At 50.3% G+C, this 57671-nt stretch carries 52 protein-coding genes and 4 pseudogenes (2 of these 56 cut by a window edge); 17 read left to right on the top strand and 39 right to left on the bottom strand.

Features of this window, described 5'->3' with window-relative positions; translation table 11 throughout:
• The 8 genes from gltA to Q0P86_RS01570 form a co-directional block, all read right to left on the bottom strand.
• Positions 1-765: the 5' portion of an NADPH-dependent glutamate synthase gene (gene gltA / locus Q0P86_RS01605; protein ID WP_290992786.1), read on the bottom strand. It extends 735 nt beyond the left edge of the window; only the first 765 of its 1500 coding nucleotides appear in the window; the start codon lies at positions 763-765; the stop codon falls past the left edge of the window.
• Positions 765-1652, bottom strand: a complete 888-nt coding sequence (locus Q0P86_RS01600) for a sulfide/dihydroorotate dehydrogenase-like FAD/NAD-binding protein (protein ID WP_290992782.1) — start codon at positions 1650-1652, stop codon at positions 765-767. Before Q0P86_RS01600 ends, gltA begins: the two co-directional genes overlap by 1 nt.
• Positions 1653-1755: 103 nt before the next feature.
• Positions 1756-3129, bottom strand: a complete 1374-nt coding sequence (locus Q0P86_RS01595; protein WP_295036936.1) for a hypothetical protein — start codon at positions 3127-3129, stop codon at positions 1756-1758.
• A gap of 104 nt (positions 3130-3233) precedes the next feature.
• Complete coding sequence (locus Q0P86_RS01590; RefSeq protein ID WP_295036934.1) at positions 3234-4355, bottom strand: adenosylhomocysteinase; 1122 nt, start codon at positions 4353-4355, stop codon at positions 3234-3236.
• Positions 4356-4453: 98 nt separating this feature from the next.
• Positions 4454-5380, bottom strand: a complete 927-nt coding sequence (gene cysK, locus Q0P86_RS01585) for a cysteine synthase A (RefSeq protein ID WP_295036933.1) — start codon at positions 5378-5380, stop codon at positions 4454-4456.
• A 494-nt stretch (positions 5381-5874) separates the two neighbouring features.
• Positions 5875-6033: a hypothetical protein gene (locus Q0P86_RS01580; RefSeq protein ID WP_295036931.1), complete on the bottom strand. Its 159-nt coding sequence runs from the start codon at positions 6031-6033 to the stop codon at positions 5875-5877.
• A 275-nt stretch (positions 6034-6308) separates the two neighbouring features.
• Complete coding sequence (locus Q0P86_RS01575; protein ID WP_173355215.1) at positions 6309-6530, bottom strand: DUF167 domain-containing protein; 222 nt, start codon at positions 6528-6530, stop codon at positions 6309-6311.
• Positions 6531-6549: 19 nt separating this feature from the next.
• The gene (locus Q0P86_RS01570) at positions 6550-7062 is read right to left on the bottom strand and encodes a DivIVA domain-containing protein (RefSeq protein WP_072979509.1); all 513 of its coding nucleotides are present in this window, start codon (positions 7060-7062) and stop codon (positions 6550-6552) included.
• Between the two features lie 155 nt (positions 7063-7217).
• Between Q0P86_RS01570 and Q0P86_RS01565 the strand changes: the two genes are divergently transcribed.
• The 6 genes from Q0P86_RS01565 (at position 7218) to Q0P86_RS01540 (ending at position 13951) form a co-directional block, all read left to right on the top strand.
• Positions 7218-8300, top strand: a complete 1083-nt coding sequence (locus Q0P86_RS01565) for a GGDEF domain-containing protein (protein WP_295036928.1) — start codon at positions 7218-7220, stop codon at positions 8298-8300.
• Positions 8301-8304: 4 nt separating this feature from the next.
• Positions 8305-9306, top strand: coding sequence for a dihydroorotase (pyrC, locus tag Q0P86_RS01560; protein WP_295036926.1), 1002 nt, complete (start codon positions 8305-8307; stop codon positions 9304-9306).
• Between the two features lie 84 nt (positions 9307-9390).
• Positions 9391-10134, top strand: coding sequence for a 1-acyl-sn-glycerol-3-phosphate acyltransferase (locus tag Q0P86_RS01555; protein ID WP_295036924.1), 744 nt, complete (start codon positions 9391-9393; stop codon positions 10132-10134).
• Position 10135: 1 nt separating this feature from the next.
• Complete coding sequence (locus tag Q0P86_RS01550; RefSeq protein ID WP_295036922.1) at positions 10136-12550, top strand: RNB domain-containing ribonuclease; 2415 nt, start codon at positions 10136-10138, stop codon at positions 12548-12550.
• 109 nt (positions 12551-12659) lie between these two features.
• Positions 12660-12944, top strand: coding sequence for a GIY-YIG nuclease family protein (locus Q0P86_RS01545; RefSeq protein WP_072979499.1), 285 nt, complete (start codon positions 12660-12662; stop codon positions 12942-12944).
• Positions 12945-13018: 74 nt separating this feature from the next.
• A complete protein-coding gene (locus tag Q0P86_RS01540; RefSeq protein ID WP_294112522.1) occupies positions 13019-13951 on the top strand; it encodes a hypothetical protein in 933 nt (310 codons plus the stop codon).
• 22 nt (positions 13952-13973) lie between these two features.
• Here Q0P86_RS01540 and Q0P86_RS01535 read toward each other — a convergent pair whose 3' ends face one another.
• From Q0P86_RS01535 to hisE, 12 genes are all read right to left on the bottom strand, one after another.
• Complete coding sequence (locus Q0P86_RS01535; RefSeq protein WP_295036920.1) at positions 13974-14111, bottom strand: hypothetical protein; 138 nt, start codon at positions 14109-14111, stop codon at positions 13974-13976.
• 121 nt (positions 14112-14232) lie between these two features.
• Positions 14233-16101 (bottom strand): YidC/Oxa1 family insertase periplasmic-domain containing protein, encoded by a 1869-nt coding sequence (locus Q0P86_RS01530; protein WP_295036919.1) that lies wholly within the window; start codon positions 16099-16101, stop codon positions 14233-14235.
• A complete protein-coding gene (gene yidD / locus Q0P86_RS01525; RefSeq protein WP_139258020.1) occupies positions 16098-16319 on the bottom strand; it encodes a membrane protein insertion efficiency factor YidD in 222 nt (73 codons plus the stop codon). The genes Q0P86_RS01530 and yidD overlap by 4 nt, the downstream gene beginning before the upstream one ends.
• 46 nt (positions 16320-16365) lie before the next feature.
• Positions 16366-16728 (bottom strand): ribonuclease P protein component, encoded by a 363-nt coding sequence (locus tag Q0P86_RS01520; protein ID WP_254793959.1) that lies wholly within the window; start codon positions 16726-16728, stop codon positions 16366-16368.
• 18 nt (positions 16729-16746) lie between these two features.
• The gene (rpmH, locus tag Q0P86_RS01515) at positions 16747-16902 is read right to left on the bottom strand and encodes a 50S ribosomal protein L34 (RefSeq protein ID WP_072979488.1); all 156 of its coding nucleotides are present in this window, start codon (positions 16900-16902) and stop codon (positions 16747-16749) included.
• 158 nt (positions 16903-17060) lie between these two features.
• Positions 17061-17861, bottom strand: a complete 801-nt coding sequence (locus tag Q0P86_RS01510) for an ABC transporter ATP-binding protein (protein ID WP_290992747.1) — start codon at positions 17859-17861, stop codon at positions 17061-17063.
• Positions 17862-17881: 20 nt separating this feature from the next.
• On the bottom strand, positions 17882-18709 hold the full coding sequence (locus Q0P86_RS01505) for an ABC transporter permease (protein WP_290992744.1): 828 nt from the start codon (positions 18707-18709) through the stop codon (positions 17882-17884).
• Between the two features lie 43 nt (positions 18710-18752).
• Positions 18753-19457 carry a ribosome biogenesis GTP-binding protein YihA/YsxC gene (gene yihA, locus Q0P86_RS01500; RefSeq protein ID WP_295036916.1) on the bottom strand — a complete coding sequence of 235 codons (705 nt, stop codon included), beginning with the start codon at positions 19455-19457 and terminating at the stop codon, positions 18753-18755.
• Entirely contained in the window at positions 19454-20050 is a 597-nt protein-coding gene (gene recR, locus Q0P86_RS01495; RefSeq protein WP_290992739.1) for a recombination mediator RecR, read from the bottom strand. The genes yihA and recR overlap by 4 nt, the downstream gene beginning before the upstream one ends.
• Positions 20040-21275, bottom strand: coding sequence for an EAL domain-containing protein (locus Q0P86_RS01490; protein ID WP_290992735.1), 1236 nt, complete (start codon positions 21273-21275; stop codon positions 20040-20042). The genes recR and Q0P86_RS01490 overlap by 11 nt, the downstream gene beginning before the upstream one ends.
• Positions 21276-21380: 105 nt before the next feature.
• On the bottom strand, positions 21381-22220 hold the full coding sequence (hisG, locus tag Q0P86_RS01485; protein ID WP_290992732.1) for an ATP phosphoribosyltransferase: 840 nt from the start codon (positions 22218-22220) through the stop codon (positions 21381-21383).
• The gene (hisE, locus tag Q0P86_RS01480; protein ID WP_072979481.1) at positions 22217-22477 is read right to left on the bottom strand and encodes a phosphoribosyl-ATP diphosphatase; all 261 of its coding nucleotides are present in this window, start codon (positions 22475-22477) and stop codon (positions 22217-22219) included. The genes hisG and hisE overlap by 4 nt, the downstream gene beginning before the upstream one ends.
• 94 nt (positions 22478-22571) lie before the next feature.
• Between hisE and Q0P86_RS01475 the strand changes: the two genes are divergently transcribed.
• Complete coding sequence (locus Q0P86_RS01475) at positions 22572-23792, top strand: hypothetical protein (protein WP_295036914.1); 1221 nt, start codon at positions 22572-22574, stop codon at positions 23790-23792.
• 14 nt (positions 23793-23806) lie between these two features.
• Here Q0P86_RS01475 and Q0P86_RS01470 read toward each other — a convergent pair whose 3' ends face one another.
• The 8 genes and pseudogenes from Q0P86_RS01470 to Q0P86_RS01435 all read right to left on the bottom strand — a co-directional run.
• Positions 23807-24607: a methyltransferase domain-containing protein gene (locus Q0P86_RS01470; RefSeq protein ID WP_295036913.1), complete on the bottom strand. Its 801-nt coding sequence runs from the start codon at positions 24605-24607 to the stop codon at positions 23807-23809.
• Positions 24607-25845 carry a carboxypeptidase-like regulatory domain-containing protein gene (locus Q0P86_RS01465; protein WP_295036911.1) on the bottom strand — a complete coding sequence of 413 codons (1239 nt, stop codon included), beginning with the start codon at positions 25843-25845 and terminating at the stop codon, positions 24607-24609. The genes Q0P86_RS01470 and Q0P86_RS01465 overlap by 1 nt, the downstream gene beginning before the upstream one ends.
• A gap of 35 nt (positions 25846-25880) precedes the next feature.
• Positions 25881-26738: a TIGR02147 family protein gene (locus tag Q0P86_RS01460; RefSeq protein ID WP_295036910.1), complete on the bottom strand. Its 858-nt coding sequence runs from the start codon at positions 26736-26738 to the stop codon at positions 25881-25883.
• Between the two features lie 215 nt (positions 26739-26953).
• Entirely contained in the window at positions 26954-29065 is a 2112-nt protein-coding gene (locus tag Q0P86_RS01455) for an AAA family ATPase (RefSeq protein WP_295036909.1), read from the bottom strand.
• A 1-nt stretch (position 29066) separates the two neighbouring features.
• Entirely contained in the window at positions 29067-32855 is a 3789-nt protein-coding gene (locus tag Q0P86_RS01450; RefSeq protein ID WP_295036908.1) for a UvrD-helicase domain-containing protein, read from the bottom strand.
• An 8-nt stretch (positions 32856-32863) separates the two neighbouring features.
• Positions 32864-36619, bottom strand: a complete 3756-nt coding sequence (locus Q0P86_RS01445; RefSeq protein ID WP_295036907.1) for an exodeoxyribonuclease V subunit gamma — start codon at positions 36617-36619, stop codon at positions 32864-32866.
• A 63-nt stretch (positions 36620-36682) separates the two neighbouring features.
• A complete protein-coding gene (locus Q0P86_RS01440; RefSeq protein WP_295036906.1) occupies positions 36683-37390 on the bottom strand; it encodes a hypothetical protein in 708 nt (235 codons plus the stop codon).
• A 193-nt stretch (positions 37391-37583) separates the two neighbouring features.
• Positions 37584-38129 (bottom strand): annotated as a pseudogene (locus tag Q0P86_RS01435) (type II toxin-antitoxin system death-on-curing family toxin); the annotation flags it as partial.
• A gap of 147 nt (positions 38130-38276) precedes the next feature.
• Between Q0P86_RS01435 and Q0P86_RS01430 the strand changes: the two are divergent.
• Positions 38277-38879 carry a hypothetical protein gene (locus Q0P86_RS01430; protein WP_295036903.1) on the top strand — a complete coding sequence of 201 codons (603 nt, stop codon included), beginning with the start codon at positions 38277-38279 and terminating at the stop codon, positions 38877-38879.
• A gap of 183 nt (positions 38880-39062) precedes the next feature.
• Here the strand turns inward: Q0P86_RS01430 and Q0P86_RS01425 are convergent.
• The 4 genes and pseudogenes from Q0P86_RS01425 to Q0P86_RS01410 all read right to left on the bottom strand — a co-directional run.
• A pseudogene (locus Q0P86_RS01425) lies at positions 39063-39164 on the bottom strand (ORF6N domain-containing protein); the annotation flags it as partial.
• Between the two features lie 48 nt (positions 39165-39212).
• Complete coding sequence (locus tag Q0P86_RS01420) at positions 39213-39593, bottom strand: helix-turn-helix transcriptional regulator (RefSeq protein ID WP_072811669.1); 381 nt, start codon at positions 39591-39593, stop codon at positions 39213-39215.
• A gap of 335 nt (positions 39594-39928) precedes the next feature.
• Positions 39929-40210 (bottom strand): annotated as a pseudogene (locus Q0P86_RS01415) (ORF6N domain-containing protein); the annotation flags it as partial.
• 46 nt (positions 40211-40256) lie between these two features.
• The gene (locus Q0P86_RS01410) at positions 40257-40994 is read right to left on the bottom strand and encodes an Rpn family recombination-promoting nuclease/putative transposase (RefSeq protein ID WP_294115948.1); all 738 of its coding nucleotides are present in this window, start codon (positions 40992-40994) and stop codon (positions 40257-40259) included.
• Positions 40995-41466: 472 nt separating this feature from the next.
• On the opposite strand from Q0P86_RS01410, the gene Q0P86_RS01405 reads away from it, so the two are divergent.
• From Q0P86_RS01405 to Q0P86_RS16850, 6 genes are all read left to right on the top strand, one after another.
• The gene (locus Q0P86_RS01405; RefSeq protein WP_295036899.1) at positions 41467-43491 is read left to right on the top strand and encodes a DNA methyltransferase; all 2025 of its coding nucleotides are present in this window, start codon (positions 41467-41469) and stop codon (positions 43489-43491) included.
• Between the two features lie 7 nt (positions 43492-43498).
• Entirely contained in the window at positions 43499-46453 is a 2955-nt protein-coding gene (locus Q0P86_RS01400; RefSeq protein WP_295036898.1) for a type III restriction-modification system endonuclease, read from the top strand.
• 435 nt (positions 46454-46888) lie between these two features.
• A complete protein-coding gene (locus Q0P86_RS01395) occupies positions 46889-47539 on the top strand; it encodes an EndoU domain-containing protein (protein WP_295036897.1) in 651 nt (216 codons plus the stop codon).
• Positions 47539-47904 (top strand): hypothetical protein, encoded by a 366-nt coding sequence (locus Q0P86_RS01390; protein WP_295036895.1) that lies wholly within the window; start codon positions 47539-47541, stop codon positions 47902-47904. The genes Q0P86_RS01395 and Q0P86_RS01390 overlap by 1 nt, the downstream gene beginning before the upstream one ends.
• A gap of 42 nt (positions 47905-47946) precedes the next feature.
• Positions 47947-48189 (top strand): hypothetical protein, encoded by a 243-nt coding sequence (locus tag Q0P86_RS01385; protein ID WP_295036893.1) that lies wholly within the window; start codon positions 47947-47949, stop codon positions 48187-48189.
• Between the two features lie 36 nt (positions 48190-48225).
• Positions 48226-48546 (top strand): DUF4417 domain-containing protein, encoded by a 321-nt coding sequence (locus Q0P86_RS16850; RefSeq protein ID WP_366941288.1) that lies wholly within the window; start codon positions 48226-48228, stop codon positions 48544-48546.
• Positions 48547-48872: 326 nt separating this feature from the next.
• On the opposite strand, the gene Q0P86_RS01380 is transcribed toward Q0P86_RS16850, so the two are convergent.
• Positions 48873-50177, bottom strand: a complete 1305-nt coding sequence (locus Q0P86_RS01380) for an AAA family ATPase (RefSeq protein ID WP_100425942.1) — start codon at positions 50175-50177, stop codon at positions 48873-48875.
• Positions 50178-50374: 197 nt separating this feature from the next.
• A complete protein-coding gene (locus Q0P86_RS01375; protein ID WP_295036892.1) occupies positions 50375-50584 on the bottom strand; it encodes a hypothetical protein in 210 nt (69 codons plus the stop codon).
• Positions 50585-50743: 159 nt separating this feature from the next.
• Here Q0P86_RS01375 and Q0P86_RS16845 point away from each other — a divergent pair.
• A pseudogene (locus Q0P86_RS16845) lies at positions 50744-50896 on the top strand (transposase); the annotation flags it as partial.
• Between the two features lie 314 nt (positions 50897-51210).
• The gene (locus tag Q0P86_RS01365) at positions 51211-52158 is read left to right on the top strand and encodes a putative sulfate exporter family transporter (RefSeq protein ID WP_295036889.1); all 948 of its coding nucleotides are present in this window, start codon (positions 51211-51213) and stop codon (positions 52156-52158) included.
• Positions 52159-52280: 122 nt separating this feature from the next.
• Here the strand turns inward: Q0P86_RS01365 and Q0P86_RS01360 are convergent, their stop codons facing one another.
• The 3 genes from Q0P86_RS01360 to Q0P86_RS01350 all read right to left on the bottom strand — a co-directional run bounded on the left by Q0P86_RS01360 (position 52281) and on the right by Q0P86_RS01350 (position 54695).
• Positions 52281-53390, bottom strand: a complete 1110-nt coding sequence (locus Q0P86_RS01360) for a hypothetical protein (protein ID WP_295036887.1) — start codon at positions 53388-53390, stop codon at positions 52281-52283.
• A 20-nt stretch (positions 53391-53410) separates the two neighbouring features.
• On the bottom strand, positions 53411-54196 hold the full coding sequence (locus tag Q0P86_RS01355) for a hypothetical protein (protein WP_295036884.1): 786 nt from the start codon (positions 54194-54196) through the stop codon (positions 53411-53413).
• A 307-nt stretch (positions 54197-54503) separates the two neighbouring features.
• The gene (locus Q0P86_RS01350; RefSeq protein ID WP_295036882.1) at positions 54504-54695 is read right to left on the bottom strand and encodes a hypothetical protein; all 192 of its coding nucleotides are present in this window, start codon (positions 54693-54695) and stop codon (positions 54504-54506) included.
• Positions 54696-54816: 121 nt separating this feature from the next.
• Between Q0P86_RS01350 and Q0P86_RS01345 the strand changes: the two genes are divergently transcribed.
• A complete protein-coding gene (locus tag Q0P86_RS01345) occupies positions 54817-55167 on the top strand; it encodes a hypothetical protein (protein ID WP_295036880.1) in 351 nt (116 codons plus the stop codon).
• A 301-nt stretch (positions 55168-55468) separates the two neighbouring features.
• On the opposite strand, the gene Q0P86_RS01340 is transcribed toward Q0P86_RS01345, so the two are convergent.
• Together Q0P86_RS01340 and Q0P86_RS01335 are read right to left on the bottom strand one after the other, a co-directional pair.
• The gene (locus Q0P86_RS01340) at positions 55469-56416 is read right to left on the bottom strand and encodes a hypothetical protein (protein ID WP_295036878.1); all 948 of its coding nucleotides are present in this window, start codon (positions 56414-56416) and stop codon (positions 55469-55471) included.
• 199 nt (positions 56417-56615) lie between these two features.
• Positions 56616-57671: the 3' portion of a hypothetical protein gene (locus Q0P86_RS01335; protein ID WP_295036876.1), read on the bottom strand. Its footprint extends 462 nt past the window's final position; 1056 of the gene's 1518 nt are visible here — the last part of the coding sequence; its start codon lies beyond the right edge, outside the window; the stop codon is at positions 56616-56618.

Below are 57671 nucleotides of genomic sequence, written 5' to 3'. Positions count from 1 at the left end.
CTTGAGCTTGCGGGTACGACCGATGACAAAATTTGTCTCAAACTTCACGCCCATGGCCGCAAGGGATTCAATTTCGTTGTCCACGATCTTCTTCGGGAGACGGAATTCAGGAATACCATAGCGGACCACGCCACCGAGCTTGTGGAAAGCTTCGAAGATGGTCACGTCGTGGCCTTCGCGGCGCACGTCGGCAGCGACAACCAGGCCGGCAGGACCGGAACCGATCACAGCCACCTTCTTGCCGGTAGCAGGCTTCACGGCCGGCACAGAGGCACCACCGTTGTTGCGTTCATAGTCGGCAGCAAAGCGTTCCAGGCGGCCGATAGCCACAGCCTGGTTCACGTCCTTGTGCATCTTGCCCATGGTGCAGTTCATCTGGCACTGGCGTTCCTGCGGGCAAACGCGGCCGCAGATTGCCGGGAGCAAGCTGGTTTCCTTAATCTTCGCGATAGCGGCCTTGAAGTCACCTTCGGCGATCTTCGCGATGAAGGCCGGAATGTCGATGTGCACCGGGCAGCTTTCGACGCAGAACGGCTTCTTACAGGCGAGGCAGCGGTTGGCTTCCACGATAGCCTGAGCTTCGGTGTAGCCCTGGGCCACTTCTTCCATCACGCGGGCACGGTAGCTGGGTTCGAGCTGCGGCATCGGCTGAGCCGGAATGGCAGTCTTGTCCTTGGGCTTGAGCGGCTGCGGAAGAGCCTTAATCTTTTCAAGTTCCACCTTGGCGGCGGCGTCCAACTGTTCACGAGTCAAATGTTCAGACATTACTTGCTCTCCTTGGCCTTTGCGTCAGCCATCTTATCAATGTTGCACTTGTGGCCGTCGTTGGCACCGAATCGGTGCAAGGCATCCTGTTCCTGGGGCTTGAAGGCGCCCATGCGCTGGAGCATGTTGTTCCAATCGACTTCGTGGCCGTCGAATTCCGGGCCATCGACGCAGACGAACTTCGTCTTGCCGCCGATAGTCACGCGGCAGCCACCGCACATGCCGGTTCCGTCCACCATGATGCTGTTGAGGCTCACGACAGTCTTCACACCATAGGGCTTGGTGGTGAGGGCGCAGAACTTCATCATGACCGGAGGACCGATAGCGATGACCATGTCCGGCTTGCCCTTGGTGTCTTCGCAGAGTTCCTTAAGAGGTTCGGTCACGAGACCCTTGCGGCCATAAGAACCGTCGTCGGTCATAAAGATGATGTTGTCGGCGAGAGCGGTCATTTCGTCCTTCATGAGGAACAGGCTTTCGTTACGGGCTCCCATGATGATGGTGACCTTGTTGCCTGCAGCCTTGAGGGCCTGAACAATCGGGTGCATCGGGGCGATACCCACGCCACCGCAAACGCAGACTACGTGACCAAAGTTTTCGATATGGGTCGGGGAACCGAGTGGACCCACGAGCACCGGAATATCGTCACCGACTTCGAACTTGGAGAGTTCGGTGGTGGTCTTACCGACGGTCTGGAAAATCAAAGTGATAGAGCCTTCAGTCGTGTCGGCATCGGCGATGGTGAGAGGCACGCGTTCGCCGTTGTCCTTGTTCGTCTGGAGGATGATAAACTGGCCGGCCTTACGCTCTTGGGCGATCAGCGGGGCCTCGACGCGGAACATATAGACCGCGGAAGACATTTGTTTTTTAAAGAGAATTTTTGCCATAGTGGGGAGGAATTTAGAAAAAAGGCTCCCCGAACGAGGTTACCTTTTTCATAAAAACATACTCCATTTGGACCGGTTAGGCCCGAAAAAGGACTGTTTGTCACTAGAAGTAGATGAATCCGCCGAAGCTCACGAACACGCCTTCGCCATTGAAGATGGACTTGGTGTCGGTGAAGAAGGAATCGCCAAAGGCAAATTCGCAAGCGGCCCAATCCTTGTACTGGTAGCGGAGCCCCATCGTAGCCTCCACCTTGTCCGCTACACTCCGCTTAACCTTCACATCGGCGTAAGGGGTCTGGTTATCGACATAGCGGAACGCCTCCCACGTATAGCTAGCCTCACCAAAGAGCATCAGCGACTCCGTCAAGATGACCTCGCCCAAGATATTCGGAGCCAGGTTCACGCCCACGGTCCAGAGAGATGCTTCCTTGTACTTGCCAGACGTAGAATCGCGCATATCAGCCTTGTCGTAAACAGTCACAGGAACAGCCGCGTTCAAGCCCATATAGACATTAGCGTAGTTTGCACGGAGCACCGGAGTGCCGTAATTGAACAAGGGAACAACCGTGAAGTTCGACGTCAGAGAATCGCCAATCAGGGTTCCGCCAGATTCAAATTCATCTTCGTGACGATTAAACGCGACTCCCGCCGACCAGAAATGCTTGCGGGCCGAAGGACCGTCCGTCACAATCAAGGATGCGTCCAAATCCCGGTAGCGCTGCTCCGTCTTAGGTCCCCTGGCAGGCTCCACATTCGTTTCCTTGGCAAAGGTTATCCAATCACCAGACAAAGTCACGACATAACCACCCAAGGTCTTAGACAAGGTAAGACCCCAGTCATCGCCTTCCACCGTTTCCTTGATGTCGGCACCCTTGATTTCAGTTTTAATTTGTCCTAAACCAAGGCGAGCTTCGATTGCAAAGCCGGGCGTTGCGTAACCGGCCGTGGCACGGCCCAATTCACCCGAAATATCCATGGCGCCAAAGAAGCCGCCCAACGAGACAACTCCCTTTTCACCTGTAGGTTCAATATAGAAGAACTTCTGATCGGCAAGCTTGGTCAAGCGCTTGTTGAGCAAGGCATCCACATTGTCGCCAGCGGCTTCGTTCTGGACGCGGTTATAGGCATTGCCATGAAGGACGGTAAACGGAGTCTTGGGCGGGCCCATACGGACAGGAAATTCACCAGGAGCGGTCTCGGGAGCGGCAACAGGCCCCTGGGAAGGAACCGTTTCGGCAACCTTCGCTTCCGGAGCGGGTTGGGCTGGTTCAGCACTCTTCTTCGCCGGTTCAGCTACGGGAGAAGGTTCTGAAGCAGCGGGAGCGGCAGGTGCAGTAGCAGCAGGCGCGGCGGCCGGCTGTTCCGCCACGGCGGGAGCAGGGGCTTCAGCAGCCGAGGTTGCAGGTTGGGTAGCATCTTGCGCCATCGCAAAAGCAACGGAAGCAAGAGTCAATGCAAGAGACGTCTTAAGATGCATATCATCCTTCTTTGTTTACATTCTTTTTCAATTATAATCTAAAAAAAGAAGGACAAGCAAGCTTTTATTTACAATCTTTGCGTTTTTTACATACAGACAATCTGCTAGCGCATCATATCGCAGATTTCAGCACCGATTGCCCCATTCTGGATGGTCGTCATCAGAAGTTTCTGCTCAATTTCTTCGGGAGGTGCCTGCGGCCCCTTAAAGGGAGCATTTCCATTCGATTCCATAACGTCATTCAAAAGGCGTTCGCCCAACGCCGCATGCAGCGCAAGGCTCGCATCGATATACTTAAGATGCGTCGGTTCGTCGAGCGTGAAGTTCAAGGGAGCCTTCGCATTAAGCACACGTCCCTTGGCAACCATCTCGCCGAACTCATCTTCGACGCCCATATTCGCCGCAACAACTTTCGCATTCGCCATCAAGGCCGAAGCGGCTGCAATGGTCAAGGCGTTCTTCACACCCGTCGCCGTTACCAGGAAATCCGCATTGGCAATAGCAGCAGCAACCGCAGCATCGTCCAGATAGCTTTCTATGCGCACGTCATTGTTCGTCAGGACATGGCTAAAGTCAGTCGAGGGAATCACGTTGGCCGTATCCGTCACAGTGCAGACTTTCATGCCACGGCGCACCCCTTGCAGAGCAATTCCGCAGCCAACCTTTCCGCTTCCGAACACAACCAGATTCTTTCCTTCGAAACCGGAATACCCCATTTTTTCAAGAGCGCGGAAATATCCGTCGCCCGTTCCAAGAACTGTCTCGATGCGCTTGACAATCCCGCTGTCGGCCACATACACCGGATGTTCAGAATTTTCAAAGAACTGCACACCACTGCGTGTCAGTTCCACAAAACCTTTTTTCGGATGACAGAAGGAAAACTGCCCCGCGCAGTCCAAAATCAAGTCAAAATCGTCCGCAACACTACCATTGCGCACATTTTCATCCGTCACTACCGAAATGCCGTTTTCCTGAATCAAGCGAACAATTTTCCTGTCGCACGGCACCGAGGTTCCACCCGATCCATTCGAATAACCTACACTCAGATCGGCCCCACCTGCCAATAGGGCCTGATACTGTACCAAGGTGTTTCTAAAAATCGGAGTCGCCACCAGGATTTTCAGTCCGTCAAAAGGACGACGAGAAATCCAACAATCTGCCAACAGAGACAAAGCGGGATATTCCCTGGGATCGTAGACATCGTTAATGACTTCAGAAAAAAACATGACGAAAATCTAGAAAAATTAATTTGCAAATAAAGGAAAGGCTTCCGGATTCCGGAAGCCTGTACCTATGAACAAATACGGGAGTTCCCCCGTAACACTTATTCCGCGAAGAGGGCCGTAGAAAGATAGCGGTCGCCGGTATCCGGAAGGAGCGCGACAATCGTCTTGCCCTTGTTTTCGGGGCGCTTCGCGAGTTCCTTCGCGGCCCAAATAGCCGCACCAGAAGAAATGCCCACGAGCACGCCTTCCTTCTTGCCGATCTCGCGGCCGGCTTCGAACGCGGCTTCGTTTTCGACAGCGATCACTTCGTCGTAAACCTTGGTGTTCAAAGTTTCAGGAATAAAGCCTGCGCCAATACCCTGGATCTTATGGGCGCCTGCAGTACCCTTGGACAGCACCGGAGAACTAGCCGGTTCAACGGCGACAATCTTCACATTCGGGTTCTTTGTCTTGAGGTATTCGCCAACACCTGTCACCGTTCCACCAGTGCCTACGCCAGCAACAAAAATATCGACCTTTCCATCGGTATCTTCCCAGATTTCGGGACCGGTGGTGGCCTTGTGGGCGGCCGGGTTGGCCGGGTTCACGAACTGGCCCGGAATAAAGCTGTTCGGAATTTCCTTGGCAAGTTCTTCGGCCTTTTCGATAGCGCCCTTCATACCCTTGGCGCCTTCGGTGAGCACCAGTTCTGCACCATAAGCCTTCATGATCTGGCGGCGTTCCACGCTCATGGTTTCGGGCATCACGATGATGATGCGGTATCCGCGGGCAGCGGCGACAGATGCAAGACCGATACCGGTGTTACCCGAAGTCGGCTCGATAATCACGGAGCCCTTCTTGAGCTTGCCACTCTGTTCGGCATCGTCGAGCATAGCCTTCGCCACGCGATCCTTCACGGAACCGGCGGGGTTGAAGTATTCAAGCTTGGCAAGGATCCTGGCGCCGAGGCCTTCTTCAATGTGGGTGAGTTCAAGAAGCGGGGTGTGACCGATCAGTTGGTCTGCAGAGGAATAAATCTTTGACATGTTGAAGTCCTTTTTGTTTTATGGAAAATTAGCTAAATCAACCGACAAGCAACTTTACTGTTTTCGTTTGACTTCAAATTAGAATTTTATTCATACAAAAACAATAGGAAATGAAGGAAACCACCCTAGTTTTGCTTACATTTTACTTACTAATAATTTTAAACTATAACTAGATGACGCAGAAAAGCTATAGAAAAGAAAGAAGGCCCTTCGACAAGCTCAGGGACCTTGGTGAACTCCGCTCTGGATCCCGTCTCCCCTCCGCCTTGCTCCGAGGATGACACGCTCCAGGATGACTTTAGTAGTTGCGTCATCCTCGACCGAAGGGAGGTCGGACAGCACTTGGCAAGTGGACGCCTTTGGCGTCCGCAATTTCGGCTCAACCATGCCAGAATGTAAACATTCTGTCGCGGCGTTCGCCTTATATGCTTTTGTTGCCTTAGTGCGCATGATCCCCGAATGGGGAGGATCCAAGATGACTTTCTTAATCCACATCACGACTTCGGGGCATTTGAGTCGAGATCGATGCTTGCCTCGGAGCCAGACTGGTCGAGCCCGGTCCTTTCACTGAAGAGTTTTTCGGAAATATGCGTGAATGTTTCGACGATTGTCGGGTCGAAATGTTTGCCAACCCCTTCGGTGTTAATCGCCATCGCCTTTTCGTAGGTGAAGGGTTTCTTGTACTCACATTCAGCAACCAGCCAAACTTGTCATCCGAGATAATCGGTTCAATTTCGCCACCGGCAAGCCATGTCGGAAGGTAAGGAACAAATGACGGATAGAACTCAACCACGCTTCCCGGTTCGCCCGCCGGCTCGCCATCGGTATCCAGGACAAACACCACATAGCAAGAATCAGGAGTATGGCCGACACGATGGTCTGATGATTTTAAAATCAATCATCTTCATAACACGCCCACTTCTCAAACCTATTTGATAACCTCTACGACTTTTTTATTGTTCGTCGCACCAGTCACAACCGACACGTCCCTCTTGTGGACACCAAAATGTTCTGCCAGAAGCGCACAGATAGCCTCGTTCGCAGCCCCGTCCACAGGGGGAGCCTTGACTTCCACCTTGTAACTACCGTCCGGCAGTTCCACGACGCTTTCGCGCTTGCTTCTCGCATGGACTTTTATATTAATTTTCATGGGACATTCCCAAGCTTAACTAGGCAAGGACATTCCCTGCGACCGGTGCGGCAGGACGCCTAAGCTCCTCTTGCATACGCTGGTCGTTTTCCATGGCCGAAAGAAGTTCCTCTTGCCCCTTGATGAGCGCACGGCAACGGATGAAGTAATTGGTTCGCAGCTGTTTGAGCTGCTCGATTTCCATACGGAGTTCTTCGGCTTCTTTCTTGGTGGACTCCACCTCGCGCACAGCGCGCGCCTTGGCTTCGGCCACGATGATTTCCGCTTCTTTTTCGGCGGTCGCCTTGACCTCGTCTACCGTCCGCTGCATAGTCACCACGGCATCTTGGATAGTCTTTTCAATCTGTCGGTAATAATTGACTCGTTCTTCGGCAACCTTAAGCCTCTCGGTCAGGTCGGTCTTGTCCCTGGACATTTGCTCGAAGGCTCCTGCGGCCGTTTCCAAAAAAGCCTTGACCTCTTCGGGATCGATACCACCGAAATTTTTCTTGTGGAAGGTCTGATTACGGATATCCAAAGGTGTAAGTTCCATTCTAAACCTGCAATAAAAAAAATTTTCCGGCCCATGCCGCTCTCTGAAATATAACAACTTCAAATTGGCCTGTTCCATATCACAAAAAAATATGAATTAAAATATGCAAATCGTTCTTTACAATTTTTTTCTACTATATTTGAAATTAAGTGCCTATGTTAAAAAACATCAAGAAATTTTGGGCAAAACAGGATTCGCTAGAACGCAAGCTGTTCTGGTCCATCTTGATCGTTGTGACGGGCGTAGCAAGTTTTTCCGCCATTTTCACGATTATCGAAGGTATAAACTCCGCCGCCTCCCTCTGTAGCGTCGGTTGCTCCGTCGTCTGCATCATAATCGCATTCATTGCAGTCCAGACAGGCCTTTATAATCAGTGCTACCTGGTCATGTGCTGCATACTCAGTTGTTTTATGATGCCTCTCCTGTTCCTGTTCTGCGGAGGAATTACGAGCGGCATGCCCCTCTACTGCATCACGTCACTTTCCTTGATTGCCTTCGCCCAAGGTCGCTTTAAGGTACCAGCGTTCATCTTCTCCCTGGGCATCCAGTCTGCGACCTTCGCTGCAACCTGGGCATACCCCGACCTGCTTGTCGCCCAACTCGACCACGACGCAGCCTATCTAGACATCTTGGTGACCCACCTTCTGACCGGTTTCACCTTGTTCTCCATCGGAACCTTTTCACTCAGGGCCTATTCGCATGAACGTGAAAATACGACTAAGCTGCAGAACCAGCTGGACTATCTTTCGATGCGTGACCCCCTGACCAAGCTCTATAACAGACGCCACCTGCTAAATTATCTCGAAAACGCCATCTGGAACCGTCGCCAAGACTTCTACCTGGCAATGTTGGACATTGACGACTTCAAGAGAATCAACTATACGTACGGACAGGATTTCGGAGACGAAGTCATTCGCGCTGTCGGGCACCTGTTGCAAAAGAACGAAGACGAAATGAGCGGCGAATGCGTTGCCCGTTACGGCTGCGAAAAATACATGTACGTCATTAACGCGGGCTCGGAAGTCGAAGCCTTCGCCAAGGTGGAAGCCTTCCGCAAGGCAATCCGCAACCTGACATTCGAGAACTACCCCCAGGTATCGCTCACGGTGAGCGGAGGCTTTGTTCCCTGCTTCAGCCGTGGATTTGCCGATGTCAAGCAGATGCTAATCAAGGTTGACTCACTCCGTATTGAAGCCAAGCAGCAAGGCAAGAACCAAATTAGAAATATGGTGGAATAGGAAAATGCAACTTCCTTTACCAGACGACTTTCATGCGCACCTGCGCCAGGGCGACCTGATGCCCGGCTACGTGCGCGACCTCGTTTCTCAATTCGGGCGTGCAATCATCATGCCCAATACGATTCCCGCCATGGCGAGCGCCAAAGCGATTGCCAAGTACAAGGCCCAGATTCTGGATGCTGCCAAGAGCGTGCGCGCCGATTTTCAGCCGCTGATGACCTTCAAGCTGAATCCGAACTACACGGAACAGGACCTCAAGGACATGATGGCGGTGGGCGTGGTCGCGGGCAAGTACTACCCCGCCGGCGTCACCACCAACAGCGCCGACGGCATCAGTGATTTCGAAGCGGTATTTCCCGTGGTCGCGATGATGGAAAAGTTAGGACTTGTTCTTTGCGTACACGGCGAAGAACCGGGTGAATTCTGTCTGGACCGCGAACCCGCCTTTATCAAGCGAGTCGAAACGCTCGTCGAAAAATTTCCGAAACTGAAAATCGTGTTCGAGCACCTAAGCTCCGCCAAGTCGGTCGAAGCGGTCAAGAGGCTCCCGGCGAACGTGGCCGCAACCATCACGGTGCACCACCTGATGATGACCCTCGACGATATCATCGGGGACGCCCTCAGGCCGCACCATTTCTGCAAGCCGCTGCCGAAGCGGCCTGAAGACCGTGCCGCCATTCGCGAAGCCGCCTTCAGCGGCAATCCCAAGTTCTTTCTCGGCACGGACTCCGCTCCGCACCAGCTGAGTAAAAAGGAATGTCCGTGCGGAGCGGCGGGCGTCTACAGCGCCCCGGTGGCAATCCCGCTGCTGCTCCAGGAATTCGAACGTGCAGGCCACCTCGACAAGCTCGGCGACTTCACCGCAGGATTCGGCGCCGACTTCTACGGTCTTCCGCGCACGACGCAGCAAATCGAAGTCGTCAGGGAATCGTGGACAGTCCCCACCATCGTCAACGGAGTCGTTCCGCTCGCCGCGGGTCAGACCCTTGATTGGAAAATAAAGTAAGCCACCATCTTTTTACATTTTTTCTGTTCCACAGCCCATAAAAAATATACATTATGGGTGTAAACATCTATTATATGGATTATTATGGCTTTTATCCGGGCAATCCTCTACTACTTGAATATCGCAATCTGTCTGTTCGTTATCGGTCTCCCGTATATGTTCTACAGGGGCGTTCTGTGCCGCCGTTGGTCCGACAGCACCCGCGTGTGCATCCCCTTCTTCAGCACCACTTTTAAACTGTTCGGCATCAAGGTCGAAATCGAAGGCAAGGAAAACATTCCTGACCACAAGCAATTTGTCATTGTCGCAAACCACCAGAGCTTTTTGGACATCAACGTTATTTGGCCCACCATCACGATTACCTCGTTCATCGCGAAAGCCGAACTTTGGAAGATTCCCGTATTCGGCTGGGTGCTGAACAAGATCGGCTGCATACCCGTAAACAAGAACCCGCGCAAGAACCTCGGCATGGGAGCCATCGTGAAAAAAAGGCTCGAAGACAATGTGACCATTTCCGTATTCCCCGAAGGGCATCGCAGCAACGACGGGCACATGCTCCCGTTCCAGAACGGAATTTTCCGCATGGCCAAGGAAAACAAGTTTCCGCTCCTGCCGGTGACGCTTGTGGATACGGGCAAGCGCCTTTCCAAGACCAAGTGGGCGCAGACCCCGGGTATCGTGAAGATTGTGGTGCACCCGCTCCAGACACCCGAAAGCTTTGAGAACAAATCCGCCACGCAGCTGCGCGACGAGATTCACAACATGATTTCATCGGCACTGCCTTACAAACAGGCCGACGCCGCAACCGCGGCAAACAAGGAGGCCTAGCATGGCACAGCATTTACCTAGCGAAGAACAGATTATTGCAATTCTGCGCGACGAACCGATGGTCGGTAGCCGCCTGCGCAGCGCACTCGGTCTTCCCAAAAAGCAGAAGATGGCCTTTAAGCAGATGCTCGCCGACATGGTGGACCGCGGACTTTTGAAGCGTACCAGCCACAAGGAATACCAGCTGGGCGATGGCGAAACTGTCGAAGAAAAGCGCGAAAAACGCGTGAAGAAGATTGCGGAACAGTACCCCGAAGACAACCGCCGCCTGGGTGCCCGCAGCCGCCGCCAGACGGGAAAGGAAAACGAAACCCGCGTGAAACGCGGCATTCTGCACCAGACGGGCGAAGAAGACTGGGAAGTGCACGAACTCGAAACCGGAAAGGTGTACGAGATGTGCCACCGCAGGCAGGCCCCGGGCAAGGAAGGCGAAACCATCAGCTTTACGCTGTACCCGCACCCGAAACTCAAGCACAGCTACTTGGCAAAGGTCGACCGCACTGCCGAAGCGATGAATATCAGCTGGGACGAAGTCAAGACAAAGTTCATGGAAGACGCGAACTTGCCGAAGGACTTCAGCCCGGCCATCAAGAAGTATGTAGACAGCGTCAAGGAGCCGTGCGGCAAGGACTTCAAGGGCCGCGTGGATTACAGGCAGCTCACGATTCTCTGTATCGACCCCGATGGCGCCATGGACCATGACGACGCCATTAGCGTGGAACGCACCCCCAAGGGCGGCTACAGGCTGGGCGTGCACATTGCCGACGTGAGCTACTACGTACCCGAAGGGAGCGAACTCGACGAAGAGGCTCTGGAAAGGAGCTACACGCAGTACCTGCCGTGGACCGCTGTGCCGATGCTTCCGGAAAAGCTTTCGAGCAACGTGTGCAGTCTGCACCAGGGCGTGGACCGCTGCGCATTCACCTGCATGATGGAACTCGACAAGCACGCGAACGTGCTCAGTTGGGATTTCCACCGCAGCATCGTGAAGATTACCAAGTCCATCACCTACGAGCAGGCGATGGAAATGATGAAGAACGGCGACGACGACATCAAGGCGCTCGCCGAGGTGACGGCGCTTTTGAAGCAGAACCGCACCAAGGACGGCCTGCTGGAATTCCAGAGCACCGAATTCGGCTGCAAGTTCAACGAGAAAGGCGAACCGGAAAAGATTTACCCGCGTACGACCGACGAATCGAATTCGTGGGTGGAAGAATGCATGCTCATCGCGAACAACTGCTGCGCGAAGGAGCTCAAGAAGCGTAAGCTCCAGGGCATTTACCGCATCCATGAAGCACCGGATACCAAGGACATCATGGAATTGTACTACATGTACCCGGACCTGTTCAAGGATTCTCCGGTGATGTTGCGCGACCTGGGCAAGCCCCGCAGCGGCGACACGAACCTGAACCCGACGGCATTCAAGCTGTACGAACATTTGGTGAAGCGCGCCCAGGGCGACGAGACTTTGACCAACCGCATTCTGCGCAGCATGCAGAAGGCGCATTACGACAGCAACAGCTTCGGCCACTTTGCGCTGAACTGGCAGGATTATGCGCACTTTACGAGCCCGATTCGTCGTTACGCCGACTTGTGGTGTCACCGTGAACTCGCGCGCAAGGGCGCCGAGATTACCGCCGAACGCAAAAACAGCGTGATTGAAGTCTGCGACTTGATTTCGGCAAACGAAGTCAAGAACCAGAAAACCGAACGCATCGCCATCAAGGTGTGCAGCTGCTGGATTTTGAAGAGCCACATCGGCGATGACTTCGAGGCGACCGTCTCGGGCATCGAGGAATGGGGTATCTACGTTTCTATCGCAGACCCGATTGCCGAAGGCCTGGTGCGTTTCCGCGATATCGCAGGTGATGACTTCTACGTATTCAACCCGGACCAGGGACTTGCCTTCGGCAAGAAGAGCGGGCGTACGTTCCGGCGCGGCGACAAGGTGCTGGTGCGCCTTTTGCGGGTAGACCCGCTGCGCGGTCAGGCGGACTTCAGCATTATCGAAAAACTCTCTAGCGAACCGAAGAAGCGCCGCCGTCAAGGTGAATCGCGCGACGACTACGGCAACGGCGGCGACTACCGCAGCCGCGACGTACATGAACGCGCTGACCGCGCCGCCGCGGCGGAAGCCCTCGGTTACGTGAGCCAGCCCGACGAAGACTTAGACAACGATGTTCCTGAATTCGTTTCGGCACACAGCCACATGAACCGTGGCGGTCGCGGAAAATCTCGCGCCGGCAGGTTCGATTCCGACGCCCCGAACTTCGAACGCTCCGGCCGCAGTTCCCGCGGCAAGGGCGGAAATTCCCGTAGGGCATCCCGCGATGACCGCGAAGGATTCCACGTAGCAAGCAAGCCGCGTAAGGGCAGTTCTCGCAAGGGTGCCGGCCGAAGCCAAAGGCGAAGGTAAACTCTATTTCAATAATGCCTAAGTGCCATCCGCATAATTCGTTCTGAAGGCTTCCCTAACGTGTCATCCTGAGCGGAGCCCATAGGGCGTAGTCGAAGGATCTAAAAACATGCCAAGCGATTACTACACATACATAATGTCGAATCAAAATAACACCACTATTTATGTCGGTGTTACTAACAGCATAGAACGTCGCACGTTGGAACATATTGAAGGCGTTGGAGCCATTTTCACATCTAAATACAAGATTAACAAACTCGTTTACTTCGAGCGTTACACAGAAATAAAAGATGCTATTCAAAGAGAAAAGCAACTTAAAGGATGGAGAAGGGACAAGAAAAATAGTCTTGTAAATTCAATGAACCCCGAGTGGAATGACTTGATGCGTGGTTGAGATCCTTCGACTCCATCACTTCGTGATTCCGCTCAGGATGACACACTCATATAACTTTCTATTATTTACTAAATATGTCTAGCAACGGTAAAATCATTCTCTACGCCAGCTACCAAACCGGGGAAACTCTCCCCGGGTATGTACGGTTTGCGCTAAAGCATCTCGCCGAGACAGACTTTACCGTCGTACTGCTCACGAACAATCGTCCGCTTTCAGCCGAGACAATGTCGTTCCTGGAAGACTACGGAATCAAGCTTTACCTGACCGAAAATCACGGATTCGATTTCGGCATGTGGCGCCGGTTCCTCAAAGACGTCGCCAACGGTCACAACAATTTCGTTGAATTCAACAGCATTACGCGACTGCTGCTCGTCAACGATTCCATCGTATACTTCCAGAACAATTTTGCCGACTTTATCCGCCGTGCCGAGGCAAGTACCGCCGATGCGGTTTCACTGACGGAAAACGACGAAGTACGTCCGCACCTGCAATCATTCTTCTTGTACCTGAAACAGGAAGCTCTTGGTGCATTCTACCTACACCTGCTCGAAACGCCGGAACAGGAAACCTTTTACGAAGTGGTGCATCGCCTAGAGATAGGCTTGTCGAGCGCCTTCGAAGAAGCCGAGGTGCAGACCGCATCGCTTTACCGCACCCACTTGCGAGCCCTGTTCGCCTATCCCGAACTGATTGCGCAGGGTGGAGGCTTTATCAAGCGCAAGCTTTTACAGCGCCGTTTCGATTTTATGGAAAAGGTGCACTTTATTCGCCACGGCGCCTACGACGCCTTGAATGCGGACTACCACAAGATGGTCTGCGACGCGGGCCTCGCTCCTGATTTCAAGGAGGAGTGGCTCCCGAAAGCAGTCGGAAGCACCGCCTTCCATGTGGCCGACAAGCTTTGGCAAAAGACATTCGACAAGGTGGGCTGGCCGCTACTCCGCACCGCCATCAAGACGAAGTACAAGCTTCTCAAAAAAGAACTTGTCGGCGACGAGTACAAGTAAACGCATCATCTAAATCCACCGGTTATTCCGCAGTAAAGTTATCGTCTTCATCAACTTCCTTGAAGCAGAAATACTTCGTCCCCTCGGCAGCAAAAGAGGCCGCAGACGAGTCCAGCTGTCCAGCAATGAATAACGCATGAAAAAACGGAATCTTTTTCATAAGGAATCCTCTGTTTGTATCCGTAAACAAATATGGTTTTCTTACAAGAATACAACCTTCAATCTAACGAACAAAAATCCCCGGGCCATACGGACCGGGGACTTTCTCCGTTAAATATCTACTACTTCACGATTTCGGCGTCGACGACCTTCTTGCCGTTCACGGTTTTCGGTCCATTGTTGCCGTTGTCGCGGCGCATGACCTTGTACTGGATAATGCTCCAGAAGTTGGACACAATCCAGTAGAGCACGAGGCCGGAGGGCATCACCGCGCTGAAGAGGAACATCATAGCGGGCATCATCCAAGTCATCATCTTAGCCTGGGCGGGGTCCATGGCGCCGTTGCCGCTCATGGTCACCTTGGTCTGGAAGTAGGTAGTCACCACCATAATCCACGGGAGGAGAGCGAGGCCATCGGGCATGAGGAACGGAATGCTGAAGCCGTGGAAAATCACATCGCTACGGCTGAGGTCGGTAATCCAGAGGAAGGCCGGCATGCCGCGGAGTTCGACGGCGCGACCGAGCACGAAGAAGAGGCCCATGAAGATCGGCATCTGGATAATCATCGGGAGGCAGCCGCCGGTGCAGCTCGCAAGCGGGTTCACGCCATTCTTGGCGTAAAGCTCCATGATAGCGGCCTGCTTCTTTTGCGGATCGCTACGGTACTTCACGTTGATTTCGTCGAGCTGCGGCTTGAGCTTGCTCATGGCAGAAGTCGACTTGAGCTGCTTGATGGTGAACGGGGTCGTAATGCCGCGAACAATGAAAGTCACGAGGATAATGGCTACGCCGTAGTTCGGAATGATGGAGTAGAAGAACTTGAGCAGCTTGAGAAGCATGGCGCAAATCCACACGAACCAAACGCTGGAACCGGGGAACCACTTGGAACCGGTCACGATAATCTTTTCGTAGCCCTGGCCGAGCGATTCGACTTCGGACCATTCCAGCGGGAGCACCATGAAGTTGTAAGCGATAGAGTCGCCGCGCACGGCATCTGCGATGGAGAGACTGTAGGTACCCGGATCCGGGTTGCCTTCGGTCGCCAAATTGATGTGCTTGGCCTTGACCTGGGCGGGCACCGGAGAATCGAACTGCACCGACATCGCTACGTACTTGCGGCGCATGCCGACCCAGTAGTAGTTGGCGTTGTCAAACGTCATGGCGTCATTGAACATTTCGCGTTCGGTGATTTCGCTATTCTTGAAAATCACTTCGCTAAAGAAGTAGCTAGTACCGCCGAAGCTCTTGCCCTTCGGGAATTCTTCGGTTTCACGCATGCCGCCCTTCCAGGAGAGCTCGTACTTGTCGACGCGGAAACCCTTGAACTTGTTTACCTGGCGAACAGCGACGCCGACCTTGGTGAAGCCGTAGCTACGCACCAACTGGTTGCCGTTGGCGTCGGTAAAGACAAACTGTACCGTAGTATCGTTTTCGACATTGATCCATTCCGGAGCCTCGACATCGAACAGGACTTCGGAAAGGTCCGCACCGCCGAGGTTCAGGTCGAGGGCGCCGAGCGCGGTATCCTGAATGAGTTCGGGGAAATGGTTTGCGGAATCCGGCAGGGCCTTGACGATAACGCTCTGGACCTTGCCGCCCTTGTTGCTCAGGGTCATGATGAACTTGTCGGTTTCGACCGTGACCGTGCGCTGGGCGACAACCTTCGGGGCTTCGACAGCGGCAGAGGAAGAATCGCTTGTAACGACACTTGACGCATCTCCCGCTGCCTTCAATTCCGAATTCTGAATTCCGGATTCCGAATTTCCAAGAACTGGGGCGGCCTTGACTTCAGCAGTGGAGCCGGGGAGCACTAGTCCATTTGCAGACGGAGCTGCAGAGGAATCGGAGACCTGGGCGGCAGCTTCCTTGGCGGCGGCCTTCTGCGCAAGCTTCGCCTTTTCGGCAGCCTCGTTGTTCGCAGAGTTCATGAAGAACCACCAAATCATGATGGCGCCGATAAGAACGGATCCGATGATAGTATTCTTGTTCATCTTTTTTCCTTTCTGGGCGGGACCGGGTCATAACCGCCCTTGCAAAACGGGTTGCACCTTAAAATTCTGAAAACTGCAAGATAGAAACCTTTAAACACTCCGTGTACGCGGATGGCCTCGATGGCATACTGCGAGCATGTCGGCTGAAACCTGCAAACGCCACTGAAGAAGAAAGGATGAATCAACTGGTACAGCCGGATGGGCGCAATCAGGAGCATTTTCAACGCGCCGTGAAGCTTTCCCCAAAAACCGCTGTCCCCACCATTATCCATTGGGCAAGTTCCCCAGGTCCAGCCCCTCGGTCCACTCCATCTTCTTGAAGACCTTGAGCGCCGATTCGCGCATGCGCGCCGAGGACATGACCTCGGAATTGTCACTCACGATTATCATCGCCCACACGGGCTTCGCTATATGGGGAACCCTTTCAAAAAACAGGGGCCGCAGCAATCTACGGCACTTGTTGCGGTAAACGGCGTTACCGTTCTTCTTTTTCGCCAAAAAGCAAAAACGACAAAAACCGTCCGGACTTTCTATCCAACGCATCGTGAAAGACGGCGTGCGGATGAACTTCCCATGGACGGCTACTTGCCGATAAGCTGGCTGGTTAGGCAGCCTATAGGAGCGCAACGAGGCTATGAGCCAATCCTACTTTTTGTAGATGGTGTCGCTCACGGTGAGGCGCTTGCGACCCTTGGCGCGACGACGGCTCAGAACAGCACGACCCCAACGGTCTTCCATGCGGGCACGGAAACCATGCTTGTTGGCGCGCTTACGATTATGAGGCTGGAATGTTCTTTTCATTGTAGTAACCTTTATTAAAAGTCAAATTTTTGAGTCTCAAAATTAGAAAAATTCCTAGATAAATCAAGGGGTCAAAGGGTCGTGTAAGCAAGTTTTACGGACATTTTTACGATTTCCCCGCAGACAATTCAATTTATCAACAATCTATCAACATACAATTATTTTTTTCCGCTGTTGCGAAGATCTCGGAACAGTTCCTTGGAAATGTCGCTGTCGGAATTGACCCAGTAGTCGAAGGAATGCGGCTCGGTCAAGCTCTTGCTATGGACAAAGCAGATATTGCAGCCCAGTTCCTTGGAAATCATCAGGTCATGTGTCACGATGATGATGGTCGTTTTGAACAGCATACGCATGTTGTCGATCAGCGGCAGCAGGTTGCGGCGGTTGTAGTTGTCAAGTCCCGCCGTCGGTTCGTCCATCAGCAACAGTTTCGGGTCCATCGCCCAGCTACGAGCAATCGCCACACGTTTCTGCATGCCCATACTCAGCATGTGCGGGAACATATCGGCCTCGTCGCGGACTCGCATCAGGTCCATGGCCATATTGATCTTTTCCTCGATTTCGGCCGGAGTGCCCACCTTGTGGTAACGCAGCGGCAAGGCGATGTTGTCGCGTACGCGCAGGTTCGAAATCAAAGCCCCGTTCTGGAACACCATGCCCACCTGACGCTTTGCCACCTCGAGCGCAGTCAGCCTTTCAGGAGGAATATATTCGCCAAAATAGAAGATGTTGCCACGAGTCGGACGAATCAGCCCCGCGATAATTCGCAAGAGGGCACTCTTGCCCTGACCGGAACCGCCGCCAATGCAGATAGTTTCCCCGCGCTTCACACTCAAATTCACATCCGAGAAAAGTTCCTTTTGCGGGTCGGTTTCTACACGCTGGAAAAATCCAAGCGTCCGGGGCTTAGAAAACATCGTCCCTGCGATATCGCGGTACGCAAGGTGAATATCTTCCATTCTTAAGGCTTCGTCCAGCATTAGATAATCGTCGAAAGATTGTTCATGTATTCAACAAAATAGAATAGCGACAGGAACACGTCTGCAAGCACCACGTACAAGAACGACTTTATCACGGAACGGGACACCGCCTTGGGAACCTGCCGTACGTCACGCGTGATATTCAAAGCCTGGTAACAGGCGTTAGTCGTAATAATTGCGCCGAACACGAGCGGCTTGACAATAATGAACACAAAGTCCATCATCGAGATGGCGCTCAGGATTTCATGGCTAAGATACGACCAGGTCAACTGGATATTGAGCATGTTGCCACTCAGCGCAACAGCGCCCTTGGTCACCAGGAACCCAACGCAAATGGCGCTCGCACTAAAGAATATGTTCATGACGAACAGGGCAATACAGCCACCAATCAGTCCCGGCATCACCAAAAAGCGAATCGGGTCGACGCCCATAGTCGCCAGGGCGTCCACTTCGGAATTGATGACCATGCTACCGATATAGGTCGTAAGGGAAGAACCGCTTCGCCCCGCAATCAGGAACGCCGTGAGGATAGGCCCCAATTCGCGGATAATGACCACCACAATCAGGCTACCCACCACATCAGAAAAGCCCATCTTTCCCATCATGGAAATCACCTCGATAATCACGATGGTTCCGAACAAGGTTGCCACGACAAAGAGGATCGGAAAGATTTCGACCCCCGTAAAGAACGTCTGCATAATGATGTTTCGGGAGTCGGTCTTGAAATTTCGGCTACGCGAGAAAAGGCTTGCAATCGCTTTGAAGAAAAGAGCGCAAAGCTGGCCCAAGGGTCGGCGCAACAAGAACAGGCCGAGCGAGTGAAACATCCTCGCCGGCAAAGTCAAGCGTTGCCAATTCCTCGAAGCCTTCTTACACATTCTCCTGTCCGGTCAATCCGAGAGCTTCCAAAATGTTCTGCCATAAAGCGTCCAACCCGAACTTCTTGAGAGAGCTCACACTCAGCGGGTTCTGCTCAAGACCGAAATTTTCACGGATCGAGCGCAAGCCCTTCGAAAGTTCCGATTGATTCGCCTTGTCGCGCTTGCTCGCAACAATCAGTACGGGGCAGCCCGACGCGCGGATGTTCTCGACCGTCTCGATATCGATGGCATGTCCGCCGTGGCGCACATCCACCAAATACACGAGACCTTTCAGGTCCTTGCACTTTTCCACATAGTCCCGGATAAAGTCGGACATCTGGTCGCGCTTGCTGTTACTGACCTTTGCAAAGCCTACACCAGGTAAATCTACTAGAAAAAAGCGGTTGTTGACTTTGAAAAAATTCATTTCGCGGGTCTTTCCGGGGGTTCTTCCGACTTTTACCAGGTCCTTACGGCCCATCAAGGCATTCATGAGCGACGATTTACCCACATTCGAACGACCCAGGAAGGCTATCTGCGGGAGCCTTTCTTCGGGGAGATGCTTGATACTTGTAGAACCCTTCACAAATTCTGCGGAGACAATCTTGTAGCCGCCCACCACCACGGGAGCATGATGTTTCACTTTCGGCGGCAGGTTCGCCTTTAGCCCCTTTGCTATTTTCGGGGCCCGCAAATTATTTTCTTCCGGCATCATAAGCTGACTCTCCCTTCGAAGGCTCGGAGCATGGTAACTTCATCGACAAACTCAAGATCGCTGCCCATCGGGATTCCGCGGGCAAGACGCGTGCGCTTGACATTGATGCCCGCGAGCATCCGGTCGAGCATCAGGGAGGTGCTGTCCGCCTCGGGGCTGGAACCAAGAGCGAGGATCAATTCCTCGACGCCTTCGTCCTTGATGCGCCGGACCAGCTCCGGCAGGTGCAAGTGTTCGGGGCCGATACCGTCAAGCGGCGAAATCACGCCTCCCAGAACAAAGTAAGTTCCCTTGTAAATTCCGGAGCGTTCGAACGGGACGATGTCGGAACTTTTCTCGACCACGCAGATGGACTTGGAGTCGGGACGCGACTTGCACACGGGGCACAGGTCCTCGTCGGTAAAGGCGTAGCAGCGCGGACAGGGGTGAACCCTGTTCTTGGCATTCAGCAGGTTTTCGGCAAAGCGTTCCACATCGGCCTGATGCTTGGTCAGGATATGGTAAGCGAGGCGACGGGCAGTCTTGTGCCCGATTCCAGGGAGCGACGAAAATTCCCCAATTAACGCTTCAAGGCTTTGAGGCTCAATGTTCATTGGTAAAGCTGTAGGTCTCGTTGATGCAGAGTTTCAGCTGTGCCGAATTCAGTTTCAGTTCAGAAAGGCTCGTGCGGATAGAGTCGCGGTCGTCGAGTTCCACGGCGTCGGCCAGGCGCAAGAGGGCTCCCAGACGGCCACTGCGGTTAAGGAGCGCTTCCTGCATTTCGTCATCGGCCGGAGCATCCGGAAGGATCGTCTCGAGCGGGGCGCGCACAAGTGCATCCATACGGCTTATGAGGCCGACCATGAACGCCTTCGCGCAGAAATCGTCGTCATTCTCGTCGATGGTGCGGGCGAGGCTTTCCAGGAACTTCGCACGGTGGCTCGCGTTCTGGAACAGGGGCGAACTCTGCGGAGTCATGCCAAGTTCTGGGCGCGCGTAGAGCATAAGCATCAGCCACTCCTGGATCCGCTGCATACCGACCCATACGATGGCATCCTTGACGGAAGCGATACGGCCGTGCCTGGTCTGCGCATCGGAGTTCACGAAACGGAGCAGGTTCTGCGAGATATCCTCGTGAGCCGAAAGGGTGTCGCATAGATCCTCAAGGCTCGGACGCGACTTGATGCGGAGGAGCAGTTGCAGGATAGTCGCCGAAGTAGCGTCGATCTTGCGGCCGGTCACCAGTTCGGGCTTTGCAAAGAAGAAACCCTGGAAGTAGTCGTAACCGGCTTCTTCGCAGCGCTTGAAAGTCGCTTCGTCTTCCACCTTTTCGGCGAGGAGCTTGATTCCCATCGTCTTGAAGAAGGTCGCCGCAGCTGCCATCGACTGAAGCGAATTGTCGACTATGTCCATCTTCACATAAGACACGTAGGGGAACAGCGGCTTGAACCGCGTGATGAATTCCTCGTTGAAAATGAAATCGTCGAGTGCCAGTTCGAAACCGAGCGCCTTGTAGCGCTGGACAGCCTTCACAATCGCATCGTCAACTTCGACATCCTCTAGGACCTCGAGCACAAAGTACTTCGGGTTCAGGAGTCCGAAGAGGTTGTCGAGCAGCATGTTACGGCTGCAGTTCACGAACGCCTTGTTCTTGCCGATCAGGCGCTGGATGCCGATATTGTTCAACACGTTCTCGAGCACCTGCGCCGTCGCGAGCACATCGCTAGCAATGACCGCGATATCGCTTTCGGGCGAATCACGGAACAGGAGTTCGTAGGCGTAAATTTTTCCATCGCGATCGAGAATCGGCTGACGGGCTAGGTAAGCGAGAGAATGCATTTCAAAGGTGATTAGTGTTTGGTGGTTAGTGGTTAGGAGGAACGTTTCGCCTTACGGACTGTGTACTAATCACTAACCACTGCATACTGAATTTAACGCTCCGCGTTAAATTCTAGCGCTCTTGATACCGAACAGGAGAATGCTGCGTGCGCCGGCATCCCAGAGCTTGTCCATGATGGAATTGGCTTCTTCCTGCGGAACCATCGCCTTCACGGAATACCATTCGCGGCCGTGCAACTTGGTCACCGTCGGGGCGTCGAGACCCGGAGTCAGTTCGCAAGCCTTCTGCAGCAGTTCGGCCGGGCAATCGTACTCGATCATCATGTACGACTGGGCAACGAGCTTGCCCTCGATGCGGCGGATAAGCGTGTTGACCTCTTCGAGTTCGGTCTTCTGCGGGTTGCAGAACAGGGCCGCATTGCTACGGAAGAGCGGCTCTCCCACGATACGCAGTCCAGCCTGCTTGAGCGTCGTACCCGTTTCGACCACGTCGACAATGGCATCGGCCACGCCGAGACTCACCGAGATTTCGACGGCGCCTTCGAGCACCACGAAATCCATCGGCTTCTTGTAGTAGCCTTCGACGATGTTCGGGAAGCTGGTGGCGATAGTGGAATTCTTCAGTTCATCGAGGGACTGCACCGGGCTCTCGTTCGGCACGGCGGCGCACATCTTGGAGGCGCCATAAGGCAGGTCGAGAACCTTGACCGCCGGGCTCTTGGCTTCGGCGTTGAAGTCGATTCCGGTAATACCCGCGTCGATAATGCCACGACCCACGTACATGGGGATGTCGCTCGGACGGAGAAAGAAAAACTCAATCCCGTTCTTGGTATCGAATTGCGTCAATGTCTTGTACGGCTTGGAAGCCTTGTAGCCGCAAGCCTTCAGAAGTTCCTGGGTGGGCTCAAAGAGCATGCCCTTATTCGGGAGAGCTACCTTAATCATAGTTTTGCGTACACTTCTTCGAGGGTGAGACCTTTTTCGGCCATCATCACGGCCACATAGTAAAGCACCTGGGAAAGTTCGAGGCACTGGGCGTCGCGGCTTTCAAAACGGGCGGCCATCCAGCTTTCGGCAGCTTCTTCGACCAGCTTCTTGCCGATACCGTGCGGGCCCTTCTTGAAAAGTTCCGTGGTACCCTTGCCTTCGGGCATTTCCTTCTTGCGCTGGCAGGCCAGTGCGAACATTTCTTCAAACGTCATGATAGACCTCGTTATGTTTTTTACGAGTTAAAAGATAGCTTTTAACGGACCGGATTGTCATAGGAACAATCCATTCTTTATATATTTAGCCGCGATGAAGAAGAAATCACTCCTTAAACTTTCCGTTTCTATCGCCATTTCCATTGCCGCGCTTACGGGTTGCTCCAAGGGACCCAAGCCCAACGACCCCGATGTTTACCGTAACAAGACTGGCATTATCGGCGTATTCCGCCAGTCGGCCTTCTACTGCGAAAACGTGATGCCGCAGTACATGACGCTCGGCCCCCAGAAAATCATGGTCAAGTCCGGCTGGAGCAACGAACAGGACAACCTGTTCATCAGCGAAATGAAGCCGGGAATCGCCCCGCTCTACAGCTACGAATACAGCTGCGGCGATGACGAGACCAGGCTCAAGCTCGACACCACCGACAACGGCAAGAAGGCATTCCCCTACGCCGTCAAGATTCCCGACCAGGGATTCTGCAAAATCGTCATTTCTTTCCTCGACAACGACAACCTGTTCTCGCACAACGACGCACTCCTCAAGGAATTCTTCGAACGGAACGAAGTCGCCGCGGGCTACCCGAACATTCCCTACTGCGATGTCATCGACACCAAGGGCAACGTCGTCACCTTCATGGACCGCGACTCGCTCAACCGCGAACTCTACGCCGAGGCCGTCAAGAAAGCCAAGAGCCTGACCGCAGACGACATCTACCCGCTTGTTTCCATCGAAGGCAATTCCGACATGGCGAGCCTGAGCGGCGACAACTCGCAGGTTATCCTGGTCACCTGGCACAACAGCCCCGACGAATTCAAGGATGGCCAGACCATATCGCATACCGACAAGGTCGTCTGGGCGTTCACCGACAAGGAATTCCTCAGCTGGTTCCGCGAAAACCACGAAAAAGTCGACAACTGGGATCTGCGACTCAAGCAGCTCATCGGCATGTCGCCGGAAACCAACAACAACTACTTTACCGTATTCTGGGCGAACGTATCCGACGTATTCCGTCCCGCCTACTATCCCGAAATCAACAGTGGACTCATGAATACCACCTTCTCGAACTCCTTTGAAGAAGACATGAGCGAAAACGCGATGTGGTTCAAGAACTGGTTCGACAAGACGAGTGCCACCATCTACAGCAGGGACGGCGGACATCCGTGGACCAGACTCGGCTACACCTACGACTGGGGAAATCCGGACCGCAAATACGGACTCTCTGAATTTATCGTAAAGGAAGGCGCCCCGATCGAAGTCAAGTTCACCAGGAACAACAAGGCATTCCTCAAGTGGATCAAGGATAGACTATAATTCGGAATTCGGAATTAACAACTCGAGCAAACGAGAACCTGCCACAGTTGCTGGCAGGCATTTTTGTACTTGCGTTCGAAAGCCGTTTCAGGATTCTCGGGACTAAAATCCGCGCACTCGACATGAACATTTAACGAGAGACAGTCGCCAGCGATGCGGGCCGCCTCGGCAAATTCGCGAGCGTAAATTTCCCAGTTGGTACGGAGTTCCGTCACGGGAGCCAACCGGAGCATCGTCGGGAAAATCGGATGTAAATGAAAGCGCCGGGTCGCTTCGCTTTCCTTGGGCCACGGGTTCGGATAGTAGAGCGCATGGTGCAAAATTTCCCACTCCCCCGCCAACACCTTCTCAAGCGCAAGCCGCCAGAAATCGAGCAGTTCCGCGCGCACCCAAAATGCATTCAAAGGTACAGCCATCCCGGTAGACGCACCTGCGGGGGCGCCACACGACCCACTTTCCGCAGCACTTTCCAGCTGCCGTCCGTTCCCCGCCTTGGTCAGGCGCACCGCCGACTTGTCTATTCCGATAACCGGAACATTCGGGAATTTCCTTGCCAAGTGGAGCGTACTTTCGCCGGTACCGCAACCGGAATCGAGGACCAATTCAACGCAATCTGCACCGACACGGTCTGCACCCACGCCCCCTGTATTGCGCGCAGCATAGAAATTGTAGACGAACTCGCAAACCTTCTCAAACGCCTCGCGAGTATGGTCCGCCACAGGGCGCAAAAAAGTCGTGGAAGCGTACTTGCGCACCACGGCTTCTAAATTCCTATAGATGTCTTCTTGGTTGCTAGTTACAGAACGAACTGGCACTATTTTTCCCAAATGGACAGGCGGTCACCGCCGATCAGTTCGATATCGTCGAGCCAGATTTCCACAACCGGTTCTGCAGGGTTAGTCTTGAAATCCCAGTCGAGCTGGTCCACACATTTGTACGAATACCGGCTATTCAAAATATCGGCCAGCGGAACGCTCACACGCTCCCATTCGTCAGACATCCTGTATTCAAACCTGGCTATCTTCTGGTCTTCTATCGGCAAGTTCGCATCGACCACGGTAAAGACAATGATTCCCTTACCCTTGATGCGGAATGCGACGGAATCGACCGACGAGATGTCGTTACAAAGTTTCTTGTCGCTCTTGCCAAGTTCAACACCCATTGTTGCCCACGCCCAATATTGTTCGCCGGTAGAATCTTCAAAGGTTTCGCCCATCTCGGCAGCCACATGGGCCACAATATTTCCGTCTTCATTTTCGAGCTTAAAGATGTGATTGTTGCCGAAAATAAGCGTGCTGTCAGGAGTCACCGTTTTTTCGGAATAGCTGAAGAACCACCAGCCCCCATCGTAGGTGCGGGCCGGCATAAAGCGGTTCTGGTAGTTGGAATCCTGGAAATCGTCGAGCAGGAGCGCACGGCTTTCTTCGGCGAACGTACTGGAAGTAGACTTTTCACCGGCAACCGCCTTCAGGTAAGTGCTCGTCGTGTCCTGATGATCGGCATCAGAAATGAACACCAAGCTAAGCGCGCCTTCGGGAAGTGAATCGAGCGTAAAAGAGCCGTCCACCACCCTGGCGGAGTGTTCCATACCGCGAACTTTGACTGTACCATTGGCAGAAGGATCGCCCACACTGCCCGACACCGTCGCCATTTTCTTGAGCTCATCGCTGCCCAAGTCAACATCCTTGCCGGAAACCTTGACCGGAATCTGCAGAGCTTCGCCATTGAGACTCGCCTCTAGCGTATAGTCGCCTTCGGTCACGCCCTCGATAGTCACTCTACCCTTCTTGTCGGTCTGGGCGGAATAAGCCTTATCGCAATCCAGGCCTTCGCTGTCCATCAGGCGAACCCTAGCCAAAGCCGCAGGAGCCTTGTCCGCAGTCAAAATTTCGGCAGTAATGGCGTTACCCGCCTCGGTACCGCTCGGGCCACCGCCTGCCGTCTTGGTGCCGCCATCGCCACATGCCGAAAGACCCAGCCCCAAAATCAGGAGCAAGGCTGCAGAAGATACGGTCTTTGCCGTACGGGCCATGTCGAACGATTTACGTTGCACATTCCAAAAATACAAAATTTCATTGCAACCGAACATTAGACCCCCTTGTTTTGCGGGGAGCCACCCGTATCAGGGTCGTCCACCTTGTCGGAAAGGGGGAACATCGCGATATTCAAAGCGTACACACGGTCGGCACGTTCGCTCTGGCGGGCAAACTGCAGCAAGCCGCGACGGAATTCCTCGATGCGGTGACGAATTTCGGGCAGGTCGGATTCGTCGGCAGTAAACACGACCGACGAAATGTCTCGTTCCTCGGGTTTATGGCGGTCAATCGATTCCTGGGCGAGCTCGAGAGTATGCCTATGGAAATCGCGCACCGCCTGGCTCTTGACTTCGCCACCGGTACTGATAATCTGGTCGGTAATGTTCCAGCCGCCGTTGCCGTCGGGAACCACAAGGCCAAGCTGCTTCAGGATTCCGAGCGCCGAGCGCGCCTCGTCCTGCGAAATGGGCGGATTCAGCCCCTTGGCGAGCTTGCCGACATCGCTCGTGTCCTTGGTGATGCCGATCAGAGCACGGAGAGCCGCACAGGCCCAGCTACCGAAATACGAAAGTTCAGGTGTCGACAGGACTCGCGTTTCCATAGAACGGAGCTCCATAAGCCGGTAATACAATTCCGAAAGAGCCTGTTTCGCCTTGGTCTTATTAAAACGGTACAAAGTCTTGAAGTATTCGGCACGGCGGTCGTCCAGGCCGCAGATACGAATGAACGCGGGAAGCGTGCTCTCGTTCAGGTGTCCCTCTTTCTGGAACACGCGCACAAGCCAGGCCGGGTCCACGCCGGTCTTCTGGCCGAGATAACGGTACGAAGTAAACGGGCTGCCTTTCTTGGTCTCGACAAACCAGTCCCTCAGGAACTCGCGGTATTCCAAATAGTCTAATACTTCAGGCATGCCTATAATTTACCCAATAAAAGGTAGAAAAAGTTTACATATTACAAAATGCTGACGAATTCCGTTGCATTTTTTACAACAGCATTTTTCAACACCCCGAACGGCAAAATTCTACCAAAAACGGATTTTTCGGCAAAATTCGCGGTTTTGGGGCGGAATCAGGTCGCTACACCCTATGAATGGAACGCCGCTGTCAGTAACCGGGACACCGAGCCCTACAACTCGATACCTGTGTCACGCTCAATGACAGTCTCACAAGCCGCATTGAAGGTTTCCTCGGTCGCGATGATGGTCACGGTCTTCTTCGCACGAGTGATTCCCGTGTAGAGAATCTGGTTGTTCAAAAGTGGGTGGCCTTCCTGTTTAGGGAGGAACATCGTCACGTGATCGTACTCGGAGCCCTGCGACTTGTGGATGGTAATCGCGAAGGCCGGTTCCACGGCATCGGTCGGGAACCAGGAAAGCGGATAGAACACGAAGCCTGTTTCATTCTCGCTCGCCTTCTTGAGCATGATGTACGGTGTGGAATCCTTGTACACCACGATACCTGTATCGCCATTGTACAGCTTGTACATTGCCTGGTTCTGGGTAATCATCAGGAGTTCTCCCGGGAAATAGCGGTCGGTGAATTTCTTGGCGCCGTAATCCCGAATGAGCTTGCACGCAGACTTGTTAATTTGTTCTACACCGTAGATTCCGCGGCGTTCTGCCGAGAGGATTCTCTTTTTAAGCGAGAGTTCCCAGATTGCCTCGCACTTGTCCTTGTCCGGATTTTCCGGGTCAATTTCGAGAGCCATCTTCGGAAGTTCATAGAAACCGCCAATCCAGGTCTTGAGAATTTTCTCGAGGGTGTCAGTTTCCTGTTTCTTGGTTTGCGTGCCTGCGGGGAGCGAGTAGTAGAATACCGCGTCCTTCGGGAGGTTCTCGCTTTGTGCGGGAACTTCCGTGCCGGAGTCTTTCGCGGGAGCGTCCGGCGCTACGGTGCTATCAAGCGCCGGATGCAGAGAGAACCTGTGGACAGGAGCGGCGATGTTCTTGTCTTCGGCGCAAGCCTTGATTTCTTTTGCGAGATTCCCGATGACGGAATCGTCGGTAAAGCGGTTCGACTTTATGAGCCTGACGGTGAAATCCTTCTTTGACCTGGGCTTGAGAATTTCGCCCAGCACGGCACCCGCGTCTACGGAAGGCAACTGGTACGGGTCACCGAGAATGAAAATCTTGGCACCTTCGGGGATGGCTTGCAGGAGCGATGCGAACAGGTTGATATCGATCATGCTCGCTTCGTCAATCACGAAGATGGATTTTTCGGAGAACTGTTCCTTTGCGTTGTACGAGAATCCGTTGTTGCTCCTGGAATACTTGAGCAGGCGATGGATGGTGGAACCTTCGAGATCCTTGAGCTTCTTGTAGACTCTTGATTCCTTCTTCTCGGCGGTGTGGCCCGAACCGGCCTCATACTTGAATGCATCCCTTATGCCCTTGAGCCCGTTCTGCAGGCTTTCTTGCATGCGGTCGGCCGCCTTGCCGCTGGGTGCCGCGAGGTAGATGGAACAGCAGCATGTTTCGTCGTTGGGAGTCTTCAGGTCGTCTTGAGTCAGAAGGCTCCATAGGATGTACAGCACGACGGTTGTCTTTCCGGTGCCGGGCCCGCCCGTGATGATGAGGTTTTCGCGCTGTCCGCGGATTACGGCCTGCGCCTGTTCTGCGTTCAGATTTAATGGAAGGACTTGATTGCCCTTCTTATACGTGGCGATGCCTGCAATTTTTTTCTGGATGCTTTCGATATCCGCCTCGCTCGGCAATTTGTCGCTGCCGTCCTTGAAGAGCGTGCCGGCGTATTTCTCGATGAGGATTTTCGCCCGGAAAAGCCTGTCGAGGTATAGGTAGGGGTGCTCGCCCGCGACGCGTGTCAGTATGAGCGGGGTGGATATGGCGCCTTCGCTGACTTCGCTTGTCTCGAGAGTAGAAATGATGCTTGTAAATTTGCTAGCGCAGTTGTGGAGAATCTCCTCTACACCCGCACTAATAATTTGTTCAAAATCACCAATGTTGGCTGTAGAAGTGGTCGCGTGGCCGGAAGTTTCCTTCAGGAGGAGCAGCCCGTTCCACTTGCGCGTCCAGCGTTTTAAGAATTCGTCGGCATCTAGCAGGATGCGCGTGTTGCCATCGTCCCAGAGCGAAAAGCAGAGACACAGGAATTTCTGTGCGGATTCACTAATGTCGGGCTGCATCCGGAACAGTGCGTGAAGGAGGTGCTTGTCGAGCTCGGCGATGCCGCGCATTTCCTTGAGCGTGTCAAAGAACGTATCTATCATCTTCGTATCCATATTAGTTTTCTCCCTCGTCCTTCTTTTTCTTGCTCATCAGCTTCTTGACTTCTCCGTATGCATTTTCAAGGGATGCGTAATCCTTCCAGGTGTGCGCGTAGATTCCCTTGCCCGTGGCACCGTCCGTACCGCGGAGGAACGCGTAGTAAATACCGCCGAAGTGCTGCTCGAAAATCTGCTGTTCGTCAAGGCCTTCGCCCGATCCGTCGGCGCGCTTGCCGTAGAACTGCTTGAGCCACTGGATAAGGCAGTAACTGTAGAGCACCCGCTGGACGGAATAGTCCTCGTCCACCTTTTTCTTGATTTCTGCGTCGCCGTAGTTTTCGAGCGAGTCCGATTTCCAGTCAAGGATGGAGTAACGTTTTTGCTTGTTGACTTCGCGCACGAAAAGCAGATCGATGAAACCCTTGCACACGCGGTGCAGAATCGCAAGTGCCTCGGTTTCTGCAGGGGGTGCGTCCGTGCCGCTATCCTCCGGGTTTCCGGCATAGGCGTTCATGCCGAACTGCACTTCGGGCTTGTGGTCGTTTAGGGGGAGTTCTACCAGCCTGAAGGTTGCGTCGCGGTGGATTTCTGCACCCTCGATTACGGGGAGGCTTGCGTGCAGCGTGTTCCACACGAGGCGCGCGGTGATTTCGGTCCATTCCTTCTTGTGGGCGGCTATCGGGAGTGACTGCGCCTTGAATTCCTCCTCGATGACGTTCTCGAGTTCTGATGTTTCGATATTCGGATTGTGCCCGAGCGCATCTTCGAGGGACTTGAAACTTTCCCCGAATGCCATAAAGCGCATGCGTTCGAGGATATTGTGGAGTGCGTCGCCCACCTTTGTCCCGCGCGGGTAGTTTTCCATACCCGGTACGGGGATTTCTTCTGCCGTAGATTCGCCTTCCTTTTCGGTACGGCTGTCGTCGGCTTCGGCAATGGGCGTCTCGGCTCGGCCGGAAAGCGAGGAGTATGAATACTGCATTATGCTTGCGCTTGCGACCTTCCCCTGCAGAGAAGCGATTTCCACCTTCTGTTCCGTGATGGCCTTGTCGAGGTCGACCGTATTGCTGTTTGCCACGTTTGTCCTGGCGAGAATGTCCTTGACGAGGTTCGCCTTCTCGGCGATGCCTTCCTGTGCGGTGACCCACTGATCGCTTTTTAGCAAGCGGTCGTACAGGTTTGTGCTTTTTTCGGCAAAGTTCTCAAGGGCGTCCATCAGGAAGTGGACATGCTTGAAGTAGCCACTTTTTGTTGCGGGTTCATTTTTATTGGGCTTGTTGTACCACACGTCGTAACGCGGGATAAGCAACAGCGAAGATGCGCGCGTGAAGTCCACGTAGAACAGGCGTTTCCATTCTTCCATCTCTTCGCGCTGGCGGCATTCCTTCGCCGTGTCGCCAAAGCCAAGATGCAGTGACTCGTCTTTGCCGTGAGTGATGTAGGGCGGCTTGGAATTAGGCAACTGCTTGAAGCCCGCGACCGAAATGACTACCGGAAATTCGAGGCCCTTGGACGCGTGGATGGTCATTACCTGCACGGCGTTGAAGTCGCTGCCCTTTTCGACCAGGTCGCCGTTCTCGTCGTCGGCAGATTCTTCATAGCGGGCGAGCCCCTGCAGATGGCGGATAAGGTCGTCGAGCGAGCACCTGTGATTGTACAGGTAGTCGATGGCGTAGTTACCGATTTGGCGCAGGCGGGCCATGCTCTGCAACCGGGAAACATCCATCAAGCGGTATTCTATTTGCGTGTCGTCGTAGATGCGTTCCAGCATCTCGGCGTAGCGTCGTTTCAGCGCGAGGGTCTTCCAGGAGGCAATCTGCAGGCGTTCCGGGTTGTTCGGGTCGTCAAATTCCTTGCTCTCGGCGTAGTGCAGTTCCTCGAGACCGCTGGACTGTTCCGAGCCGCGGGTGGCGCGTTCCCTTTCGGCGACGACATCCTTGAAGAAGTCGGTAATGAGCACTTCGCTGAGCAGCTGCCTGTTCCATGAAGAAAAATCGGGGGCGTTTATCGCGCGGAAGAGCGAAATCCATTCGGCGCATTCCCTGCTGCGGAATAGGTTCGTTTCCTTGTATTGCGTGTAGGGCACGCCCACGCTCCGCATGATGCTTTCGATGTTCTCCATCTCGCTGCGGGATTTAGCGAGAATGGCGAAATCCTTGAACGTCACGTTCTTGAGTACCGAATCGTGACCGGGCTTGCCGTAATCCTTGTCGAACACCTGAAGTCGCGTCGTCTTGCCGTCTTCGCGGAAGGAACACCAGTCGATAATATGCGCGACTGCCGTTGCGGCGAAACTGTCTGCCGAGACGTCCTTCTCGCTGAGCCAGATGGAGCGGACTTCGTTGCCGTCGATTTCGGGTGCCTTCTTTTTCTGGTCCGCATTTTCGCCGTCGGGCGGGTATGAATCCGTAAACTTCACGAGTTCGGGCATCCCTTCTGCGGGTGCGAAATAATTGCCGGAAAATAGCGCGTTGCAGCCGTTGATAATCCCGTCCGTGGAGCGGAAGTTGTGCACGAGGTCAATTTTCTTGCCGATTTCGCCTGTCGCCTTCTTGTACACGTTCACGTCGGCGCCCTGGAAGCTGTAGATGGACTGCTTGGGGTCGCCCACTACGAAGTTCTTGAACACATTGCTGAAGATATCCCACTGCAGCTGGTTCGTGTCCTGGAATTCGTCGATGATGGCGTAGGTGTACTGCGCGCTGAGGCGTTCCTTGAGCGCACTGCCGGGCTCCATGACAGCCTTGTGGACCGAAAGAATCATGTCGTTGAACGACTGCAACTTGTTTTCGGCCTTGTATGCCTGCCATGCGTCGAAAAGTTGTGGCGTATGGGCAATAAGGAACTTGTGGAGCTTGACCTTTTCAACCTTCTTGTCGATGTCGGAAAGGAATCCCTTGAGTTCCTTTAGGTAGCAAAAAGACGCATACATGTCCTTGGGCCAGTCTTCTTGCGGGCATTTTCCATCTTTGAACGAACCGTCGTATAACGGAGAACCCTTTTTCCATTTCTTTAGACTGCTAAGAAATTCAGGAATCGGCCCCGTGTTTTTCTTTGTGAAGAATTTGTCCGTGTTATCTTCAAAAATTTCAAGATGGCCTTCCAGATGAAGGGTAGACACGAGTTCTTCGAAATTCTTCGCCTGCGCGATTTTTTCCAGTTCTTCCAGCGACAGCGCTTTTTCGCCTAGCTTGGGCATTTCAACTTCGTCAATCGTGACGATTTCCTTGCCGTTTGCATCGACTCCCTTGTACATGTCGACAGCCTTGATGAAATAGCTTTTCAGGTTCTCGATAAGGGTAGAAGTGCTTTCGGCTTCTCTCAGCAGGGCGATGAATTCGTCATCCTTGCTCCACTTGTCGCGAATGTACTGGTCTACCATGTCCTCGACGGCGGAATCGTCGACCATCGCCATGTCGAACGGTCTGCCCGCATCGTAGGCGTACTCCTTGAGCGCCTTCTGGCAGAAGGAATGGATGGTAAATATCGCCGCATTGTCCACGTCCTGGTAGGCCTTGCGGAAATTTGCCATCTGTTCGGGCGAAAGTTCGGGCTCGCTCTTGTCGATTCTGCCCTTTTGCAGGACCTCGTCGATTTTCTTGCGGATACGGTCCTTCAGTTCGCCTGCCGCCTTTTCGGTGTAGGTCACGATCAGGATTTTCTTGAGCGGAGTGCCCTCGGCAACCATACGCGCGACTATCAGCTGGATAGTATAGGTCTTGCCGGTGCCTGCGGAAGCCTCGATGTAGATGCTCTTAGAAGGAGTGAACTTGTTTATCTTGAATTCATTGATTTCTTCGGACATACTCAACTCTACTCCTTTGCCTTGCCTTTCTTTACCGTAGTCTTTTTAGCGGCAGTTTTAGTCGTAGCCGCCTTGCCTGTTTCAGCCTTCTTTGTTGTCGCCGCGCTGTTCTGCTCTTTAGGCTTTGCGTACTTCTTGATGGCGATGAGCCTGTTCATTTTATCGGTCGCCTCGTCCCATTCGCTTGCGAAATTATCGGGAGAGAATCCGACATCGGTCAAGGGGTTGAAAAGGCTCTTCTTGTCGAAAAATGCCCATGAATCGCGCAGAAGCTTTTCGGCATAGCTGAAGATGTTCTTTTCCTTGAGTTCGCCGATGAGGTCGGCAGGGACTGCCTTGCTGAACGGCATGGATTTTGTCGCCTCGTCACCGAACGCGGTGGCGTATATGGTCTCGATTTTCTTGCGGGCGTCTGCGGGAGTCATAATTACGCTCGTCTTTGCGGGGCCGCTCATCTCCTTGTCGCAGGAATAGATGGAAACGCCGATTGTCTGCGGTGTATTTTCAAGTTCGGGCTTGGCGGAGCCCTTGTACGCAATGACGGCAAGCGCCTTGATATAGGGGGCCATGTACTTGTCGAAGGAAATTTTTTCGTTCTTGCTGCTAGTCGAGCTGACCTCGATTATTTCCGTCACGTCTTCGATTTTCTTTGCGTTGCTCCAGTCCAGCTTGCCGGAAAGGAGCCACCGGGATCCGTCGGTACGTGCAAATTGCAAATCCTGGATTTTTTGGCCGTACGACCAGTTTGCCTGAATGTCCTGCACGAGGCCGGGTGCCTCGGGAGTGCCACCCATCTGGGTGAGAATCAGTTTTTTCTTGGCGTCGATAGTTTGCCACTGGATTACCCCGAATTCGCCGTTAGGCGTCTTTCCCTTCAGTTTGAGGTCTTTCTTGAAGTTTTCGAGTTCTTCCGATTCTCCCGAAAGTTCGGCGGCCAGCGCCTTCTTCAGCACGATGCTTGTATCCAGATGGTCAAAATAGACGGGTTCAAAAAGTTCCTTCTCGACATTCTCGTCATCTTCGTCAATCAGCATCAGTGAAATGCGGAACTGGAACGGATCTTTCAGGAAGCTTGCGAGCGTGTAGAAGCCGACCCTTTCCGGAATACGCACCAGGTATTCCTTCAGCTTGTTTCTGTCCAGCTTTCCGAGCCTTTCCCTGCGGCGCTTCCTGATTTTCTCCTGGTGTTCCTCGTCGGAGAGGCGCATCCATTCGTACGCTTCCTTGTTGCGCAGGCTCTTGGGCGTGAACAGTTCAGTTACATCGCGCGTCTCGTCGAGCTTAATCTCGTTTTCCTTCCATTCCACGGCGATGAATTTCCGCAGGTCGTTTACCACCGACGATGGGTACAGTTCCGCATCCTTCTTGATATCCTTGTTCACGTAGCTCAGGTGGAAACCTTCCCCCGTGCTCATGAGCTGGCACAGGAACGCATAGCGGTTCTTGAGTACGGGCGAATCGTCACCGGGCCAGGGCCTGCAGGACTTGCGCAGGTCGAGCGTATTGTGCTGTTTTGCCCCCGGGAACGACATCGCGTCGGCGCCGATAAAGAACAGGTGTTTTACGGGGAGCGTGCGGTTCGGGGCGAACTTCATGAAGGTAATCCCGTTCACGAAAATGTTCCCGCAACTGTATTCGGTTCCCTGTGCGGCGGTAAGGAGGGCCTGTTCCACGATTTTCATCGAGATATCCTTCTGGCCGGCCGCATTCTGCCAGCCGAGAAGTGCAATCGCATCGGCGACGCGCCTGTAGACGATGGATTCACTCTTGAGTACATCGGGAACGTACGGCAGGGCAATCCACTTGTCGAGATGCTCTGCGAGCAGGTCCAGGTCGCAACACTTGTTCTTGCCGAATTCCACCCAATTCTCAAGTGTTTCGATGCAGTCGATAAACTTGCAGAGCGACGCCTTATCGGAACAGGCCATATCGGAGAAGGGCCGTAGTGTATCGCCGTCGAACTTGACGTCGTATGTCGTCATCTGGGCCATCAGCAGGCGGTTCTTGACCTTGTCCCAGTCATCCTGCTTGTCGCGGGGGCGGAACGTATTCGTTTCGGATACCCAGTTCTGCCAGGCGTCCACCTCCTCGTTGGTAATCTTGCGGACCGCCTGCACAACGGGATTGCGGACCAGCGCAAAGAAGTCGGGTCTGGAAATCCCCTTCTGGTCGAGAACGGTAAACAGGCTCGCGAGTGCATTTTCGGTCAGGGAACTCCTTGCGGGCGAATCGACTATCGAGAACGGGATGCGCATCTTTTCGCTCTGGTCGAACACCATGTTGATTGCCGTGCGGTAATCGTCGAGGCAGGGCGATACCACCAGGATATCCTCGACGCGTGCGCCCTTCCTGAGCAACTTGCAGACTTGGGTGTGCAGGTTCTCGATCTCGCGGATTCGGGTCGGCGCCGCGGTCACGTCGAGGGAACCGTCGCCTACGCAGGATTTGAGACCGTCCATGTTGTTTTCGCGATGTGCGACGGCGTACTGAATCTTGTGCAGGAGGGAGTCTTGCGGCAATTCGATTTCGTGCCCCTCCCTGTCGAAAATGCCGTTGAAGTCGAAATCGTAGTTGGTCGCCTGACACCAGAGTTTTATATTGTCGCGTCCGGAACGGCCCCAGTTTACGAGCAGGTCGTTTTCTGCCGGTTGCGCTGCAGGTTGCGTGCCGTTGCCAGCGTATTCGGAGATATCCTCAATGTCCGTCGTCGGGTCGCCGGATTCAGGATTCCCCGTTTCCATGATTTTCATCTTGTCCCTGATGTGCGCGGCATCGCCGGTACCCGATTTCCATTCACCGGTCTTGGAAACTTCCCAATTCCTGCAAATCTTCTCGGGGGCGGTAAACGCGTCTTCCCAGAATTCCATACACGGATTCTGGATGAACGCGTACACGTCGTGCTCGCTGGCATATTTCTGCAATATGACGCGGTAGAACTGCCCCATGCCCGAAAGCCCGAAGATAAAGACGGGAAGTGCCTTGCCGTTGCTACCGTGCGGAAGTTTTTCTTCGTTGAATTTACCGTTTTCAAGAGCCTCGAAGAGGTACGGGATGGTGAGGTAATTCCGATTTTCGTGCATTTTCTGGGACATTTCCTTGAAAGCACGGGTCAACAGCGATTCATTGTCGCCCTGCTTGTGGAAAATGGCCGAATACAGCTTTTGCTGCCATGCCTCGCGCCCCGCGAGCCTGCCGTTGAAATTCGAAAAGAACGGCTGCAGTTTTCCTGCTTTCCAGTGGTCGAGAATGCCATCTACATCGCCATTTGCATTTTTTGCGAAACCGCTCGGGCGGCTCGTCTCGTATTCCAGGAAGAGGGATGCCATCTTCAGGGCAAAATCGAACAGGTGGTTTTCGTCAAGTCCTCCCTCCGGGTCGTTCGCATTCGTGAGGTAGCGGGTCACTTCGTCGTCGATGCGCCTGTAGTTCGGAATACCGTCCGTTTCGCTCGTCAGGTAGGCGAGAATCACGTTCATCAGGATATCCGCCGAGAGTTTGCAGAGGCGAGTTGTATTGCCTTTCTTATCCGTGACGACACCTTCTCCCACCAGAATATCGAACAAGAACCTGTCGATGGTGCTCTTGTTCAGGTTGGCGAGCACACCCTTCTTCTTCATCCAACGGAGGCGGAACCACTGTTCCAGTTTCGGGTCTGGGAATATCACGACCGGGGCGTTGAACGGGTCTTTCCATTCTTTTGAGATGGCTTCTATCATCTCGTCGGCGAGATGTTCCAGATTCAGGGCAAATTTCAAGTGTAGCATAGTGAGAATATAGTTACTCGTTAATCGTTTTCACATTTATTATCGCACAAGAACGGCTTTTTGTCAAAAATTCGAGATATTCACCGGGAACGGCATCGTTTCTAGCAGGCCTTCAATTTTTTTGAGCATCCCAGGTAAGACAGAAATGCTCTTTGCGAAATTTTTTTCGTTTAGCGATACTTCAACCATCCGTTTTTCGCCCAATGTAACCCGAAGCAGGAAAAACTTTCCCTTATCCGCCAAGTTCCATCCGTACCCCAATTCCTCCATCATCTGGGAAACGCATGTTTTCAGGCTTAACTTCGCCATTTCCTTAAGCTTGGCTTTCTTTTCAAATTCAATTTTCTTCTTTTCAAACGCCGCAAGGTGTGCTGGAAAATTGTTGACGAAGTCCTCAATATTCCGCATAGTCGGCGACAAGTCACAGGTATCCACCCGCCGCGAAAAAGGGGCGATTCCACCGGTTTTAAAATGCACATAATACAGCGAAGACGCCAAAATAAACTCAACAGACGACGCTGCATCAAGCGTAAAGGAAATCCTGATACCGCTTATTTTGTCACCCGGCTGAAAAACGTCGCCTTGACCTTTCCCCGACCGCAATATATTGCACACGCAATTAGGATGCCGCGTTTTCATGTCATTATACATACAAAGGACTTCGCCTTCGGAAGGCGAGCACCCTCGTTCTCCGGGAACCAGTATTCCGCAAAGAAGTTTTTCCCAATACTTGCGGGCATCCTGCTCAAAAGTTTGCTTTTTAAAAAACACACTATCCTTCTTTTTTCTATCCTACAACATAGTTTCCATTTGCAACAAATGACAATATTATCGCTTGAATTCGGAATACTAACGTATGCCAAGGGTTTTAAAACACCCGCATCATTTCTGCAATATCGAGGCAGATGTAGCGGGTTTGATTACGTGCAAAACGCAATCTAGGTACTTGCGGGATTCGACAATCTTACCCCATCAAGTTTACCACGATTTTCACCATCATTTCCATATCCTCGGGGCGGCTCTCGGCAATCATCAGCGTCATGGACACAAGTGTGGCATCGGCGATGCGCTTGGAACCGTCGGCCCTGTACAAAATGCCGTTATTCAGCAAAAACCACAAGAAGAGCGTCGCCGCAATGCGCTTGTTGCCGTCGCTGAACGAATGGTTCTTCGTGACGAGATAGAGGAGCATCGCCGCTTTTTGTTCCACGCTCGGATAAAGTTCCACCCCGCCGAAGGTCTGGTAAATCTGTCCGATGCTGCTCTTGAACGAATCGTCCTTCTCGTGGGCAAACAACTCGCTGCCGCCGAACTTCTCCCTGAGCCCCTGAATTGCCGCCATCGCGTTCTCGTAAGTCGCGTAAAACTTTTCCGCATTGGCAGACTTGCGCAGCACAAGCCGCTGGTGGTCGTAATCGTCCAGCGTATCCAGCGCAAAAGCGTAATCCGTCACCACGTCAACAAGTGAAAGGGTATCGCTGTTCATAAGAGCCTCTTTTTGTAAAGTTCGTCAAGGAAATCATCGTAAATATACACATACTATCCGACAACTACTGTCGCATAAAGCCTTCTTCCCCAAAAAAAATTACGCTAGAGCGACAACCGACAATATTTGTCGCATATAAAAGATATTTTAGAAATCCAACAGGAACCGAATATGAAAAAGACAGAAATTACATTAGTTAGGGATATGGAGAGCCCGAAAATTAGCAACATGTTACAGTCCGATATAACTTTCGTAAACTTTGAAAAGCGTCGCTATATCAGTGAAAACCCGATAAACATTCAGGAACTTGTTTTTCTGTACAAGGACGGTTACAGAGCCATTGATACGGCGCTGGCGGATACCATTATGCGGCTTAACAGCATGGATGGCTGCAGGACTCGTTATTGCTGTTCAGGGCATCCCGGCAGGTTTGGTGAAGGGTATATCGTATTTGAGGAAATCCCCAAAACGCTAACGGAACAAATCGGCAAACTCAAATACTGGAAACATGATGCAAGCTGGGAAAAGGGAACAAGCCCCGATGCCGACCAACCACCTTTAATCCGTTGGGGGATGAACGGAGTTCCCGGCACCGATGCAACCGCGTGGTTTAAGGCACTGCTTGAACTCGCCGAAATGGAATGTTTGCCCCAACGCAATTCGTTTGACGAATATCGAATCGAAAGTACGTATAAAGAGCGCTCTCCGCACAAGCAAGAAATCAGGCTCATCTATCCTGCGAAAAAGCCTAGAAGTCACTACTCTGAAAAATGATACTAAATAATTGAAAAATATTAGTTTCGGATTTGGAGAAATGTGATGAACCACCGAAAATGACGGAGATGTGAAATAGTATTTCATTTCTCCGTAAAAACCACCTTAAAAAAGACCATTTCTCCTCATTTTAGGCCATTTTTCGCATCAAAGACGGAAATCTCCCTTTTACTGAAATAAGGGTTGATGATTAAAAGCACCGGTGCTATACCCGTAAATCTCCGCCAAGTCGGCGTCCAGCATAACCTTGAGTCCGCGAATCGTGTAAATACGCGATTTCAGCACGCCTATCCTGTAATGACAAAGAAATGAAATTAGCTAGATTACGACAGACTATAACTTGCTTTTATTTTCGCGGAAAAACATCAAATAAGATGTCCCGAGGGCATCGGCTAATTTCTTTGACATGAGCATAGAAATGGGTCTGGCGCCACGTTCAAGCGAATTGTAATTCTGTTTTGCGAGACCAACCTTTTTGGCCAATTGCGCCTGGGTAAGCCCCGCATTTACCCGCATTATTTTCAACGCTTTTGCGGGGTTCATCCTCTTCTTCGCTTTTTTGTACCAACCCAATTCTTCCACCGGCTCAAGCGCATCATCGTCTTCATCGATACGGACGGAATCAGGGAAAAGAGCATCCAAAAAGGCGATGACGGGCTTCGGAATGTTCTTGCCCGAAACTCTGAACGACACGGGTTCATCAGTGTTCTGCATAGGGGGCGCTTCCACGACTGCCAGCATATGTTACCTCAACTGTTATACCTTTTTCTGTTTCAATCCAACATGCCACCCATTTGTGGGAAAGGTGACAATGATGAGTTGATGTTCCTGCCAGAATTCCGTAATTCGGCCAGTTTGTCCTAACGGGTCCATTCAGCCTAATATCATCGACAAGCAAAGCAAGTTTTTCTTGTTGCGCTATTGGCATCGTTGAAACAGCCCTAGAGACGCTTCTTGACATTAAAACATTGTACATAATAAATATATATTACTTTTTATTACTTGTCAATAAGTACCTAAAAAAAATGAATAAGGCGAGGCTACTTGAAGCCTTGTTCCGTAAAGGCGTAAGGCAGTTTTCTTGTTCCACCCCAACTTGATGTGCATTTTTTGCACATCAAGATTTGCATTTCTTCTTCAGTCAACTGAAATCGAAAATCTTCTGCAATTCTTTCAATGTTATTTTTCACTTGACGATTAAAAGCACCGGTGCTATACCCGTAAATCTCCGCCAAGTCGGCGTCCAGCATCACCTTGAGTCCGCGAATCGTGTAAATACGCGATTTCAGCACGCCTATCCTGTAACGACGATGAAATGAAATTAGCTGGATTACGACAGGCTATAATTTTTTTAAATGTTGTAAAATAGTCTATAAATTATGCTTCAAGCTGACTGCGAAGCACGACGACGTCTTCCAGGGAAAGATCCGTAGCAGCGGCAATTTCCTCATTGGAAAGTTTGCCGAGTACTATCATTTTCTTCGCAAACTCGCGATTTCTACCAGAAATACGTTCTTCAATCTTCGCGTTGACGTCATCCGCGAATTCCTTGAAGAAGCCGTCCCTCAGGGCGTTATGGTCCCATACCTTGTGGTACATATTCCGATATGCCTCGAATTCTTTCTTGTTGAAGTTAGATACTTTTGCGCTTTCTGTCAAGTCCCTGAACTTTCCATCGTCCAGTTCTTCGGGGAGTTCCTTGAGCCGGTTCAAGTAGCGGAAGAAGAACAGCCACTTGCTCAAATCGCTGGAAGTCTTTTCGATGAAAAAGGGAACCTTCGAAAGTTCAATAGCAGTAAAGTTATAGGTATCCACAAGCTGTTCTCCGCTTTCCATGTCGATTACCGTTGCACGATGGACAGCGCGTTCATCGGGAAAAACAGAGAAACGCGTCAGAGCGATTACGTAGGTTGGCTGGACATCAAAACTCCAATCGTCCCCGGGCTCGGCCTGGTTCACCACCATCTCGCTAGCGTAAAACGCTAGGCGTTTCACGAAATTCTTCATCTCGCGAATCTGCACCTCTATCTCGATGAGGTTCCCCAAATCATCCTTGCAATGCAAGTCGAAAATTGCCGTGCGCGACGCCTTGCTGCCGCTCAGGTTCTTCGCCACGCTGCGGGTCCACACATTTTTGATGGGTCGTTTGCTTTCATCTTCTACTCCTTACGCCTACATGCAAGAAAAGGCGAACATCTTAAAAACTACTGCACAAATATACACTAATCACAAACTGTCGTCAAGGGAAAAACGCGAAATTTTTCAAAAAAAAGCGGATGCGGATATATTTGTCGCAAATTTATGCTATTTTGATATTGACATAGCCCCGTACTGAATGGTGCGGAGCGACCGGAATTTTTGAGATTCGTCTCTTATTCTCTGTTCTGAAATTCACCACTTCAAAATAGCGTGAGGATAAGGCGAACGCTCACGTCCTGTATGGGGCGTGGGTCGTTTTTGCTTATCACGCGAAGGGTTGTGGTGACCCGCAGAACAGGTAAGTGCTAACGACTCCACGCCTTTTTTATTTGTGGAAATCGTGGCACGGAATAGAGCGGATTCGTGAATGTTTATTCAAGGAGCCGTTATGGTGCGCGACATTATTGAGAAGAACGAGAAGGTGAACCCGAATGCGGACCTTCTGAAAAAACTGAAGTCCCTGATACCGGGAGTCATCGCGAAAGACGGCTCTATTGATGCCGATGCCATCCGTTACTGGGCAGAGCGCGCCACAGGAGATTCACGACTCGTAACGGAAGAGCGCGAGACCTTCAACTTCTTAGGCAAGGATTACGCCCGTCTGCTCTATGCGTTGGACACGGAAACGGTCATTACTCCCGACAAAGAGAACAACGCCAAATCAGAGAACAAGAACAGCGAAAACCTTTATCTTTCAGGGGACAATCTTGAAGTTCTCAAGCACCTGCGCCGTTCCTATGAAGGCGAAGTCAAATGTATCTACATAGACCCACCGTACAATACGGGTTCGGACGATTTTGTCTATAACGATTCTTTTGATTTTACCGAAAAAGACCTGAAGGAAAAACTCGGTTTAGATGACGATGCTCAGGTTGAAAAAATAATGAACATGCGCAGGCGTGGCTCACGCTCCCATGCCGCCTGGCTCACATTTATGTATCCGCGTTTGAAACTGGCTCGTGATTTGCTGAAGGATGACGGAGTCATCTTCATTTCCATTGACGATAATGAACAGGCGAATCTGAAGATTTTATGCGATGAAATTTTTGGAGAAGAAAATTTTATTGGTCAGCTTATTATAGAAACAGCAACAGATAACAATCCATCGCAAATAGATACAGAACATGAATACATGGTCTGTTATTGCAGAGATCGAGAATCTATAAGCAAATGGTCTAGAAAAAGTGAAGCTGCCGAACTAATAAACGAGCAATATCAAAAAATTAAAGAAAGAGAAGAAGATATTGCCGTTATCCAAGAAAAATTAAGAAAATGGATTAAAGACAACGTCTCCAAGCTTAAATTAGACCAAGTTAAACATTATAACAATGTTGATGAATTTGGTGTTTATAGTAGTTCAGGAAATTCTTCTAACCCTCATCCTGGGGGATATATGTACAATATTACGCATCCAACAACTCATCGAAATTGCCCTATACCCGAAAATGGTTGGCGATGGCCGGCAGAGACATTTTGGCAATATGCTGAAAATGGGCAAGTTGAATGGGGCGTAGATCATACAACGCAACCTCATGTGAAGAAAAGAATTGAAACTGCTATGGATTCATTAAAATCAATTATATACGAGGACAATCGTGCTTCAACGAAGCTAGTAGCGGATTTGTTTGATGGAAAAAAAGTATTTGACAACCCCAAGCCATTAAATGTTTTGTACCGAGTTATTGATTTTGCAACACAAGATGGAGATGTGATTCTAGACTTCTTTTCTGGAAGCGGAACAACAGCCCATTCCATTTTGTTTGGCAACGGAGTAAAAAGGAAAAATGGGAAAAGAAAATATATTGCGGTACAAATTCCAGAGTCATTAGATGAAAAACTAAGGAAATCTACATCTAAAAGCAAAAAAATCATTCAAAATGCAATAGACGTTTGTGACTCCATCCACAAGCCCCACACATTAGACCAAATCGGCATGGAACGCATCCGTCGTGCTGCCGCCAAAATCAAGGAAGAACATCCCGACAGCACATGCGATTTCGGTTTCAAACATTACACTATTCAAAAACCTGCTGAAAAATCGCTTGACACCATCAAAAAATTTGTGCCAAATCCGAGTTTAGGTGAATCAACGATTCTAAAACAATTTGGCGCCGAAACAGTGCTTGCCACATGGATGGTGGATGATGGCCACAAGTTCAATGCAAATGTTGAGAGAATCAATCTGAACGGCTACATCGCATACAAGGTTAACGATTACCTGTACCTTATCGATAGTGGTATAGAAGGCAAACACATTAAGGAATTGTTCAAAAAATACGATGAAGACAAAAATTTCAAGCCAAAGCACATCGTTCTTTTTGGCTACAGCTTCGGCATGACGACACTTGATACGCTAAAAGCCAACATCAAGAACGTTGACGGCATCGACATTCATCTTGAAATCCGCTACTGAGGTGTTTATGGAATTTCAATTTGAACAAAACCTGCCGCATCAACGCGAAGCAATTGAAAGAATTCTTGCTTTGACTGGGACTTTGCATGCAGAGCATTCGCTCAATCATTTCGCCAACTGCGATATCTATCCAAACGACTCAAAAATTCAGGCGGAATTAGGCAAAATTCAAAAAGACTTTCAACTCAATATGAAAGGTTTTACCCCGGCGCAAAAAGCCGTGGGTGTCGCTCCCAAACCATGCCTTTACATTGATGTCAAGATGGAAACCGGCACTGGTAAGACATACGTCTATACCGAAACCATCCACGAATTGCACAAACAGTTGGGCGTTTCAAAATTCATCCTGATTGTTCCTGGAAAGGCAATCAAGGCTGGAGCAAAAAACTTCATTGAAGATCCCGATGTGCGCAGGCACTTTCGCGACACATGTGGGTATGGCGCAGAAATTCGTCTGTTTGAAGGAACGGAGCAAAAAGGCAACAAGAAAAAGAAACTTTTCCCTTCTGCTGTTTCAGGCTTTTACCAAAATCCTGGAGAATCTGAACGATATATTTCGGTACTGCTGCTCAATAGTGCGTTGCTCACCAATTCCAATTATAAAAATGACGATTTTGATTACGGCATAGACAATTTTTATTGCCCTTTGGAAGCATTGAAGGCAACTCGCCCCATTGTCATTATCGATGAACCGCACCGTTTTTCTGACGGGAACAAGGCAATGGACGCCATCATGAATCTTTGTCCGCAAATGTTGATTCGTTTTGGGGCGACATTCCCCGAAACGACAGTCGGCAGAGGAAAAGAGAAGACTGTTGTCAAGGATTACAAGAATCTAGTTTATAATCTGGATGCGTACGAATCCTTCAATAAGAATCTTATCAAGGGAATCGCAAAGGAACATATCAATCCGCTAAAGGATGCCGAAAACATCAAGGTCAAGGTTGCTGAAATTACCAAAATAGACAAGGATAACTGCGAAACAAGATTCACATGGGAAGATGCCCTTGGCAAATCACATCGAAAGACATTGGCTCTTGGGATACCTCTTTCCGAAATTCATGAAAACTTCGGAAACCTTGTCATAGAAGATTTTGACAAGAAAGAAATTCGTCTTTCAAATGGCGTGGTATTAAAGGTTGGCGGTACCCTTACGCCCGATATGTACGCCACAGCTTACCAAGAAGCCATGATGCGGATGGCAATTCGTCGACATTTGGAGACCGAAGAACAGAATTTCAATCGCGAAGACAAGATAAAGACACTTGCACTCTTCTTTATTGATGACATTTCTGCCTATCGAAATGAAAATGGCGCTTTGCGTCGGTCGTTTGAAAAAATCTTGAAAGCAGAAATCAATAAAAAAATTGAAGGTTTAAAAGAAAAAGACCCATATCGTGAATATCTGCAAAAATCTCTTGCCGATATTTCCGCAACACATGGCGGCTACTTTGCGCAGGACAACTCAAGCAGCGAAGAATCCGTTGCTCAAGAGATTTCAGAAATCCTACACGACAAGAAAAAGTTGCTTTCAATGGATAACTTGAGAAGATTCATTTTTTCCAAGTGGACACTCAAGGAGGGCTGGGATAATCCGAATGTATTCACGATAGCGAAACTCCGTAGTAGCGGTTCTGAAATCAGCAAGTTGCAAGAAGTGGGGCGTGGACTTCGTCTCCCCGTAAATGAATTTGGAAAACGTATTACCGATGAAGAATTCACGCTTAACTATATCGTTGACTATACCGAAAAGGAATTTGCCGACAAGCTTGTCGCAGAAATCAACGGCGAACGCGAAGAAATGATGTTCATCACTGACGCCCAAATTGAAGAATTCGCCCAAAAGATAGGAATCGAGGCGGAAGACCGGCTTATGGAACTCCTTGGGAAAAAGTTCATCAAAATGCGCAAAGGGGATATGCCGGGACACCCTGTAAATCCAGAAAAAACCAACGAATTTGCAGACGAATACCCCGAGTTGTTTAAGGTCCGTGATACAGGTCGCAAAATTATTGACCGTAATAAGAAAAAAGGCGGCGATAAAATCAGAATTCGAAGCGATCGCTATAACCAGTTGAAGACTCTTTGGCTTAAGATGAACGAGCATTACCTACTCACATTTGATGACAAATTGAATGACGAGTTGGAGAAAGCCTTGCCAATCCTTATCAAGCAGGATCTTTTTGCAAAAACGGTTGTGCAAAGCGTTCGTCAAAAAGTTACTACGCAAAATGGCGTTGCAACAGTGCACGATTCTAGTGGCAACAGTTATGAAGTGGAACGAAAAATTGACTACGGAAAATTCCTGCAGAGAATTCAGCAAAAAGAATCTGTTCCCGTTGTAGCAATGCACCAGGCAATATGCAAATTCGTTCAAGATGGCGGAAAACCAATGTTCAACGAACGCAGCCTTGCAAATATTTGTGCGGAAATCCATCGTTGGAAACTTGAAAAACTGATGGGTCGTTTCACATATCAAAAGGTAAGTCGCTCCCGCATCAAGAAAACAAGCCTCAACAAGACTGACGGCAGTTCCGAAGAGTTTATCACCTTGGGACTTGTCGGTAAATTTATGGATGTGGGCGAAGTTCCTAAAAAATATCTCTACGATAGTATCGCTTATGATTCTCCGTTAGAGAAGGACGACATTCTGAACGATGTAGAAGGCGTTGAAGTCTTCGGAAAAATTCCGAAAAGTACCGTGCGCATTCCGACTATTTTGGGAGAAACTTACAGTCCCGACTTTATGTATATCGTTCGTCGTAAAGACAAAAACGAATTGAATCTCATTGTAGAATGCAAGGATGTTGAGAATGCCGACAAAGATCTGCGCGGTGGCGAGAAGCTCAAAATAGAATCTGCCAAAGTGTTCTTTGAAAATTTGGAAAACGAAGGCGTGAAGGTTCGCTTCAAAAAGCAACTCAAACAGGAAAACCTGCAAGCAATCGTTGAAGGACTGTAGAAATTATTGATGTTTGTGTGATAAATAACTTAAGGAGACTTTCAACACTTTAGATAACTGTATTTGACATAGACTGAAAAGATTCTTGTTTCCCTATCCTGAAACTACCACCTTCAGGGAATTTACACAAGAAATCATCGGATCTTACGCACCATTATCGGGGCGTGGGTCGTTTGTACTTATTGTGTAAAAGGGTGTGGTAGCCCTCAGGATAGGTAAGTGCATTCGACACCACGCCTTTTTCATTCATAAAAAAGCGTGGGCATACTGAAGTTACGACAATATGGATATGAATCAATGGAGGTTCTTATAAAACCATAGAGTAGATGACATCGTGTTTTTAATCAGGTTTGCCGGGCAAACTGCCCGGCAGGTTATGGATTGTTGCCTTAAAATATAATCCACATTTTCCGCCGCAAGGCAAGGAGAAGTATCATGGGCCTTAAAGCCTCAACCCAGCCGGGGGGTGTTTACAAACTACCGGAATTACCAAAGGAGTATCAGCATTTGCTGAATGAACTCCCGCAAAAGTATATCCAAACAACGCTTTTTCCTGAAGAGGGACCCGCGAAACAGAATCGTCCGGAACTTTACCGGACAGAAAATCTGGACAATCCTCCACTAAAATACCTCAAGGGTGATTTGGAAGCTTTGGAACATACGGAGCTCTTTGAACCGAACCTGATAAAACATATATTTAATGGTGAGGTAAAGACAGCTTCAGCAGGTAAAGGGAAAACACGACTCGAGGCGACCGGTTACCACACCGAAGTGATTAGGAATGCGGAAGGTCGAATTATCCCCGGTACAAAATCAGAACTGAATGAAAAAGGAGTATATCAAGGCAGGGTAACGGTCAACGGCATCCGAAAGCGCACAATGGGCGGAATGTCTACATTCTTCCCCGAACACTGGTCGCCGCAACATATCGTGAATGCGATAAACGAGGCGTACGCAAACAAGCGGCTCAAAACAAACACACTCAATATGTATGAAGGTTCATCTTCTGAAGGAGTCCGTATACGAATGCGTGTTAATGCCAACGGAAAAATTGTTAACGTATATCCCTTGATGGAGGAAAACTGATGAATTATAATTACAAAATTGATTATACGACGCTCGAAGACGGAACAAAAACGCTGAATTTCGTTTTTGACGAAGGCCCTAATGTGTTCACAACCTTTTTTGCCTCTGATGTTGAAGAATTCCCCTCAATCATTCTTGAACAAATCGACCAGGTTCTCTCCAAAAAGAAGAAACATGTTGAATGTTCCGGCAACGATTGCTGCTGGGATATTGGCCCGAAGGAAACACTTATCGTGGACAACTTCGCGCCTGAAGGGACTCCCAACGAAATAACGGTCGATACATTGGAACTCCATCGCCTTATAAACGAATGGATTGAAGCAAAAGCCAAGTTCAAGGAACAGAAGGCAAAGGGCGAAATCTAAAGGACAACAAACAACATCAATGTTTAACAAAGGAGGATGCATATGCTGCACCCTATCGTGAGTTGTGCGCAAATTTTGCACAAAAGTCGAAATTTTAGCATGAGTGAAATTCCGAAGGAACTTCAGTCGTATTCAGAATCACTTCGTTATCCTGTTTATGATTCCTGGCTTCATTTCTATGAAGAAGATTTCCGATGCGATGTGTATACGGAAGGGCTTACTCCTTGCCTTGAACATATCAAAAATTTTGGAGGAGCCTTGACTTTGGACAGGAGTATCGGTTGATGCGACAATCTTGAGATACAAACGGATGCCGATAAGGTGAACCGGCATAGCCGTGACATATTCGCACAGAATGGGATACCATACATTATCAACGTCCGCTTTGGGGACGAAAAATCTTACCCTTTCTGCTTTCGGGATATTCCTAAAGATTCAATACTGTTTGTTGGAGCTCTCGGAACGCAGGCGCGAGCCGATCACAAGACGATATTTTATTCAGGTGTCTGCACGATGATTGAAACGCTTGAACCGAGGGCATTACTTATTTACGGTAGTGTCGATAAACGGTTTTTTGAATTATGTATAGCAAGGGACATTACGCTAGTGCGCTATCCAAGCCAAAAGGAAGTAATTCGGTGAAACTACCCCTTCAGCACAATCGACAGTTTAGTCCCATCGAAGAGATTGCCCCAGCCCTCTCTTTCGCTGAACCTAGAGAACGTGACCAGTTGCGGGGGTGACATCTGAGCCCCCGCTCTGCTTCGACAAGCTCTGCACGGCGGAAAGAGTCGCGATTGCGTCACCCCAAGGAAATCAAACTATTCGGCTCCATCAAGAAATCAATGACGTTCATGGTCAAAATTCCATTTTCGTCATAGAAGGCCGGCACAAAATACCGTTCACATCCTTCTAGGAATTATTTTTGCATATTTTTCAGTTTTTCTTTAAAACTCGTAAATTTTAGCCTATCCCCACTTTTCTAGCAGTCCATCCAGTCTATCTGCCATAAAGAGCGGGATGTTCAGCATCTTTCCGTCGCGGGAGAGGTTGCGCATCGAGAATCGCACCATCAGGGGTGCGTCGTACTGTTTGTCGTAATACTTGATGCTGGCTGCTTTGATGTTTGTGCCCGCCTTGGCTTCAATGGGGATAATCGTGTTTTCTTTTTGGATAATGAAATCGACTTCGTGGAAGTTGTCGCTCCAGTAGCGCGGTGCGACATCAAACATCCCCGACAAATTCTGCAATACAAAATTTTCGGTGAGAGCGCCCTTGAATTCCGTAAATAGGCGGTTCTGTTCGGCAAATGCCGAAGTCGCAAGCCCCGCTTTTTTTCGCAATAGCCCGACGTCGCCCATGTATATTTTGAAAGATGTCAAGTCATCGTAGGCGGATATCGGGAGGCCCGGTTTCGTGGAACGGAAAACTTTCTTCACGAGATTCGCGTTGTTGAGCCAATTCAGGGCGTTCTCGTATTCCCTGGCGCGCGCACCGGGCTTTACGGCCGAATACAGGAACTTCTTGTTTTCGCGGGAAAGTTGCGACGGTAGCGAATCCCAAATGTATTGAATTTTCGGCACGTCGGTTTTGTCCGCATGCTTTGCAAAATCCGCTTCGTAAGCTGTTAGAATATCAGAAAGAACCTTGTCGACAGCGGCGACGTCTTGATCTTCGACCCAGTTAAGTACAGATTCCGGCATGCCGCCTGTCACAAAGTACGTTTTCAATTTTTCTTCTAGCGGTCCCATGAATGCCTGCGGAATGTTCTCCGGTGTTTCGATGGTGTCGAGGTATTCAACAAGGTTCTTGTCTCCACTCGCAAGCAAGAACTCGGTGAATGTCATGGGATACATATCCAAAAATTCAACCTTGCCCACGGGGAATCCGGATGCAAGCTTCAATCCTAAAAGGGAGCCGGCGCCGACAACGCTATATCGCGGAGCGTCTTCGCAAAAATACTTCAATGAGTTTAAAGCGCTTTCGCAAGCCTGGATTTCGTCAAAGATTATCAGAGTGTTCTCGGTTATCTTTTTTCCGCTCGCCATTGCGAGGTTCGCAAGGATGCGCTTTACGTCTTTGGTCTGCTCGAAAAACTGCCTGTATTCGATTTGCTTGTCAAAATCGATGTGGAGAAAACCGTCCGGGAAAGATTTGCCAAACTCCTTCAACACCCAAGTCTTGCCCACTTGACGGGCGCCGCGCAAAAGCAGGGGCTTGCGCCTTTTAGATGTTTTCCACTTATTCAGTTTTTCAAGGATGATGCGTTTCATGCCTTAAATATAGGATGCTTTTACCCAGAAATCACATAAAATTATAAAAAAGTGTGATTTTTTTCCACGAAAAACATTAAAAAAGTGTGATTTTCGAAACAAACGCACTTTTCCTACCGAATTATTGGCTCTTGACTGCACTTTTTCCACCGAAAAAGTGCATCCTTCTGTGCCTAGTGTTTTTTGAAAGAGAAAGCCTAAAGCGTTTCCCGCTTGAATTCTTCGGCGGTGGCGTCTGGGCCATCCCACCAAAGTTTATTCGAATCGTCGTAAAGCATTTTCGCTGTATTCGATTCCATAAAATCTACAAGGACATCCTCGGGAGATCTCTGGGTTTCCTTTGCGATTTTCTCAACCGCCATAAGCGCCGTCAAATCCATGGAAAACAAAATTTTGTCGTTTGACATAGACTACCTCAAAACAACCCGCTCGGATTTCACAAACCGGAGTTTAGAAAGGGCTGCCATACTCCTGAAACAGAACTGGTCCTGCAGGCGTTCAGGCAACAAAAGGCTTATACACATGCTGTCGGCCTGTTCGCTCCCCATGGGGCCAAAAACCTTTGACAATGGCAAATCGAGCCGTTCTTCAAACAACTTAAACAGAGCTTTCCGCTGCGCTACTTCAATGGCGTAAGCGAGAACGCGATCAAGATCCAAATCTGGATAACGCTCATCGCGAATCTGCTCCTGCCGCTTGTGCAGCGCAGACTTAAAAGGGACTGGGAGCGCATGTTGCAGCATTCGCCCAGCCCGCCATAGCGTCCTTTTTAGGGAGGGGCTTGCAACGGCAAAATAAAAGTCTAGACCGTACAAATTCTAGGGCCTAGACATTTTCGACGATTTACCCGGACACTAATAATAAAAAAAGAAAATTTCTATCTTTTCATTCATGATTCATCCTATCCGCCATTTCATTACCATTACCAAGCATAGAAATTTACCTTTTAACCATGCTTGCGGGAAAAGGTGAAAAGAAAACTCTAGCCTTTATGCGCCGCACTAAAAAACTTCCCACAGAATAAGAGGATACAATGAAAGCAAAAATTGCAAAGATTGCCTTCGTAGTTTTAATTCTCGCCGCCTGTTGTCCCTGTGTTGCCTCCTGGATGGCACTAATGGCAGGTATTGCATACGCCTTCATCTTTGGCGGTCCGGCGTTTCCCAAGTTCGCCAAGAAAACCCAGAAGTATTTGCTGCAGGGCTGCGTCGTGGGGCTCGGTTTCGGTATGAACCTGCAGGCAGCCCTCGCCTCCGGAAAAGACGGCATGATGTTTACCATCATCTCTGTGGCAGCCGTCATGATTCTCGGTTTCATCGTAGGAAAGATTCTGAAAGTGGACACCAAGACTTCCTATCTGGTCAGTAGCGGTACGGCAATTTGCGGTGGTTCCGCCATCGCAGCAGTTGCTCCCGTTGTGGACGCAGACGACAAGCAGATGAGCGTTTCCCTAGGAACCATCTTCGTTCTGAACGCCCTGGCGCTCCTCATCTTCCCGCCCCTGGGCCACTATCTTGAACTCTCCAACCAGCAGTTTGGCGAATGGGCTGCAATTGCCATTCACGACACCAGTTCCGTGGTAGGTGCTGCAGCAGCCTACAGCGATGAATCCCTCCAGGTGGCCGCCATGGTGAAGTGTACCCGAGCCCTCTGGATTTTGCCTCTGGCTCTCGTTACCATGCTGTTCTTCCGCAAGAATAGCGGTAAGGGCAAGCTGGATGTAATCCCCTGGTTCATCTTCCTGTTTGCAATTGCCATGGTCATCAACACCTACCTGTTCCCGGCAATTGGCGTTCCCTCTGCAGTAGGAACAACCATCGTAACTATTGCCAAGCGCGGTTTCGCCATTACCTTGTTCCTCATCGGTACGGGACTTTCCAAGGCAGCCCTTCAGAAGTGCGGTGCCAAGCCCTTTATTCAGGGCGTTATCCTGTGGGCAGCCATCGGCGTCGGTAGCCTTCTTGCGATTAAGGGTTTCTAATCCAGACAGCCTTTATATTACATGCCATTTAAATAGAGCCCGGTTCTAGACCGGGCCCTATTCTATATGCAAGTATTTATAATTTTTTTTCTAAAACCGCTCTTTTATCGTATTTTCACCCATCATTTCAGGTCCAAGACTGGGCTGAGGGCAGCGCCCCAATAGTACACGGCCCGCATAAAGCTCCCTAGGCGCTTCGGAACACTCGCGTTTATAGGGAAATACTCCTTCTCGTTCAGGGCTTCTACGCTGTAGTATTTATCCTTGTCGTAGCAGAGCACTTCGTTGCAAAGGTTTTCTGCAATCGAGGGGCAGCACCCTTCCGGCGACATCTGGATTTTTACGGCGTGCATGCGCTCCGCGACCGTTTGCATGTTGAGCTCGAAGGTCGCCGATTCATGCGTATTGAATACAACGTAACGGCAGTCCCCTGCAATCTTCTTTACGGCGTACCCCAGATGGTTCATGCAGAGTTCAAAACGGGTAAGGTTGAACATGGGGGTAAGCTTCTTTTCCGATTCCGGCAACTCCACCAACGCGAACTGCTGTAACCTGAGCCATTCAAGGGCAGCCTCGTAAGTTTCGTCTTTTCCGAGGCCCCTGTGCATACAGTACGCCCGCTTCCGGAATTTCTGGAATACATCCACGTTCTCTTCAGAAAGCATCTTCCGCGTTTTTTCGTCCAGCCCATCCACAAGGGCATCGATTTGGGTGATGGCATCGAATACCGCCGACGGTTCCTGAAGCGGAAGGCTCGAATTCACCTGAACCAGATAGTAATAGCCGGTGTCATCCGTCGTCTTGGAGTATTGCGAGAATTCAGGCGCACGGACGCCTGCGCGTTCCATGAAGATGTAGCCATCCACCTCCAATTTCGCAGCCAACGCCTTGGCAATTTCTGCCGAGGCGACAACGCAAACAAGGCAATCGCCGCGCTCACCCTCGACAAGCCTGCACGGGAAGAAATTCTCCTGCATTTCAATCTCTTGCGGGAACATTCCCTTCTTGACGGTAAACACCGCCATGTTCAACCCGTTGCTTGAAACAGGCGCACCGCCCGCCTGGCCATAGTCAGGCAAGGTCATCTTGCGCGATTCGCAGAGCAGGTGCGTCATGACATCCAGTTCACGGTGCATTTCCTTCCGGTCCCTGCGTTTCCCCGCACCCTGCAGCTGATCGATTGCAAAGTGCAGTTTGCGGATATTCCATGGTTTGATTTTGCATTGTTCCATTTTATCCTCCTTATATTTCATCATCGTGAAGCATGTTGAAATTCCTTCAGTTTCAGTTCGTTGATCATAGTTTCAAGGTTACAGGGCTCGCCGTCGTCACGCAATTTGAGCCCCACTTTTCTCCATTTCGCATCTTTTCCTTCGGCAGCATTCTTTTCGTACGCGACCTCGGCGAGGGTCCACTTGGCGATAATACTCTTCACGACCTTTTCGATATCCCTGTCGTGCCCTGCATGCATCAGGCCACAATAACCGCCAAAGCTACGGTTCTTGACGAGGATTTCTTTTTTGCACTTGGGGCAAATCGCAGTCGCTTGCGAACCGCCCGAAAGGGGCGAACCCGAAAAAGAGCGGATGACAGCCGTGCCGCCGCACTTGCATTCCACCTTGAACTGTTCGTTGTCCCAGATTTCGAGGAGCGAGGAAAGCTTGAGACCGATGCTGACGAGGGTGCCGACGAAGTTAAAATGCCTTACAGCGGACAGGTGGCCCACATAAAGCCCGCCACCCTTGATTGCGTAATGCACGTCGATATCCGCGTACCGCGGGGTCGCGACAATTTCTTCCCTGTGGCGCAGAATCAGGTCCAGATTATTGTAAAGCAACGCGCACTTGCGTTCAAAACGTTTTTTCTGGAGGGCGTTCAGTTCCTCCTGTTCCCTATTTTCCTGTTCCATCTCGTCGCTCACGAGCTTGAGCCCGGCCGCCTCCCGCTTGCAAAAATCGGCAAAGGATTCGCGCCGGTTATCCGGCTCGACCGGAAAGTTCGGGAAAGGATTCGAGTCGTCGATATGTATTGTCGCCATAAATGACCTCCTGTCAAATGCACTGAGTTTGCGCAGTAACACTACCGTGCCTTCTGCATTATATTATCGCTTGTTTATGCATAAATGTAAATATACGCATAAATCTAAAAACATAATATACAACCCCCATGCGACAAATACTGTCTCGATTTTGTCGTTTTCAGGTAATTTTTAGGGAATTTTGGCTACTTTTGGTAAAATATGCAGCCAAACATTTTGCGTTTTCGGGAAAAATAGCACAAAAAGATTTTGCATTTTCGAGAAATATTGGCCTAAAACATTTTGCATTTTCGGGAAATTTTTGACCCTACCGGCTGGAATCTTCGTCCTCGCCGATGTCGCAGAATTCCAAATACTCCGGAAAAAATTTTAAAAGAATTTCCTTATTCTCCACATAGAGTTTGGCCAGACGCCTGTCCTCGTCCCGGTGCGTGCGCGTATAGCGCCTGTCCAGAAACCAGACAGAATCCGCCTGCTGTGCGGCAAGGCCGATAAACAAACAAGAACAGCCGCCTCCTAGATAAATCTATGGTCACTGCACAGGTAAAAGGCCTGAATTTAGCAGACCATTTTAACCACGTGGTTGAAATGGTCAAACTCGGATCGGGGCTTTCCGCAAGGTGGAAAACATCCATCTTTCACGCGAGGCATGCCTCTTGATTGTTGAAAATGCCGACCGCAAGAAGCCTCAAGTGCAAGTCGCCCTGGCATACTTTTCTCAAAGCGAAAACTCCCGACCGACCGTCACAAACGCCGATTTTTCAAGCATCCTGCAGTATAAGACGAGCCACGGCGAATCCCGTATTGAGGTGATCTTCAATAACGACACGTTCTGGATGCCACAGAATCGCATGGCGGAACTTTACGGGGTAGAAGTCAATACGGTCAACTACCATCTCAAGGAAATTTTCAAGAGTGGCGAACTTGAGGAAGAGCCTGTTATTCGAAAAATTGGAATAACTGCATCATGAGCATGAACGATTGGCGAGAGCAATTTGAACTATACCAACTTATAAACAAAGACGCACAAAGGTACTGTCAATCCCGTCTTGACGATAGCCATCAAACGATGCTGTCCGTTCCAAAGTCGCCCCGTATCAAAAACCTCTATACCGGGAAACGGTCGCCATTCCCCGCTCTTGATTTTTCTGCAAAGCAAGTCTACCTTCTTGCAGGAAATTCTACGATTGTGCGGGTTATATGAAAGCCACCGCGACGCCATCTCTGGCGTCACGGCGACAATATCGCGCGATACTCTCCTAAGGCTACGCTTTACTTTATTTTCAGTTTCTTGCGCCATTTTTCTTCGGCGGTCTTGGTCAAGCAATCATTTTTCATGTCGCTGCAAGGGACCGGGTAATATACATAGCCGTTCTCATCTTTTTCACTGTGGTCAAAATCGGATAGGCTTTTAATTTTGTTCCCTTTTTTATCGAGGAGGAAAACATCGTCTGAATCGCCTGAGTAACGAAGATAGTCGGAATACTCAATGTCACCACCCCAATCTTCTATTTCGTAAACACTTCTAAAATAAGAGGGTATTTTATAAGCGTTATCTGCACAACAATCTAATTCGGAACCCGTTTCCAGTATTTTCTTTACAGGAACTATTAGGAAGTCATTGGCATAAACAAGAACACGCGATGTGTCGATTTCGCAGTTGTTCCCATATTCGTCAACATGGTTGACAAAAGCGCAATCTCGCGGATCCCATTCTTCATCGGTTAATTCTCTATACCGCTCTGCGGTTTCGTTAAAGTCTATGCAGTGCCAGAATTTTCCGTCTTTTGCTTTGCCCTTGCCGATTCCCAATTCGGCTACGTCTTCGGCTTCCCAATATATATCGAATTCGAGACCGTCTGCGGCCATCTTTTCAAATATTTTGATAGGCAGATTCCAGGCTGTTTGAAAATTTAGGTCTCCGCACAAAATGTCGTGCAAGGCAAGTCCGTCTCCGTAATCCATGGCATCGGTTTTAGTACCCCAATTTTCTATACGCCACTCGTACCAATCCTCGCAACTGCTGTTCTTTTTCGCCTTCGATTTTTTCTTCACAGAAGCAGTTTTCTTGGCAGAAGACTTAGCGGCCTTTTCTTTTTCGTAATCAGGTTCGGGGATAACGAGTGACAGCGAAAAATCGCCATTGCCTTCGCCATAAAGTTTAATGAACTTCTGGATGTTTCCTTCGTCCATTGTGATTGTTGTGGTTACTGTCATCATAAAATAATCCTCCAAAACTATATTAACATGTTCTTGGTGTAATCGTTTTTTCTTTGTTAAAAATCTTCCATCATTCGATTAAAATTTTTCTGCCATTTCTCTTGCTTATTGACGCGTAAATAGCACTCTGTATTTCCTTTTTAAAATCCTCTTTAAAAAAATCTAGATAGCCTTGAAGCATTTCCGGTGAAATTTTCTTTTAGGTTTTTGCATCCTTATTTAAATATTCCTGCAAGCGACCAATAAAAGCTTCTTCGGCTTCGGCATAAGAATATCCTTTATCTAACTCTTCTGCAATCTCACTATTTTTATCTTCCGCCGATTCGGTCGCGTTATCATCCGTTTTTCGAGAATTCTCCTGCTTCGATTTCTTTCCCTTGTAAATTCCGTCTATCACGAACAAGGTTTTTGGCTTATCAAGTCCATACAGGTTCTCTTTATTTTTAACAGGTTTTTCCAAACTTAATGGATAAATTAAGCCGCATAAAACAACCGTGTCGCGCTTTTCGCGGTAGTAGCCTGCATAGGAGTGAATCTGATGTAGATCGCTTCTGTCCACATCTACAAATTTAGAGCTCATTCGCATCTTCTTGAATTTTGCATCAAGGACGACAACCTTGGAAGGGTCGTCTTTTTTTCGCAAAACTAAATCAGGATAATTGGGTCTTTCAAAAAAGCAACCGTTATATAGGTTTAGCTCTTCTTGAGCAGACACATCCCACTCATTCAATCCTTCACGAAGAACATGCTCTAAATAGACCTCCCAAAGCGATGCTATATCTAGTAAATAACCCGATGCCTTATTCTTTGCATCCTTTGATTTGTCGGGCAAGACAGTATTGCGCCTAATCACAATTTCTGCAAAAGTAAGCGTTCGCTTAAAATCAGCATACATTGGATTATGCAGAGAACTATGGCTTAGGGCATTCTGTATAGTCTGTTGCGAAGGGAATTTTCCAGAATAAGATGAACTCAATTCATTCTTGATAAGGCTCAATCCTCGGAATTCTCGTTCAATTTCACCCTTACACGCTTTCATTGCTGCATAAAGAACATCTACAATGCATTGCACATAATGGCGTTCGTTTTTTTGCGAGGATATTTTACCTTTAAACGGAATGTCTTTTTTTATAAAGTTCTGGATATCCAATCCACCATGGACCTTTAAATCATGATACCTTTGTTTTGAATATTCCTGCGGAAGTCCTAAGACGGAAACCCTTTGCAAAGAACTCAAAAAGAGATATTCAATTAG

Source organism: uncultured Fibrobacter sp. (assembly GCF_946062555.1).
In the GTDB taxonomy this organism is placed as follows: Bacteria; Fibrobacterota; Fibrobacteria; order Fibrobacterales; family Fibrobacteraceae; genus Fibrobacter.
Note: the sequence above shows the minus strand (reverse complement) of the source record. Positions and strands in the feature narration are given on the sequence as shown.

Coding starts and splice junctions, on each gene's coding strand:
- Q0P86_RS01590 (WP_295036934.1), bottom strand. CDS start 4,355: ATGTTTTTTTCTGAAGTCATTAACGATGTCTACGATCCCAGGGAATAT.
- Q0P86_RS01565 (WP_295036928.1), top strand. CDS start 7,218: ATGTTAAAAAACATCAAGAAATTTTGGGCAAAACAGGATTCGCTAGAA.
- Q0P86_RS01475 (WP_295036914.1), top strand. CDS start 22,572: ATGAAGAAGAAATCACTCCTTAAACTTTCCGTTTCTATCGCCATTTCC.
- Q0P86_RS01365 (WP_295036889.1), top strand. CDS start 51,211: ATGAAAGCAAAAATTGCAAAGATTGCCTTCGTAGTTTTAATTCTCGCC.
- Q0P86_RS01420 (WP_072811669.1), bottom strand. CDS start 39,593: ATGCAGAACACTGATGAACCCGTGTCGTTCAGAGTTTCGGGCAAGAAC.
- Q0P86_RS01490 (WP_290992735.1), bottom strand. CDS start 21,275: ATGCATTCTCTCGCTTACCTAGCCCGTCAGCCGATTCTCGATCGCGAT.
- Q0P86_RS01530 (WP_295036919.1), bottom strand. CDS start 16,101: ATGAACAAGAATACTATCATCGGATCCGTTCTTATCGGCGCCATCATG.
- Q0P86_RS01405 (WP_295036899.1), top strand. CDS start 41,467: ATGGTGCGCGACATTATTGAGAAGAACGAGAAGGTGAACCCGAATGCG.
- Q0P86_RS01380 (WP_100425942.1), bottom strand. CDS start 50,177: ATGAAACGCATCATCCTTGAAAAACTGAATAAGTGGAAAACATCTAAA.
- Q0P86_RS01355 (WP_295036884.1), bottom strand. CDS start 54,196: ATGGCGACAATACATATCGACGACTCGAATCCTTTCCCGAACTTTCCG.
- Q0P86_RS01535 (WP_295036920.1), bottom strand. CDS start 14,111: ATGAAAAAGATTCCGTTTTTTCATGCGTTATTCATTGCTGGACAGCTG.
- yihA (WP_295036916.1), bottom strand. CDS start 19,457: ATGATGCCGGAAGAAAATAATTTGCGGGCCCCGAAAATAGCAAAGGGG.
- Q0P86_RS01360 (WP_295036887.1), bottom strand. CDS start 53,390: ATGGAACAATGCAAAATCAAACCATGGAATATCCGCAAACTGCACTTT.
- Q0P86_RS01400 (WP_295036898.1), top strand. CDS start 43,499: ATGGAATTTCAATTTGAACAAAACCTGCCGCATCAACGCGAAGCAATT.
- Q0P86_RS01385 (WP_295036893.1), top strand. CDS start 47,947: ATGCTGCACCCTATCGTGAGTTGTGCGCAAATTTTGCACAAAAGTCGA.
- pyrC (WP_295036926.1), top strand. CDS start 8,305: ATGCAACTTCCTTTACCAGACGACTTTCATGCGCACCTGCGCCAGGGC.
- Q0P86_RS01555 (WP_295036924.1), top strand. CDS start 9,391: ATGGCTTTTATCCGGGCAATCCTCTACTACTTGAATATCGCAATCTGT.
- recR (WP_290992739.1), bottom strand. CDS start 20,050: ATGAACATTGAGCCTCAAAGCCTTGAAGCGTTAATTGGGGAATTTTCG.
- Q0P86_RS01595 (WP_295036936.1), bottom strand. CDS start 3,129: ATGCATCTTAAGACGTCTCTTGCATTGACTCTTGCTTCCGTTGCTTTT.
- Q0P86_RS01375 (WP_295036892.1), bottom strand. CDS start 50,584: ATGTCAAACGACAAAATTTTGTTTTCCATGGATTTGACGGCGCTTATG.
- hisE (WP_072979481.1), bottom strand. CDS start 22,477: ATGACGTTTGAAGAAATGTTCGCACTGGCCTGCCAGCGCAAGAAGGAA.
- Q0P86_RS01460 (WP_295036910.1), bottom strand. CDS start 26,738: ATGCCTGAAGTATTAGACTATTTGGAATACCGCGAGTTCCTGAGGGAC.
- Q0P86_RS01395 (WP_295036897.1), top strand. CDS start 46,889: ATGGGCCTTAAAGCCTCAACCCAGCCGGGGGGTGTTTACAAACTACCG.
- hisG (WP_290992732.1), bottom strand. CDS start 22,220: ATGATTAAGGTAGCTCTCCCGAATAAGGGCATGCTCTTTGAGCCCACC.
- Q0P86_RS01570 (WP_072979509.1), bottom strand. CDS start 7,062: ATGGAACTTACACCTTTGGATATCCGTAATCAGACCTTCCACAAGAAA.
- Q0P86_RS01600 (WP_290992782.1), bottom strand. CDS start 1,652: ATGGCAAAAATTCTCTTTAAAAAACAAATGTCTTCCGCGGTCTATATG.
- Q0P86_RS01340 (WP_295036878.1), bottom strand. CDS start 56,416: ATGATGACAGTAACCACAACAATCACAATGGACGAAGGAAACATCCAG.
- rpmH (WP_072979488.1), bottom strand. CDS start 16,902: ATGAAAAGAACATTCCAGCCTCATAATCGTAAGCGCGCCAACAAGCAT.
- Q0P86_RS01575 (WP_173355215.1), bottom strand. CDS start 6,530: ATGAAAATTAATATAAAAGTCCATGCGAGAAGCAAGCGCGAAAGCGTC.
- Q0P86_RS01510 (WP_290992747.1), bottom strand. CDS start 17,861: ATGGAAGATATTCACCTTGCGTACCGCGATATCGCAGGGACGATGTTT.
- Q0P86_RS01455 (WP_295036909.1), bottom strand. CDS start 29,065: ATGGATACGAAGATGATAGATACGTTCTTTGACACGCTCAAGGAAATG.
- Q0P86_RS01505 (WP_290992744.1), bottom strand. CDS start 18,709: ATGTTTCACTCGCTCGGCCTGTTCTTGTTGCGCCGACCCTTGGGCCAG.
- Q0P86_RS01550 (WP_295036922.1), top strand. CDS start 10,136: ATGGCACAGCATTTACCTAGCGAAGAACAGATTATTGCAATTCTGCGC.
- Q0P86_RS01390 (WP_295036895.1), top strand. CDS start 47,539: ATGAATTATAATTACAAAATTGATTATACGACGCTCGAAGACGGAACA.
- Q0P86_RS01545 (WP_072979499.1), top strand. CDS start 12,660: ATGCCAAGCGATTACTACACATACATAATGTCGAATCAAAATAACACC.
- Q0P86_RS01445 (WP_295036907.1), bottom strand. CDS start 36,619: ATGCTACACTTGAAATTTGCCCTGAATCTGGAACATCTCGCCGACGAG.
- Q0P86_RS01430 (WP_295036903.1), top strand. CDS start 38,277: ATGAAAAAGACAGAAATTACATTAGTTAGGGATATGGAGAGCCCGAAA.
- Q0P86_RS01580 (WP_295036931.1), bottom strand. CDS start 6,033: ATGGCGATTAACACCGAAGGGGTTGGCAAACATTTCGACCCGACAATC.
- cysK (WP_295036933.1), bottom strand. CDS start 5,380: ATGTCAAAGATTTATTCCTCTGCAGACCAACTGATCGGTCACACCCCG.
- yidD (WP_139258020.1), bottom strand. CDS start 16,319: ATGCTCCTGATTGCGCCCATCCGGCTGTACCAGTTGATTCATCCTTTC.
- Q0P86_RS01450 (WP_295036908.1), bottom strand. CDS start 32,855: ATGTCCGAAGAAATCAATGAATTCAAGATAAACAAGTTCACTCCTTCT.
- Q0P86_RS01540 (WP_294112522.1), top strand. CDS start 13,019: ATGTCTAGCAACGGTAAAATCATTCTCTACGCCAGCTACCAAACCGGG.